Annotated in this window: 54 protein-coding genes and 1 tRNA gene (2 of these 55 cut by a window edge); 24 read left to right on the forward strand and 31 right to left on the reverse strand. The window is 69.3% G+C overall.

Going from position 1 to position 56,337, the window contains the following annotated elements:
* Window positions 1-439, forward strand: the 3' portion of a protein-coding gene (locus FRAAL_RS23560; RefSeq protein WP_041940928.1) for a histidine phosphatase family protein. The gene continues 251 nt to the left of window position 1, outside the view; 439 of the gene's 690 nt are visible here — the last part of the coding sequence; its start codon lies off the left edge, out of view; the stop codon is at window positions 437-439.
* Window positions 440-605: 166 nt separating this feature from the next.
* On the opposite strand, the gene FRAAL_RS35880 is transcribed toward FRAAL_RS23560, so the two are convergent.
* The 3 genes from FRAAL_RS35880 to FRAAL_RS23575 form a co-directional block, all read right to left on the reverse strand.
* Window positions 606-3,737 (reverse strand): beta-propeller fold lactonase family protein, encoded by a 3,132-nt coding sequence (locus tag FRAAL_RS35880; protein ID WP_308204164.1) that lies wholly within the window; start codon window positions 3,735-3,737, stop codon window positions 606-608.
* Between the two features lie 681 nt (window positions 3,738-4,418).
* Window positions 4,419-5,471, reverse strand: a complete 1,053-nt coding sequence (locus FRAAL_RS23570) for a hypothetical protein (protein WP_011606490.1) — start codon at window positions 5,469-5,471, stop codon at window positions 4,419-4,421.
* Between the two features lie 560 nt (window positions 5,472-6,031).
* Entirely contained in the window at window positions 6,032-7,300 is a 1,269-nt protein-coding gene (locus FRAAL_RS23575) for a cation:proton antiporter (protein ID WP_011606491.1), read from the reverse strand.
* Between the two features lie 269 nt (window positions 7,301-7,569).
* Here FRAAL_RS23575 and FRAAL_RS23580 point away from each other — a divergent pair, with 269 nt between their 5' ends.
* The 3 genes from FRAAL_RS23580 to FRAAL_RS23590 all read left to right on the forward strand — a co-directional run bounded on the left by FRAAL_RS23580 (window position 7,570) and on the right by FRAAL_RS23590 (window position 11,860).
* Complete coding sequence (locus FRAAL_RS23580) at window positions 7,570-8,355, forward strand: class II glutamine amidotransferase (RefSeq protein WP_231861270.1); 786 nt, start codon at window positions 7,570-7,572, stop codon at window positions 8,353-8,355.
* A gap of 166 nt (window positions 8,356-8,521) precedes the next feature.
* Window positions 8,522-10,375 carry a glycoside hydrolase family 15 protein gene (locus FRAAL_RS23585; protein WP_011606493.1) on the forward strand — a complete coding sequence of 618 codons (1,854 nt, stop codon included), beginning with the start codon at window positions 8,522-8,524 and terminating at the stop codon, window positions 10,373-10,375.
* Between the two features lie 39 nt (window positions 10,376-10,414).
* Window positions 10,415-11,860, forward strand: a complete 1,446-nt coding sequence (locus FRAAL_RS23590; protein WP_041939695.1) for an MFS transporter — start codon at window positions 10,415-10,417, stop codon at window positions 11,858-11,860.
* A gap of 23 nt (window positions 11,861-11,883) precedes the next feature.
* On the opposite strand, the gene FRAAL_RS23595 is transcribed toward FRAAL_RS23590, so the two are convergent.
* The 4 genes from FRAAL_RS23595 to FRAAL_RS23610 form a co-directional block, all read right to left on the reverse strand.
* Entirely contained in the window at window positions 11,884-12,267 is a 384-nt protein-coding gene (locus tag FRAAL_RS23595) for an SHOCT domain-containing protein (protein ID WP_011606495.1), read from the reverse strand.
* Window positions 12,268-12,448: 181 nt separating this feature from the next.
* Complete coding sequence (locus tag FRAAL_RS23600; RefSeq protein WP_011606496.1) at window positions 12,449-13,291, reverse strand: hypothetical protein; 843 nt, start codon at window positions 13,289-13,291, stop codon at window positions 12,449-12,451.
* 19 nt (window positions 13,292-13,310) lie between these two features.
* Entirely contained in the window at window positions 13,311-14,759 is a 1,449-nt protein-coding gene (locus FRAAL_RS23605) for a DUF2252 domain-containing protein (protein ID WP_041939696.1), read from the reverse strand.
* Window positions 14,760-14,847: 88 nt separating this feature from the next.
* Window positions 14,848-15,195, reverse strand: a complete 348-nt coding sequence (locus tag FRAAL_RS23610) for a carboxymuconolactone decarboxylase family protein (protein WP_011606498.1) — start codon at window positions 15,193-15,195, stop codon at window positions 14,848-14,850.
* 255 nt (window positions 15,196-15,450) lie between these two features.
* Between FRAAL_RS23610 and FRAAL_RS23615 the strand changes: the two genes are divergently transcribed.
* Window positions 15,451-16,827, forward strand: coding sequence for a membrane protein (locus FRAAL_RS23615; RefSeq protein ID WP_011606499.1), 1,377 nt, complete (start codon window positions 15,451-15,453; stop codon window positions 16,825-16,827).
* A 27-nt stretch (window positions 16,828-16,854) separates the two neighbouring features.
* On the opposite strand, the gene FRAAL_RS23620 is transcribed toward FRAAL_RS23615, so the two are convergent.
* The gene (locus FRAAL_RS23620) at window positions 16,855-18,207 is read right to left on the reverse strand and encodes a diacylglycerol/lipid kinase family protein (RefSeq protein WP_011606500.1); all 1,353 of its coding nucleotides are present in this window, start codon (window positions 18,205-18,207) and stop codon (window positions 16,855-16,857) included.
* A 90-nt stretch (window positions 18,208-18,297) separates the two neighbouring features.
* Here FRAAL_RS23620 and FRAAL_RS23625 point away from each other — a divergent pair, with 90 nt between their 5' ends.
* The gene (locus FRAAL_RS23625; RefSeq protein ID WP_157892202.1) at window positions 18,298-18,513 is read left to right on the forward strand and encodes a hypothetical protein; all 216 of its coding nucleotides are present in this window, start codon (window positions 18,298-18,300) and stop codon (window positions 18,511-18,513) included.
* Between the two features lie 214 nt (window positions 18,514-18,727).
* The gene (locus tag FRAAL_RS23630; protein ID WP_011606501.1) at window positions 18,728-19,618 is read left to right on the forward strand and encodes an alpha/beta fold hydrolase; all 891 of its coding nucleotides are present in this window, start codon (window positions 18,728-18,730) and stop codon (window positions 19,616-19,618) included.
* 183 nt (window positions 19,619-19,801) lie between these two features.
* Here the strand turns inward: FRAAL_RS23630 and FRAAL_RS23635 are convergent, their stop codons facing one another.
* Window positions 19,802-19,984, reverse strand: coding sequence for a hypothetical protein (locus FRAAL_RS23635; RefSeq protein WP_041939698.1), 183 nt, complete (start codon window positions 19,982-19,984; stop codon window positions 19,802-19,804).
* A gap of 197 nt (window positions 19,985-20,181) precedes the next feature.
* A complete protein-coding gene (locus FRAAL_RS23640; RefSeq protein ID WP_011606503.1) occupies window positions 20,182-20,388 on the reverse strand; it encodes a hypothetical protein in 207 nt (68 codons plus the stop codon).
* 606 nt (window positions 20,389-20,994) lie between these two features.
* On the opposite strand from FRAAL_RS23640, the gene FRAAL_RS33255 reads away from it, so the two are divergent.
* Entirely contained in the window at window positions 20,995-21,429 is a 435-nt protein-coding gene (locus FRAAL_RS33255) for a hypothetical protein (RefSeq protein WP_157892203.1), read from the forward strand.
* Window positions 21,430-21,522: 93 nt separating this feature from the next.
* On the opposite strand, the gene FRAAL_RS23650 is transcribed toward FRAAL_RS33255, so the two are convergent.
* The 7 genes from FRAAL_RS23650 to FRAAL_RS35635 form a co-directional block, all read right to left on the reverse strand.
* On the reverse strand, window positions 21,523-21,741 hold the full coding sequence (locus FRAAL_RS23650) for a hypothetical protein (protein WP_011606506.1): 219 nt from the start codon (window positions 21,739-21,741) through the stop codon (window positions 21,523-21,525).
* The gene (locus tag FRAAL_RS23655; protein ID WP_083866904.1) at window positions 21,738-24,137 is read right to left on the reverse strand and encodes a type I restriction-modification system subunit M/S; all 2,400 of its coding nucleotides are present in this window, start codon (window positions 24,135-24,137) and stop codon (window positions 21,738-21,740) included. Before FRAAL_RS23655 ends, FRAAL_RS23650 begins: the two co-directional genes overlap by 4 nt.
* 116 nt (window positions 24,138-24,253) lie before the next feature.
* Window positions 24,254-25,201 (reverse strand): hypothetical protein, encoded by a 948-nt coding sequence (locus tag FRAAL_RS23660; RefSeq protein WP_011606508.1) that lies wholly within the window; start codon window positions 25,199-25,201, stop codon window positions 24,254-24,256.
* Window positions 25,176-25,562: a hypothetical protein gene (locus tag FRAAL_RS34015; RefSeq protein WP_011606509.1), complete on the reverse strand. Its 387-nt coding sequence runs from the start codon at window positions 25,560-25,562 to the stop codon at window positions 25,176-25,178. Before FRAAL_RS34015 ends, FRAAL_RS23660 begins: the two co-directional genes overlap by 26 nt.
* Before the next feature lie 110 nt (window positions 25,563-25,672).
* A complete protein-coding gene (locus tag FRAAL_RS23665; protein ID WP_083866905.1) occupies window positions 25,673-26,101 on the reverse strand; it encodes a chromosome partitioning protein in 429 nt (142 codons plus the stop codon).
* A gap of 245 nt (window positions 26,102-26,346) precedes the next feature.
* Window positions 26,347-27,576: an IS630 family transposase gene (locus tag FRAAL_RS23670; protein WP_308205969.1), complete on the reverse strand. Its 1,230-nt coding sequence runs from the start codon at window positions 27,574-27,576 to the stop codon at window positions 26,347-26,349.
* 170 nt (window positions 27,577-27,746) lie between these two features.
* Window positions 27,747-27,878, reverse strand: a complete 132-nt coding sequence (locus FRAAL_RS35635) for a hypothetical protein (RefSeq protein ID WP_256804523.1) — start codon at window positions 27,876-27,878, stop codon at window positions 27,747-27,749.
* Between the two features lie 811 nt (window positions 27,879-28,689).
* Here FRAAL_RS35635 and FRAAL_RS31010 point away from each other — a divergent pair.
* Complete coding sequence (locus FRAAL_RS31010) at window positions 28,690-29,253, forward strand: hypothetical protein (RefSeq protein ID WP_231861272.1); 564 nt, start codon at window positions 28,690-28,692, stop codon at window positions 29,251-29,253.
* Window positions 29,254-29,339: 86 nt separating this feature from the next.
* Here the strand turns inward: FRAAL_RS31010 and FRAAL_RS23680 are convergent, their stop codons facing one another.
* A complete protein-coding gene (locus FRAAL_RS23680) occupies window positions 29,340-30,416 on the reverse strand; it encodes a hypothetical protein (protein WP_011606516.1) in 1,077 nt (358 codons plus the stop codon).
* On the reverse strand, window positions 30,413-30,985 hold the full coding sequence (locus FRAAL_RS23685; RefSeq protein ID WP_041939702.1) for an RNA polymerase sigma factor: 573 nt from the start codon (window positions 30,983-30,985) through the stop codon (window positions 30,413-30,415). The genes FRAAL_RS23680 and FRAAL_RS23685 overlap by 4 nt, the downstream gene beginning before the upstream one ends.
* A gap of 603 nt (window positions 30,986-31,588) precedes the next feature.
* Between FRAAL_RS23685 and FRAAL_RS23690 the strand changes: the two genes are divergently transcribed.
* Window positions 31,589-33,259, forward strand: a complete 1,671-nt coding sequence (locus FRAAL_RS23690; RefSeq protein WP_231861274.1) for a site-specific integrase — start codon at window positions 31,589-31,591, stop codon at window positions 33,257-33,259.
* Window positions 33,260-34,080: 821 nt separating this feature from the next.
* On the opposite strand, the gene FRAAL_RS33260 is transcribed toward FRAAL_RS23690, so the two are convergent.
* The 4 genes from FRAAL_RS33260 to FRAAL_RS23700 all read right to left on the reverse strand — a co-directional run bounded on the left by FRAAL_RS33260 (window position 34,081) and on the right by FRAAL_RS23700 (window position 38,115).
* Entirely contained in the window at window positions 34,081-34,680 is a 600-nt protein-coding gene (locus FRAAL_RS33260; protein WP_162137490.1) for a hypothetical protein, read from the reverse strand.
* On the reverse strand, window positions 34,681-35,742 hold the full coding sequence (locus FRAAL_RS32065; RefSeq protein WP_157892205.1) for a ParA family protein: 1,062 nt from the start codon (window positions 35,740-35,742) through the stop codon (window positions 34,681-34,683). It abuts the gene before it with no gap.
* Window positions 35,743-35,975: 233 nt separating this feature from the next.
* The gene (locus FRAAL_RS23695) at window positions 35,976-37,142 is read right to left on the reverse strand and encodes a hypothetical protein (RefSeq protein WP_011606523.1); all 1,167 of its coding nucleotides are present in this window, start codon (window positions 37,140-37,142) and stop codon (window positions 35,976-35,978) included.
* Window positions 37,129-38,115: a helix-turn-helix domain-containing protein gene (locus FRAAL_RS23700; protein ID WP_011606524.1), complete on the reverse strand. Its 987-nt coding sequence runs from the start codon at window positions 38,113-38,115 to the stop codon at window positions 37,129-37,131. The genes FRAAL_RS23695 and FRAAL_RS23700 overlap by 14 nt, the downstream gene beginning before the upstream one ends.
* Before the next feature lie 330 nt (window positions 38,116-38,445).
* Between FRAAL_RS23700 and FRAAL_RS23705 the strand changes: the two genes are divergently transcribed.
* Genes FRAAL_RS23705 through FRAAL_RS23715 form a run of 3 tightly spaced genes read left to right on the forward strand, consistent with a single transcriptional unit; the run spans window position 38,446 to window position 40,099 of the window.
* Window positions 38,446-38,757, forward strand: coding sequence for a hypothetical protein (locus FRAAL_RS23705; protein ID WP_157892206.1), 312 nt, complete (start codon window positions 38,446-38,448; stop codon window positions 38,755-38,757).
* A complete protein-coding gene (locus FRAAL_RS23710) occupies window positions 38,754-39,590 on the forward strand; it encodes an SAM-dependent methyltransferase (protein WP_011606526.1) in 837 nt (278 codons plus the stop codon). Before FRAAL_RS23705 ends, FRAAL_RS23710 begins: the two co-directional genes overlap by 4 nt.
* 56 nt (window positions 39,591-39,646) lie before the next feature.
* On the forward strand, window positions 39,647-40,099 hold the full coding sequence (locus FRAAL_RS23715) for a hypothetical protein (protein WP_011606527.1): 453 nt from the start codon (window positions 39,647-39,649) through the stop codon (window positions 40,097-40,099).
* 229 nt (window positions 40,100-40,328) lie between these two features.
* On the opposite strand, the gene FRAAL_RS23720 is transcribed toward FRAAL_RS23715, so the two are convergent.
* Window positions 40,329-40,748 (reverse strand): helix-turn-helix domain-containing protein, encoded by a 420-nt coding sequence (locus tag FRAAL_RS23720; RefSeq protein ID WP_011606528.1) that lies wholly within the window; start codon window positions 40,746-40,748, stop codon window positions 40,329-40,331.
* Between the two features lie 216 nt (window positions 40,749-40,964).
* Between FRAAL_RS23720 and FRAAL_RS23725 the strand changes: the two genes are divergently transcribed.
* The 5 genes from FRAAL_RS23725 (at window position 40,965) to FRAAL_RS23745 (ending at window position 45,307) form a co-directional block, all read left to right on the forward strand.
* Entirely contained in the window at window positions 40,965-41,369 is a 405-nt protein-coding gene (locus FRAAL_RS23725) for a hypothetical protein (RefSeq protein ID WP_011606529.1), read from the forward strand.
* Window positions 41,366-41,665, forward strand: a complete 300-nt coding sequence (locus FRAAL_RS23730) for a hypothetical protein (RefSeq protein WP_041939706.1) — start codon at window positions 41,366-41,368, stop codon at window positions 41,663-41,665. The genes FRAAL_RS23725 and FRAAL_RS23730 overlap by 4 nt, the downstream gene beginning before the upstream one ends.
* 122 nt (window positions 41,666-41,787) lie before the next feature.
* A complete protein-coding gene (locus tag FRAAL_RS23735) occupies window positions 41,788-43,356 on the forward strand; it encodes an FtsK/SpoIIIE domain-containing protein (protein WP_011606531.1) in 1,569 nt (522 codons plus the stop codon).
* 48 nt (window positions 43,357-43,404) lie between these two features.
* Complete coding sequence (locus FRAAL_RS23740; RefSeq protein ID WP_011606532.1) at window positions 43,405-45,081, forward strand: replication initiator; 1,677 nt, start codon at window positions 43,405-43,407, stop codon at window positions 45,079-45,081.
* A 34-nt stretch (window positions 45,082-45,115) separates the two neighbouring features.
* Window positions 45,116-45,307, forward strand: a complete 192-nt coding sequence (locus FRAAL_RS23745) for a helix-turn-helix domain-containing protein (protein ID WP_011606533.1) — start codon at window positions 45,116-45,118, stop codon at window positions 45,305-45,307.
* 6 nt (window positions 45,308-45,313) lie between these two features.
* Here the strand turns inward: FRAAL_RS23745 and FRAAL_RS23750 are convergent, their stop codons facing one another.
* On the reverse strand, window positions 45,314-45,517 hold the full coding sequence (locus tag FRAAL_RS23750; protein ID WP_011606534.1) for a helix-turn-helix transcriptional regulator: 204 nt from the start codon (window positions 45,515-45,517) through the stop codon (window positions 45,314-45,316).
* A gap of 150 nt (window positions 45,518-45,667) precedes the next feature.
* On the opposite strand from FRAAL_RS23750, the gene FRAAL_RS23755 reads away from it, so the two are divergent.
* The 3 genes from FRAAL_RS23755 to FRAAL_RS23765 all read left to right on the forward strand — a co-directional run bounded on the left by FRAAL_RS23755 (window position 45,668) and on the right by FRAAL_RS23765 (window position 47,684).
* The gene (locus FRAAL_RS23755) at window positions 45,668-45,967 is read left to right on the forward strand and encodes a hypothetical protein (protein ID WP_011606535.1); all 300 of its coding nucleotides are present in this window, start codon (window positions 45,668-45,670) and stop codon (window positions 45,965-45,967) included.
* Window positions 45,968-46,203: 236 nt separating this feature from the next.
* On the forward strand, window positions 46,204-46,407 hold the full coding sequence (locus FRAAL_RS23760) for a hypothetical protein (protein WP_011606536.1): 204 nt from the start codon (window positions 46,204-46,206) through the stop codon (window positions 46,405-46,407).
* Window positions 46,407-47,684, forward strand: coding sequence for a tyrosine-type recombinase/integrase (locus tag FRAAL_RS23765; RefSeq protein WP_050997233.1), 1,278 nt, complete (start codon window positions 46,407-46,409; stop codon window positions 47,682-47,684). Before FRAAL_RS23760 ends, FRAAL_RS23765 begins: the two co-directional genes overlap by 1 nt.
* A gap of 202 nt (window positions 47,685-47,886) precedes the next feature.
* Here the strand turns inward: FRAAL_RS23765 and FRAAL_RS23770 are convergent.
* Together FRAAL_RS23770 and FRAAL_RS23775 are read right to left on the reverse strand one after the other, a co-directional pair.
* A tRNA-Ile gene (locus tag FRAAL_RS23770) sits at window positions 47,887-47,960 on the reverse strand.
* A gap of 334 nt (window positions 47,961-48,294) precedes the next feature.
* On the reverse strand, window positions 48,295-49,107 hold the full coding sequence (locus FRAAL_RS23775; protein WP_041939708.1) for an SAM-dependent methyltransferase: 813 nt from the start codon (window positions 49,105-49,107) through the stop codon (window positions 48,295-48,297).
* Between the two features lie 583 nt (window positions 49,108-49,690).
* Here FRAAL_RS23775 and FRAAL_RS23780 point away from each other — a divergent pair.
* On the forward strand, window positions 49,691-50,269 hold the full coding sequence (locus FRAAL_RS23780; RefSeq protein ID WP_041939709.1) for a TetR/AcrR family transcriptional regulator: 579 nt from the start codon (window positions 49,691-49,693) through the stop codon (window positions 50,267-50,269).
* Window positions 50,270-50,353: 84 nt separating this feature from the next.
* Here the strand turns inward: FRAAL_RS23780 and FRAAL_RS23785 are convergent, their stop codons facing one another.
* Window positions 50,354-51,394, reverse strand: a complete 1,041-nt coding sequence (locus FRAAL_RS23785) for an epoxide hydrolase family protein (protein ID WP_011606542.1) — start codon at window positions 51,392-51,394, stop codon at window positions 50,354-50,356.
* A 37-nt stretch (window positions 51,395-51,431) separates the two neighbouring features.
* Between FRAAL_RS23785 and FRAAL_RS23790 the strand changes: the two genes are divergently transcribed.
* Window positions 51,432-51,992: a TetR/AcrR family transcriptional regulator gene (locus FRAAL_RS23790; protein WP_041939710.1), complete on the forward strand. Its 561-nt coding sequence runs from the start codon at window positions 51,432-51,434 to the stop codon at window positions 51,990-51,992.
* Window positions 51,993-52,016: 24 nt separating this feature from the next.
* On the opposite strand, the gene FRAAL_RS23795 is transcribed toward FRAAL_RS23790, so the two are convergent.
* From FRAAL_RS23795 to FRAAL_RS23805, 3 genes are read right to left on the reverse strand one after another with little or no spacing between them, the layout of a single operon-like run.
* Window positions 52,017-53,009 carry a pantoate--beta-alanine ligase gene (locus FRAAL_RS23795; RefSeq protein ID WP_011606544.1) on the reverse strand — a complete coding sequence of 331 codons (993 nt, stop codon included), beginning with the start codon at window positions 53,007-53,009 and terminating at the stop codon, window positions 52,017-52,019.
* The gene (locus FRAAL_RS23800; RefSeq protein ID WP_041939711.1) at window positions 53,006-54,061 is read right to left on the reverse strand and encodes a hypothetical protein; all 1,056 of its coding nucleotides are present in this window, start codon (window positions 54,059-54,061) and stop codon (window positions 53,006-53,008) included. Before FRAAL_RS23800 ends, FRAAL_RS23795 begins: the two co-directional genes overlap by 4 nt.
* Window positions 54,058-55,314 (reverse strand): ABC transporter substrate-binding protein, encoded by a 1,257-nt coding sequence (locus tag FRAAL_RS23805; RefSeq protein WP_050997234.1) that lies wholly within the window; start codon window positions 55,312-55,314, stop codon window positions 54,058-54,060. Before FRAAL_RS23805 ends, FRAAL_RS23800 begins: the two co-directional genes overlap by 4 nt.
* Before the next feature lie 276 nt (window positions 55,315-55,590).
* Between FRAAL_RS23805 and FRAAL_RS23810 the strand changes: the two genes are divergently transcribed.
* Window positions 55,591-56,337: the 5' portion of a Zn-dependent alcohol dehydrogenase gene (locus FRAAL_RS23810; RefSeq protein WP_011606548.1), read on the forward strand. Its footprint extends 330 nt past the window's final position; only the first 747 of its 1,077 coding nucleotides appear in the window; it begins with the start codon at window positions 55,591-55,593; its stop codon lies off the right edge, out of view.

A 56,337-nucleotide genomic window follows, 5' to 3' on the forward strand; every position in this document is an offset into this window, starting at 1 on the left:
CGCGGGCGAACTCGAGCTGCGCAGCGACAGGACGTCCATCGCGACCTACCTCGACGTCAACGCCGCCTGGATCCACGGCGATCTGGACCGGACGATGCCGGGTGGGCAGAACGGTCACCTGTTCGTCGCCCGCTACGACACCGCGATCGCGAACATCGCGGCCGCGCATGGCGAGCACGACGCCATCCTGCTCGTCAGTCACGGTTCCGCGATCCGAACCTGGGTCGGCATACGGGTCGGCGATGGTGGGTCCGTCGAGGATCGGTGGCTCGCGAACACCGGGATGGTCACGCTCGAAGGCGACTCCTCGACCGGCTGGAACCTCGTTCAGTGGCATGGCGAACCGCTGGGCGGGTCCGCCCCTCCTGACGTCGCCGCCCACGATGTCACCGGCGCTCCGCCGCGCGAGGCCGTCTCCGAGAACCGCGCGGCCGGGTAGCCCGCAGCCAACCCGCACCCGGCGGATGTCTCACCCGAGACTGACAGGGAGGGCATTGCGCAGAGCGCCGGCTCGGCCGGTGGCTGTGTCAGCCACCGGCCGAGTGCGGGGTCGTGCTCTTGCGTTGTTGGAATGCGTTACTGCTGAGGGTCTGTCTTGTCTCTGGTCAGGGCTTCGGCTCCAGGGCAGGCGTGGGGGACGGTACGGGAGTCGGCTCCGGCGCCGGAAGCGGAGTCGGAACCGAGGTCCCGGAAGTGGTCCACGTGATCGTGACCTCACCGTTGCCGCCGTTGACGGTGCCGGAGTTGGCTCCGGTCGCCAGGGCTGGGTTCACGATGCTCGATGCGGCGAACGAGCTCCCGCCGGCGCCCCCGGCGCCGGCGCCCCCGTAGCCGCCGAAGGTGCCGCCGCCCCCGGCGCCGCCACCACCACCGAAGTACCCGCCGCCCGCGCCGCCGCCCGCGCCACCACCGGATGTGGTGGCGGTCGGGTTCGAGCAGGCGGGGGTGTACGTGCCGTTGCAGGGTTTGTTTCCGGCTCCGCCGGTCCCGCCGGCTCCGGAGATGCCGTCAGTACCGTCGCCGCCGCAGCGCGGATCGGTCAGCGGGTCACTGGGCGCGGGATTTCCTGCGCCATGGCGGCACGCGTTCAGTCCCCCGCTGCCTCCCGCCGTCTGGGTGCCGGCCTTGCCCGGAACTCCGGCGTTACCACCATCCACGGTCGCCCCGGCGTCGGTGCCGGCGTCGCCCCCGGCCCCGCCGAGCGCGTTGCCCTGACCGCCGACGCCGCCGGCGCCGCCGCCGCCGGCGGCGACCAGCACGCGGGTGGAGAGGCCGCAGGCGAGCGTGGCACACCCACCGGCGGTGACGCGGACGTCGGAGGAGCCGCCGCCGCCGGAGCCGTTGCCACCGTTGGACGCGGTTCCGCCGTTCGCACCGGAGGCGTCACCGGGCCCACCTGACACGCCGGTGTTGGACCCACCGAACCCGCCGAGTGCTCCCGATCCGCCGGACGGGCCGTTGCTCATCCCGCCCGAGCGTGACGCCGCCGTTCCATCGGCGCCTCTACCCGCCACGTCCACCTGCAGGACCCGGCCGCCGGTCAGACCCGTCAGCGTCCCGGTCGCCTGGCCACCGCTGCCGCCGGGACGCCCGGTGATGTCCCCCGCGGGGGACGGGTGTGCCTCGTCACCAGCGATGAAGTAGTGCCCACCCTGGGCGCCGGTCGCCGTGATCTCGACCGAGCTCACACCCGCGGGCACGGTGAAGGTGTCCGATCCGACCGTGTCATAGGTGCAGGTCATGGTTGTCGTGCCGGACTGCGCACCGGTCTTCCCACACACCGGTCCGGCTGGTACGGCCGGCGCGGGGGCGATCGCAATTCCCACCGGTCGTTCACCGACGGAAATGGGGGCTCCGGCGGTGTTGGTTGCCACGTCGATCGGCGTCACCGAATTACTGTCGCGGTTGACGGCGTAGGCGGCTACGCCGTCCGGTGTGACCGCAATGGCGAACGGCTCGACACCCCCTGTCGAAATTGTAGCGCCAGGGGTGTTGGTGGCCACGTCGATCGGCGTCACCACGTTGTCCCGTTCGTTGGTGACGTACAGAGTCCTGCCGTCGGGCGTGATCGCGATTCCGACGGGGCGGTCGCTCACCGGAATTGCTTTTCCTGCGGTGTTGGTGGCCACGTCGATCGGCGTCACCGTGGCGCTGCCTGCGTTGGCGTTGTCGGTGACGTACACGGTCTTTCCGTCGGGTGTGATCGTAACCCACTGCGGGTTGTTCCCGGCGGGGATCGGCGTGCCGGCAGTGTTGGAGGCCACGTCGATCGGCGTCACCGTGTTGCTTGCGGCGTTGGCGACATAGGCGGTCCGACCGTCGGGCGTGATCACGATACCGTGCGCGTCGTTACCCACCGGGATGCGGGCGCGGGGAGTGCCCGTGGCCACGTCGATCGGCGTCACGTCATTGCTGGCGTTGTCCACGACGTAGGCGGTCCTGCCATTGGGAGTCACCGCGACTCCGAACGGGAACCGCCCAACCGGGATCGGCGTACCGGGAGTGTTGGTCGCGACGTCGATCGGCGTCACCGTGTTGTCGGCCCGGTTCGTCACATAAACCGTCTTGCCGTCAGGCGTGACGGTAAGCCCTCTGGGGCTCGCGCCGACCCTGATCGGGGTGCCAGCGGTGTTGGTGGTGACGTCGATCGGCGTCACCGTGTTACCGGTGTTGTTGATCACGTAAGCAGTGGCCGCGGCCGGCTTCGTGCCAGGGCCCTGCGTCGGCCCCGAGGTCGGAGTCGACGTCGGAGTCGACGTCGGGGACGTAGGCGACGCGGAGGGACTGGTCGACGGGGTGGGGCTGGGCGACGCAGAGGTACCCCAGCTGATGGTGACCTGGCCGTTCCCGGTGTTGACGGTCCCGGTGTTGACACCGGTGGTCAGAACGGCAGAGGTCACCGCGGCGGACGTGAAGGAGCTGCCGCCACCGCCACCGGCACCCGCGCCGCCGCCACCGATGCTGGTGCCACCGCCGCCCGAACCTCCACCGCCGCCGAAGTACCCGCCACCGCCGCCGCCACCAGCGCCACCGCCCGATTCCGTGTCATCAGGGTTCCGGCAGGGCGGGTTGTGCTCACCCAGGCAGGCCTGGTTTCCCACGCCTCCGACGCCGCCCGTGCCGGCGGCGCCATCAGCGCCGTCACCGCCGAAACGCGGATCGTTGGGATCGGGGGGAGGCGGCGCCGCGTGCCGTCCAGGGTTGAGCCCCCCGGCCCCGCCCGCGGTCTGGCCGCCACCGCCCCCAGGAGCCCCCGGATGGCCACCGTCGACGACGGCACCACCAGCAGCGCCGGCAGCACCGCCACCAGCGCCGCCCGCGCCGCCCAGCGCGTAGCCCTGGCCACCCGTGCCGCCACCGCCGCCGCCGCCCGCGCCGACCAGCACTCGATCCGCCAGACCACACGTCAGTGCCGCGCAGCCAGCAGCGGCGACCCGGACATCCGAGGAACCGCCGCCGCCGGCGCCGTTGCCGCCGTTGTTACTCGCGGTCCCGCCGTCGGAGCCGCCAGCGTCCCCCTTGACGCTGGCCACACCTCCGTTGGAGCCGCCGAAACCTCCCACGGCACCCTGCCCTCCGGACGGCCCGTTGTTCTTTCCGCCCGAGCGGCTGGCAGCGGTGCCGTCGGCGCCCTTGCCGGCGACGTCGACCTGCAGTACCCGGCCCGACGGCAGACCCGTGATCGTGCCGGACGCCTGGCCGCCGCCCCCACCGGCGCGGCCGGTGACATCTCCCACCGGCGAGCCACCGTGAGCAGCGTCACCGGCAACAAAATAGTGGCCGCCCTGGGCGCCGACCGCCGTGATCTGAACCCACCGTGCACCCGTGGGGATCGTGAAGGTGTCCGACCCGACCGTGTTGTAGGTGCACGTCGTCCCGCTGAGGACACCCGATTTCCCACACGGCGACGGCGAAGAAGGTTCGCAGCCGGTCAGCCCCAGACTCAGCACCATGCCCAGCACCGAAACGGACCACGCGACGACATGACGACGTGGTAGGACTATGCGTCTCCGTCGACAGCGTGTTCGCGATCCAAGAAAACCTGCCAAGTTCAAGCACCCTCTTAGCTATGCACCCCGAAACAGACTCCAGGGGCCAGAATTGTTTTTGTCAGACCGGATACGCACACGGTGCGGTCTGATCGGCGCGCCGCATTCCTCGCGGGAAGGTCGCCGGCCCGAAACGGCACCGGCTGTCCCGCGCGATGCCATTCCAGGTCGTCGGTCGCTCAGTCAGACGCAGACGAGGAGCTGACGGTGTCCTCGGTAACCGTCCAGGGTCGGGCGACGGTGGGACACCGGTCGGCGGACGATCCGTTCCACGGTTCTGAGACCGCGGGTGCCCTCATGCGACAGGGCATCGGGCGGCGGCGCTTCGGAGCCGGGGCCGCCGCCCGCGGACCACGAGGTTGGGTGTCCTCAGACGCCGTCGTTGGCGCACAGCGCCCAGACGTCGGAGTAGGTGCTCGGTGAGCTCATGCCTCCGGTGTGGGTGAAGGCCGTCCAGTACGCCGCCGTGGTGGTCCCGTTACTCACCGGATTACCGCTCGAGTCGCTGGGGAAGCTTCCGTTGAGGTGGTCGCCGCCTGAGCCTGGTCCGGTGAAGTCGGTCGTGGTGACGCTACCCCCGCTGATGGCAGCGCCCCCGCTGATCAACTTGCCGTCCCCGCTGGGGCAGTTGACCGTCACCTTCTGGCCCGTGCTCCCCGCCGTCGGACCGCTCGCCTCGCTGTAGTGCACCTTCACGGTGACACCACTGATGTTGATGTTACTTCCGCTGCAGATCGCGTAGACATAGGTCTCATTGGTGCTGTTGGTGCCGTTGGCCCACCCGACGGCGGTCCAGGAGTCGGGATTGGTCTCGCCATTGGCCGCGGCCTTCAGCCCGAAGTCATGCGCGGAGTTGTTGAAGGTCGGGAAGCTGGCGATCGGCTTGAAGTCGCCGACACTGGCCGGAGTGGCACGCGCACCGCCGCCCAGCAGGATCGTGTTCGCCGGGCAGGTGGCGGTAACCCGACCCACCGTCGTCGCCGCGGTGGGTGCGTTGACCTTGTTCATGACCACCTGGGTGTGATTGATCAGACTGCTGGTGAAGCACACCGCGAAGGGGGTCGTGGAGAAGGAACTGTCGGCCTGGCCGCCGCTTCCACCGATCCCGAGCCAGTGGGTCACGTCGGTGCCGACGACCCCGGTGGAACCGGTGTACTCGGAGGTACCGTCCGAGCTGGGCGAAGTACCCATCACATGGTTGCCGTTGCCGGTGCCGGTGGCCTGGTTGATCCCACCTCCGGAGATCAGGCCGCTGCTGCAGTCCGCGTGGGTCGAGATCTCTGAGTTCGCGGTCGAGGGACCACTGGTAGCTCCAGGTGATTTCACCGTGACAGCCACGGTGTTGGCGTACGCCGCGGTCGGGATGGCCACGGCCAACGCGGCACCCAGGACGAGGACGGTTCCCGCTGTGCGCGTACGCACGGACAGATGTGCTCTCACGTCAACCTTCGCGTCAGGGGTGTGGTGCGGGCAGATGCGCCCATGCACACCGGAAGGACAAAGTCCGAGGGGGGCACGGGTTGTGCGACGCTGCACCAGGTCCGCAGATGCGGCCACATCGACGGTAATCGAGCCGCATCCACGTCGAACTTCTAGTCCGTGTGTCGCTCCGTGTCAAGAGGAGTCACGAATCGGAACTGCCCTCGATCTTGCAGTCGGACCGCCTCGGGCGCCAGCACGACTGGTCGAGCAGCCGCCCAGGGGGGATCGCTACGGGTGCGGCGCGACCAGAGTGTGGATCTGGTTGTGATTACCGTGGTCGTTACGTCGTGATCAGTTTGGCTATTCACTGGAATGTTGCGGATGAAATTGGGCGTGAGTTGATCTCGTCGTATCTGCCGGGGATCGGTTCGGTCCGTATCCCCTCCGGTCATGGATGTAGTTCCGACTGATCCTGGTTGTAGGCCCCGAAATTGCCGTCGCCGGGTCTCCACGCGGCTCCCGACCAGGGACGATGCAGAGTAAGGACCGAACCAGAAAGATCATCCATTGGCTTCGCGCATCTCAGGATGGCGAGCTGTCGCGGCCGCGTACCAGCGTCCGTAGCGCCGAGCGCCCCACGGCGCGGTGAGGCCGTGCAGAACCACACTCATACCAACAGTCAGCATCACCACCGGGACGATCTGGTGCTGTTCGGGCAGACCACTGGTGGCGACCAGGTCCGCGAAGACGATCGACGCCAGCCCGCGTGGCCCGAACCAGCCGACATACGCCACGGTCTGGGGTGCGACCTTTGATCCACACAACGAGACGGCGACCGGAATCATCCGAATGACAGTCAGACTGAGCAGCCCGTAGATGACCACCGTCCAGGTCGTGTGTTCGAGGGCGGGTGCCAGGAACAGGGCGCCGAACAGCACAAAGCTCACGGAGACACCGAGCTGGGCGACATCCTGCGGCATCTGTTGCGCCGCGGCCAGGCTCTCGCGCGCGATCAGGCCGGCCACGAGGCCGGCGGCCCATGCTGCGATGAAGCCGCTGCCGTCGATCAGGTCAGCCAGCACGTAGGCCAGCGTCGCCGTGGCCAGCAGCGCGACCGACTGCCACGGCCGGCTGGACCAGCCTTTGTTCATCGACCACCGTAGGGCCAGGGCGCCACCGGCGCCCAGTGCCACCCCGATGGCGCCGGAGGCCACCAGGGCGCGCAGAAACACCGACGCGGCGTGTCCGCGGCCGGCGGTCTGTTCTTCCTCCTGCGCCAGGGCCAGAAAGATGGTCACGAACGGAAGGGCCAGGCCATCGTTGAGGCCGCCTTCGACATTCAGTGCATGTCGGATCAGCGGAGGAACCCGCTGGTTGTTGATGACCGGCAGCCCAAGTGCCGAGTCAGTGGGCGCCAGTATGGCCGCCAGCAGCCCCGCCTCCCATATGCCGAGGCCGGGGAACAGCACCGACGCCAGCACCCAGCCGACGGCGATGGTCAGTGGGAACCCGATTCCCAGCAGCCGGCCGGGTAGCGGCGCCTCCGTCACCCAGGAACCCAGGCCGGCCCCCATGGCGTCAGTGAACAGCACGAGGACGAGGGTCAGTTCCAGGACGGCGCCGACGCCGTGCTCACCGACGGACGAGGTGATCAGTCCCGCGACCTGTTCGCTGGCCAGCAGGCCGGCCGCGGTGAACACCAACGCGCCGCTGATCGGCGTCTGCCCCAGGCGCTGATCCACCAGCGCGTAGGCCATCAGCGTCACCGCCACGACCGCGACTGCGGAGTCCAATGCTGTGCTCCCGTCCGGCGGCAACTGCGCGACCATAGTGTGGGCGATCGAGTAGGTCCGCAAGACGATCAGGACCCTGCTCGAACGTCTTTCAGCACCAACCCGAGAGCACCATCCGCCTCCTCGGTCAAACCGGCCCGGCCCTCGATCCCGAATGCCTGTAGCCAGAACCCGACCATTCAAGATCTGTACTGGCTGTAAAAGCGGCGGTTGCCTCGACGCCGCGTGGGCACCTCTGCCGTAGCAGACGGGAGGGCTACATGTGCAGGTGGATGGGGTACCGGGGCGAGCCGATCGTCCCACGGGTGTTGTTGTACGAGCCTGAAAGATCGCTGATTGCCCAGAGTGTCAGACATGGTCCGGACCTGCTCGAACCGAACGGCGACGGGACCGGTCTGGGCTGGTACAGCCGGCGCAGGACCCCGGCCATCTTCCACAGCGACTCACCCGCGTGGGGTGATGAGAACTTTCGGGAACTGGCCGACGAGATCTGTTCCCCGATGTTCCTCGCGCACGTGCGGGCGGGTACCGGAACGCCGGTACAGAAGACGAACTGCCATCCGTTCCGCTACCAGAAGTGGCTTTTCGTGCACAACGGATACATCGACGGCTTCGACCTGCTTCGCCGCGACCTGCTGATGGCCGTCCGCCCTGACCTGTTCGCCAACATAAAGGGCTCCACGGATTCCGAGGTGATGTTCCACCTTGCTCTGACGTTCGGGCTGGAGGAAGACCCCGTCGGGGGGTTGGAACGAATGGCCGGTTTCGTCGAGAGCGCCGGAGCCGCCGCGGGGGTTGCCGAGCCCCTGCAGATGACGGTCGGACTGGCCGACGGCGAGACACTGTTCGCCGCCAGATACGCCAGCGGGCCGGTGGTCAACACTTTGTACATGTCTGAGAGCGTCGACGCGATCCGGATGCTCTACCCCGAGCACGAACGTCTGCGGCGCATACCCGCCCACGCTCGCGCAGTCCTTTCGGAGCCGCTGAGCGAGCTACCGGGGGTGTGGCGGGAGATACCCCCGTCCACGGCACTCGTCATCACCGACACGCCACACCAGCGCCCCTTCCGACCACAGCAGCCCGGGTAAGCAGAGTGCAGCTGCCCCGGTTTCTCGGTGGCGCCGTCCGGCGGTTGTCATGGCGGCCGTCCCTGCCACCTGCGGTGAAGGTGCGGTGGTGGTCCACGGGACGGAGGATGGACGTTGGGGCCGTCGGGCCTGCTCATGGTCTGTGACGACCGCGGGAGGAACCACCATGGACGACTACCCACCGATCGCGGATCACGGGCTTGTGGGCGACCTGCAGACCGCGGCGCTGGTCGCCGCCGACGGCACCCTGGACTGGTGGTGCACCCCGCGGTTCGACTCGCCGAGTGTCTTCGCCTCGTTGCTCGACAGCGATCGGGGCGGTTACTGCCGCCTGGCCGCTGATCTCGGCCAGGCCCACGAGGCCGGCGTCCGGCAGCTCTACCTGACCGATACCGCCGTGCTCGTCACCCGGTTCATGGCCCCGGGCGGGGTGGGCGAGGTGCTCGACTTCATGGAGCCCGACCCCTCGACCACCCCGTCGGCGCGGCATCGGCTGATCCGGGTCGCCCGGGTGGTTCGCGGCAGTCTGCCTTTCGAGTTGGTCTGCCGGCCGCGGTTCGACTACGGTCGCGCGTCCCACACGTTGCGCCAGCTCGACGACGGATCGGTGGTGTTCCACGGTCCTGACATGGATCTGCACGTGCAGGCGACCGCCCCGATCGCGTTCCATCCGGACGGCCACGACGTCTCCGCGCGCTTCACCCTCGACGCCGGCGAGCTGGCCGCGGTCGTCCTCACCAGCGACAGCGGTGACGCCGCCGCCCGCGACGGACGCCCCGGCGGTCCGCCGCCCACCATGCAGGCGATCACCGCCTCCTTCGACGCCTGCCGCGCCTTCTGGCTGACCTGGCTGCGCGCCTCCCGTTACCGAGGCCGGTGGCAGGAGATGGTCACCCGTTCGGCGATCACCCTGAAACTGCTCACCTACGCTCCCACCGGCGCTCCCATCGCCGCCGCCACGATGGGTCTGCCCGAGCAGATCGGCGGCGAACGCAACTGGGACTACCGGTACACCTGGATCCGCGACGCCTCCCTGTCGGTCCACGCCCTGACCACTCTCGGCTTCACCGACGACGCGAACGCCTACCGCCGCTGGCTACGCGAGCGCCTCGACGCCGGCTGGACCGCGTCCGGTGAACCGCTTCAGATCATGTACCGCGTCGACGGGGAACCCCACCTGACCGAGGAGATCCTCGACCATCTGGAGGGCTACCGCCGCTCCGCGCCGGTCAGAGCCGGCAACGCCGCCGCCGACCAGATTCAGCTCGACATCTACGGCGAGGCCGCCTACGCCCTCGCCGAGGCGAGGGACATCGGCGGAATCCGCGGCTGGAACGCCTTCACCGCCGTCATCGACTGGCTCACCGACCACTGGGACCGCCCGGACGAAGGTATCTGGGAAACTCGCGGCGGCCGGCAGAACTTCACCTACAGCCGACTCATGACCTGGGTCGCCTTCGACCGGGCCATCGGCTTCGCGACCGCCTACTCCCGTCCCGCCGACCTCACCCGCTGGCAGACGGCCCGCGACACGGTCTTCCGGCAGATCATCGACCGTGGCTGGAACGACAAGCGCCGTGCGTTCGTCCAGCACTACGACACCGACGTCGTCGACGCCTCCCTGCTGCTCATGCCCCGCGTCGGCTTTATCGACCCGAAAGACCCCGACTGGCTGAGCACGCTCGACGCCATGAGCGACGAACTCGTCAGTGACAGCCTCGTCTACCGCTACAACCCCGCCGCGTCCCCCGACGGCCTGCGGGGCTCCGAGGGCACCTTCAACCTCTGCAGCTTCCTCTATGTGCAGGCCCTCGCCCGCGCCGGGCGCCTCGACCAGGCCCGCTACGCCTTCGACAAGATGCTCACCTACGCCAACCATGTCGGCCTGTTCGCCGAGGAGATCGGACCGTCCGGTGAACAGCTCGGCAATTTTCCCCAGGCCTTCACGCACCTCGCGCTCATCGACGCCGCCATCGCCCTCGACGAGGAGCTCGACCGCGCCGAGCACCCGGCTCGCTGACCGCCGGCAGCGCGACGGGAAGCGAGGTACGCGGCGACCATGACCGAGCAGACGCCCGACGCAGGTCCCCGCACCCCGCCACGGTCGGCCGGCACCGACCGACGAGTCCTGGCACCGCTCGCGCTCGCGCAGTTCATCTGCAGCTTCGCCGGGTCGAACATGAATGTGATGATCAACGACATCAGTCGCGACCTCGACACGACCGTCCAGGCCGTTCAGGTCGTCATCACGGTCTTCCTCCTGGTCATGGCCGCGCTGATGATCCCCGGCGGCAAGCTGACCGACCTGCTGGGCCGCAAACGCTGCTTCCTCATCGGGCTCGCGGTGTACGGGACAGGGGCCGTGCTCAGCGCCGCTGCGCCAGGTGTGGGCGTGCTGCTCGTCGGCAACTCGATCCTGGAAGGCGTCGGTACCGCCCTGCTGATCCCCCCGGTCTACATCCTCACCACGTTGCTGTTCACCGACCTCACCGCCCGCGCCCACGCCTTCGGAATGATCATGGCTGCTGGCGGCCTCGGGGCGGCGGCGGGGCCACTCATCGGCGGCCTGATCACCTCCGCGATCAGCTGGCGCGCGGCCTTCGCCTTCCAGGCCCTGGTCATTGCGCTCATCATCGCGCTGAGCCGGTCCGTCCCCGACCCGCTTCCGCCGGACCCGCACCGTCACTTCGACATCCCCGGCGCGGTCCTGTCCGCGGGCGGCCTCACCCTCGTTGTCATGGGCATCCTCGCCGCCGACGACAGCCTGGCCCGCACGGCCGCCCTCCTGGCCGCCGGCATGCTCGTGCTGGCCGGATTCCTGCACTGGGTGCGCGTCGAGGAGCGAGCCGGCCGGGAACCGCTGCTGTCCACCAGTCTGTTCCGCAACCGAAACGCGAACCTCGGCCTCGTCACCCAGAACATCCAGTGGCTGCTGCTCATGGGCTCGTCCTTCACCGTAGCCACGTACCTCCAGGTGGTGCGTGGCTACGACGCCATCAGGACCGGCCTCATCTTCACGGCGGCCACTGTCGGTCTGCTCGCCTCGTCGCTTGCCGCCGAACGGTTCGCGAAACGTCGCTCCCAGGGCACTCTGATCACGGCCGGGTTCGCCCTGGCCGTCGCCGGAATCGTCCTCCTGATCGGCCTGGTCGCCGGATCACGCAGCCCGTGGGCGTTCGTTCCCGGGCTGTTGCTGCTCGGTCTCGGCCTCGGCGTGATGCTCACCCCCTCGGTCAACGTCGTCCAGTCCGCCTTCTCCGAACAACGCCAGGGCGAGATCTCCGGCCTCTCCCGCAGCATCTCGAACCTCGGCTCCTCCTTCGGCACCGCCATCGCCGGCACCATCCTCGTCGCCGGCCTGACCACGAACGCCTACGCCACCGCCATGGCCACCCTCGCCGTCCTCGGCGTCGTCGGCCTGGTCGTCGCCGCGCTGATGTCCCGGACCACCTCCGGGGCCGACTCGCCGGCGGGCGGCCGGCCGGAGGTCAACCCGCACGACTGACTGATCTCGCTCGGGGTCGGGGCTCAGGTCAGAACGCGGGACTTCGCTCGCTGGAAATCCTCCTCGCTGATCTCACCATTCCTCCGGAGGTCGACCAGCTTCGCCATGTCGTCGGCAACCCCCTGGGACTGCACAGCGGACGGCTGGAACCCTTGGTACAAGGCCTGCTGCCGCTGCCGGTTCGCCATTGCCCGCTCACCCATCGAATCGCCACGGGATATGGTGTAGGCCAGAACGCCCAGAAGCGGGAGGATGATGACGGCGGTCAGCCATCCGGCCTTCCCCCAGCCGGAGAGGTCACTGCTGCGAAAGATGTCTGATATGACGACGAAGAGCAGGTACAACCACAGTGTGAGCCCGAAGAACAGCAACATGGTCCAGAAGGCCGACAGGAGCGGATAATCCATGATGAAGCCCCCTTGCGCAGGTCGAAATCGGATACCAGCGATGTCTCCTTGAAAGACTTACCCGAACTGCGCGTCACCACACGTTTCGCGGTCCTGGCGGGGAGATGAGGGAGAAGCTGTCCCCGGTGTCGGGGTGGATCGGCGAACAGGTCAGGTGCGTCGACCGTGGCGGACACGGCAATCACTCGGATGAGGATCTCGCGCGTCGCCTGAAGACGCGGAGGACGGACAGGCCCTGCTCGTTGTACCAACCGCCGACGATCGCCCCTCCGGTAAGAACGACTCCGAACCCGATCAGCCACGAAAGAAACGTGAAAATGACTCCGATCTCGCCGTAGTTCCGCTCGTTCTCGACGATCGATTCCGAGAACAGCAGCCGGCTCACCACCCCCAGGCCGGTCAGGCCGATCGTGGTGAACACGGCCGTGGGCAGGATTTCCCGCCAGCCCAGCCGCCCGCGGACGAGAATCCAGGTACCGCTCCAGAGCAGCAGTCCCATCGCGGCGACGACAATCAGACCCTGGCATACCTGGCCGACTGCCGTGCCGGTGAGCACCGCCCCGGTGGCGGTGGTACCAGCAAGAAAGACGATCAGTCCGGCGAGCCAGACCACCTGAGCCGGCACCCCGCGCAGGCCGAACGCCGGAATCCGGAAGACCCGCAGGTACACCGACTGCACCGCCCCGGCCAGGCTCAGTCCGCCCAGGGTCAGCCAGAGCGCGCCGAGGACGGTCCACTCGGACTGGGCGGATCCGCCGCCGCCGCCGTGGGGGGTGAAGAGACGCTCGACAGCCATCGCGGCATCGTGGTTCAGCCCCATCCGCCTGATGATGATCTCGGCAGCGCCGCCGGGGCGCAGCGGCGACACCGCCGCCAGCGTGATGAGGAACGGGAAGAACAGCATCAGGATGAGCGCGGCGAGGGTCATCGCACCGTTGATCAGATCGCTCTCCCGCAACTGGCGGGCCAGGTTCTCCGCCGAGGACCCGCGCCATCTGTCCCGAAACCCGCCACGTGGCTTCACGGGTCCCCACCCCCGCCCGTCAGCTTGCGGTGCTGATCCGTCCGGACCGCGCGGCCTCGGCGAGCGCCGCGTGATCGCGTTCGTTCTGGTCGGCGTAGGCCTCGGCGAACCGGGTGATCGCCTGATCGAAGGCGTCTGTGGCGCCGAGGTAGGCCGCGATCGCGACGCGGTCACCCGAGCGGGCGTGGGCCCGGGCGAGTGTCGCTCCGCACAGCCGCGCGAACAGGGCGAGGCCGTCGGGGTCCAGGCGTTCGGGGACCACGACGCCCTTCCAGTCCTGCAGCTGGCGGACGTAGAAGTCGCGCCGCCGCCCGTCGATGCCGTCCACCCGCTGCCAGCCGAGGAAGATGTCCCCGACGGCCTGCATCAGACGTTGTCCGGCGACGACCCGCTCCCCCTGGTTGCCGTACCGGCTCGCGGGCAGGTGATCCGCCAGGACCGACGCCTGCGCCTCCTTGACCTGCAGCAGCAACGGGTCGTCGCGGTCGCGGCCGAGCAGCAGCGCCACCCAGCAGCGGGTACCCACGCTGCCGACGCCGACGACCTTGCGTGCGACGTCGACGAGCCGGTACTGGGCGAGCAGGAAACGCCGGTCGTCCACCAGGGTGGCGCCGTACTCGTCGATGATGGTGGTGAGCTGATCCGTCAGCAGGTCGCGCTGCGCTCCGCGGAGCAGTTCGCGGACCGGGACGAGTAGCGGCGGGTCGGAGACGAAACGCGGCTGACCGTCTGTCACTTCGGTCAACCGGGCGAGGGCCCGCAGCCGGTCGCGGGACCGGGCAGTGGCGGCCGCGCGAGACAGGCGCCTGGTGTAGCGCCGTCCCAGCACGTCCCCGAGCTGGGCCCGCAGCTGATCCACTTCGATGTGGGCGTACCAGACGTCGAGGTTGGTCAGGGCCGCGAACCGGCACATCCAGGCGCGGTACGCACCGATCGCCGCGGTGACGGCCGCCCGCCGCCGCACCGGCGCGAACCCGTTACCCCGGCCTGCGATGACCAGGCTCGCGGCCAGCCGCTTCACGTCCCATTCCCACGGGCCGGGAAGGGTCTCGTCGAAGTCGTTGATGTCGAACACCAGGTGGCGCTCGGGGGAGGCGAGCAGACGGAAGTTGAGCATGTGCGCGTCGCCGCAGAGCTGAACGTCGATCCCGGAGACCGGGGTGCCGGCAAGATCCGCCGCCATGACTGCGGCAGCACCGCGAAAGAACCGGAACGGTGACTCCAGCATGCGCTGGTAGCGCAGGGGGACGAGCTCGGGCAGCCGAGTCTGCGACTGCCGCTCGATCACGTCGACCGGATCGGCCCGGCCCGACGTCGGCGCGTACTCGCCGTGGATCCGGCGCGGGGCGAGGCCCCTCGCGCGCTTTCCCCGGGCCGCGCGTTCGGTCGGCGTGAGCTGTTCGGACCCCGCGGACAGCCGTGGCCGCGAACCGGCCGCGACCGGCGGCGGGCTGAGGACCGCTACCATGCTCTGCCTCACACTGTTCCCGTTATTCTGGATTTCGGCCACTCCGGCCATTCTGGATTCTCGTCACTCCGGCCGTTCCGGGTTCTCGTCACTCCGGATTCTCGTTCAGGATCTCGTCCAGTCCGAGTGCGCGCAGGACGTTTCCCGCGGCCGACACGACCCGGGCACTTCCGACGATCGGCGCGATGGCGGTGGTCACGCCCTGCGCATCGGCGGCGGTGAGGCCTGCCTCCTGGGCGGCGGCGAGGTTCATCAGATAGGAAGCGGGCGCCGAGTCCACGGCGACGAGCGCCGCCAGGCGCACGAGATGGTAGGTGCGCTCGTCCAGGCCCGAGCGCTCAAGCGTGTCCAGGTGCATCTGCACGATCTCTTCGAATACTGGTGCGTCGCCGTGCGCGATCGCGCCGAGCGTCCGCTCAGGAGCCTGTGTCGTCATTATTCTCCCCTTGCTTCGACCAGATGCGTTTCGAGGAAATTTTCCTCCTGGTTGGCTGCCCGAGGCCGGTGGCTCGCAAACATGCGACGTCAACGGATCGACGCGAAGGAAGTGGATTTCATTATTTTTCCGGAGTTTCTCGGCGCCGCATTCCCGTCTCGCCGGCCGGCAGCTTATGGTTACTCCTCGCAGGGAAAGACGCGGCCGCGGGACCGTGGGGGCGGCCGCCCCAGGCACAAAGCAGGAGGGCTCGCCATGGTTGCCAGTGCTGGCGGCGGCTCCGGCAGCCCGGCGTATTCGGACGACAGGCGCCCCCTGTCCGTCGGCGAGCGGGCGGAGTACGAGCGGCTGCGCAGCGCGCAGGCGGTGCGGCACGACCGGCTACGCACGGTCGGGGCGTCCCTGCTGGTCCTGCTGGCCGTCGTGCTGGCGCCGTTCGGCGTGGTCGCCGCCTGGGCGGCCACGACGATCTCCGACACGGACCGGTACGTCGCTACCGTCGCCCCGCTCGCCACCGACCCCGCGGTGCAGAACCTGGTGATCGATCGTCTGACCGACCGAGTCGTCAGTAACGTCGACGTCAGTCAGGTCACCGCGTCGCTCGACGGCGTCCTCGCGCGAAACGGGGTTCCCCCCGTTGTCGTGGACCACGCCGACACACTGGCCGGCGCGCTGAAGACCGCCCTGACCAGCGCGGTACATCAGGTGGTGCAGGGAGTGGTCACCAGTGACCAGTTCTCCGCGGTATGGGAGAACGCCAACCGCCGGGCACATGCCGCCGTGGTGAAGGTTCTCACCGGTAAGGGCGGGCGCGCCGTGCAGGCCAAGGACGACACGATCGTGTTGGACATCGGCCCGGTCGTCGACAGTGTGCAGAAGCGGTTGGCCGACGCCGGCTTCGAGAAGGCGAGCAGGATTCCCGACGTCGACCGAGAGATCGTGCTCCTGCGGACGGACAAACTGACCGGGGCTCAGGACGCCCTGCGTCTACTCGCCGTCCTCGGCCGCTGGCTGCCGGTCGCGGTCGTGGTACTCGCCGCGCTGGGCGTGTGGCTGGCGCCCTCGCACCGCGCCGGTCTCATGGCCACGGGCATCGGAATCGGCGTGGCGATGATCGTGCTGCTCGTGGGACTGGCCATCATGCGCCAGGTCTATCTGGACTCCGTCCCGCCCGACACCCAGCCGCGGGACGCGGCAGCGGCCATCTACGACACGCTCGTCCGTTTCCTGCGAGACAGCGCGCTCACCTGGCTGACCATAGCCATCATCATCGTGGTCGCTGGCTATCTCTTCGGGCCGGGACGCGGCGCCCGGGCCGTCCGCTCCGGCGCCGCCCACGCCACCGGCGCCCTCGGTCGGGCCGCGACCCGGGTGGGTGTGCGCACCGGCGCGGCGGGCCGATGGTTGGCCAGGCATCGCCGCCTCATCAGCGGGATCGTCGTCGGGGCCGGGGCGCTGGCCCTGGCGCTGTGGAACTCTCCGACCCCGTCAGCGGTCGCCCTCGTCTTGGTGATAGTTCTGTTCACCCTGGTTGCGCTGGGTGTCCTTGCCGCCGCCGGCACGACCCGACCCGGTCCCGAGAGCCCCGAGGGCAGGCGTTCCGACGGCGTCGTGGGGCCGCCGACCACCTGACACCCACGCCGATACGCACGGCCCGGTTCAGGCCGGCGACCGGCCGAAGGCGATGCGGACCAGCGCGGGGAACATCCCCCAGACACCCGGCCGCGCGGCCGGGACCCCGGGCGCGTGCAGGGGAATCCGAATGCGTAGAGCCGCCGGAAGCAGGCGGAGATCCAACGGTGGCGGCAGGCGCAGCGCCTCCCCGTCCACACCGACGCTGACCGGTCGCGCGGAGTCGATGCGCAGGGTGGGGCTGGTCCACTGGTGGAAACCGCGGAACCGGCTGATGGCACCCATGGACTCGAGCGCGACGAGGGCGGGCAGGTCGCGAGCGCGATCGACGCGCAACGCCGCCACGCCAAGCCGGCCGCTGTCGAGCCGGGGGCGGGTACCGAAACCACCAAGGCTGTGCAGCTGGTAGGCGTTGTTCGACACGAGTAGGACGTCCGCGGTCGATCCGGCCTGACCGTCCGGGCCGGTGAAGCGAAGATCCGGCGGTGCGCGGTCCACGCCCAGCAGGTCGGGCAGCATCGCGGCCGCCGTTCCCATCTTCGCGTCACGGTAGCTGTCGGACTGCACGATTTCGGCGTAGACGCCCAACGAGACGTTGTTGACGAACACGCGGTCACCGAGCTGACCGAGGTCCACGCGCTGCTCGACGGCGTGGTCGAACGCGTCGAGCGCCCCCACCACATCCTTCCGGTCGAGGCCAAGGTCAAGGGCGAAGTGGTTACGAGTACCGGCTGGGACGCAGACGAACGCCATCCCGCGCCGCCGCGCCACGTCCGCGACCAGTGCCTGCGAACCATCGCCGCCCGCCATGCCCACCACGTCGGCTCCGTGGTCGGCGGCGTCCTCGGCGAGGGAACGGAGATCAGCGTGTTCCGTGAGGGTAACGACCGTGATCCCGCGCCGGGCGGCCTCCTGAGCGAGATGGTGGCGGTCGGCGGCGCCACCCCCGGATCGCGGGTTCACCAGCAGCACGCCGCGCCGCGCGGCTCCGACCATGAGCCCCTTGGGTCGGTGTCGTCCGAAGGCGCCGCGCGCCGCGGTTCCCGACGTGACGAGCAGGCCCGCGGTGACCAGCGCGGTGGTCAGGCCGACCACCCCCGCGAAGGCGATCAGGCCGCCGAGTGTCACGGCAGCCACGACAGCCGCGATCAGGCGGCGCAGCCCCCGTCCGACCAGCGCCGTCCAGCCCGCCACCAACGCGATCGTCACGGCGGCGACCGAAACCGGCAGGGCAATCGGCCGGTCGATCAGCCGGGCAAGTACAACAGTGACCACCGCGGCGAAGCTCACCAACGCGGCCGAAGCCGCCACCCGCCGGGAGCGGGACACCGACGCTCCCGCCCGCCGCCGCCCCGCCCGGCGAATGATCCCGAAATGCACGATTACCCATCCTTCCTGGCTTCACAGCCGCCCCGCCGGGATCAGGTTCTCCTCGCGAGGCGTACCCCGTTCAGCCCTCGGTGTGCCTCCATGACCAGGGGTCCCCCGACCATGCACACGGCGGCGGTTGTGCTGCACCGTGACAGCATCGCTGAGGTGGTGATGCGGGCGTTGACGAAGAAACCCGCCGACCGCCAGCCCGACGCCCATGCCTTCGCCCTCGACCTGGCCGCCGCCGCTGCCCTCGCCGCTGGGCCGGACAGTACGGCTGTGGAACATTCCCTGAACACCGGTTCGGCCGGGTAGGAGACATCGCTGAGGCGGCCGAGCCGGCAGGCTCGATACAGGTAAACGCCCTCGTCGAGCAGGGCCGCCCGGACCTGGGGGCGGGGCTGGCGTCAGCGGACAAGACCGTCTCGCCGGCGTCCGCGACGAGCCAAGTCCCGCAGGCGGTCGGATTAGTTTCGCCTTTACCAGCTCCGGTCGATGCTGGCCGGCACCAGTCTGATGACATGGACGGGTGCCGGCGACGCGATGGGGACCTCGGATCGACGAGCGGTTCGCTCGGCCGCTGCGGCGCGGGCTGCCCGCGTCGGCCCGGACACCTGGGGTGCGCGTCGTCGAGGCCGCCGGTGCGCTGCTGCGCGTCCGCGACGTCGGACAGGGGCGGACGGTGGTGTTCGTCGCGGATCCGCCGGTCACCGTGGAGGCGTACAGCGAGGTGATCAGCCGGCTCGCCGGGCGTCACCGGGTGGTCGTCCTCGAACCGCCGGGATTCGGCTTCTCAACCCCGCCGGCCGGCTTCGACGGCTCCTTCGCCGCGACCGCCCGGGTCGTCGAGGCCTTGCTGACCGACCTCGGCGGCGCGCCGATGGGGCTGGTGTTTCCCTGCGCGTTCGGCTACCTCGGCCTGGACATCGCCACCCGCCGCCCCGACCTGGTCGACCGTCTCGTGCTCACGCAGGCCCCGAGCTGGGCACAGGAGATCGCCTGGCGGGACTCCGTCGCCCGCAGATCGCCGCTGCGCTGGCCGGGGGTCGGCCAGCTCCTCCTGCGGCCGTGCGCGCCGCTGGTCGCCCGCTCCTGGCTGCGCGCCGCCACAGCCGACGCCACGCTGACCGCCACGCTCGTCCGCCACAGCGACGCCGCGTTCGCCGCGGGGGCGACGTTCGCCCTCGCCACCGCGTTCCAGACCTACCTCAACGGCCCCGCCCCGACCCTGGCGCCGACCGTCCCGGTCACCCTGCTGTGGGGCGACGCCGACCGGTCCCACCGCGGCAGCGATCCGCAGACGCTCCGCGACCACGTCCCCTCTGTCCGTATCCACCGGTTGCCCGGGACGGGGCACTTCCCCGAGCTGCAACGCCCAGACGCCCTCGCCGCCGCCCTGGCCGTTGACGCAACGACGTGACACCTCCGCTCATGGCATCCCACTGTCCGCGACAGCCGGAGGGGGCCGTGCCGGAGCCCGCGGTCCACGTCCAGCTCGCCCAGGCCGCCGCCACCGCGCTGGACGTGCTGGCGACGCTGCGGGCCTCCCGCACCCCTGCGGGGGTCTGCGGCGGACACCGGGTCGGGGAAGTTACAGGGCTAGTCAGGCCCCCGCGACACCGGCGACGGCCACTAGGACGGCGAATCCAGCCCGGCCGCCGGCGCGCACCGCGGCCGGCAGGTTGGCCCCGTCGGCGCGATGCAGGATGCCGTTCATCAAGCCGGCAACGACGGAGATGGCGACGATCGCCGTCGCTGCGAGGACGACCGTGAGGCCGATGTGCACGGAGCACTCCCGAGGGGCACGAGGTTGCCCGACGCCTTGATCGCGCCAAGCGCCGCGCTTCCCCCACGGCGCTGCAGATTCTATGAGGTCTCGGCGGGGGCATCTTCCCCGGCCACCTAATGGATCTTGCCGGAGACCGGTTGATTTTTGACAGGCCTGAATGCTCTCGCCGGCATCGTCCAATCCCCTCCGCGTGATCATGATGGTGGTTCGGGGGATTCGTCGTCTCGGGCGCGCAGGAGACGTAGGACGGCCATCGCGCGGCGGACGCGTACGGGGTTGCGACTCAACAGGGCGGTGATTCCTGCGAGCAGGGTCAGGACCGCGTCGGGTAGGTAGCGCAGGACCAGGACGACGGCGATCAGGGCCGGGGGCGCGGCCATGCCGGCGGCGACGGTGCTCATGGCTGTCCTGCGCGCACTGTCATCGGCCGGCCAAGCGAGGGCCGGGCAGCCGCGGCCAGTGCGGGCACCCGCCGGGGGAAGGCGGGGTACCTGGGGCTCGCCTCCCGCCGGGTATGCCACGGCATGCCCATGGCACCCGGGCCGGTTGGGGGCGGTGGGGTGCACGGGAGCGGGAAACGGGGACGGCAACCCTCACCGGGCGGCAACTTCGATTGCCGACTGTTCGGCAATCGAAGTTGCCACCAGCCCAGTGGGTCGTGGCGCTCGCCGCTGCGAGACCGGAGGCGGGCACCAGAAATCGGACACTCCCATTAGTGGCGGTGTCCGATTTCTGGTGCCCCCTCGCCGGCCCGCACGGCGCACTCGCTGCCAGCGACAACGGACGTTGTCAATAGCAGTGAGTGCGTGTCACCACGAGTAGTGGTGACGGTGCGAAAACAGTGGTCGTTTCGCGTTGTCCCCGCGGAGCGTGGAAAATGCGACAACCGTGATTGCCTGCCTTACGCGGCCGGTCGCCGGACAGGTTTTCTCTCGGCACGACAACATTTGTCCCCCGCCGGGGCAACTGTCATTGCCGCCTCCGCGAGGCCGGTTATCGTCCCCGCCGTGGGTGATCTCGACGCCGTCTGGCAACTACTCGCCGCGCACCCGGCCACCGAGGACCCCCATGCCGGCGCCCTGGACTACCTGACCGCGCTCACCCGAGCCCAGCAGGCCCTCGCTGGCGAACTCGACCGTGCCGTCCTCGCCGCCGTCACCGCCGGCGCCGACTGGGCACAGATCGGCCGGGCCACCGGTCGCACCCGCCAAGGTGCCCGCCAACGCTGGAACCGCTTCCTCCCCCCACCAGCCCCACCCCCGACACCAGCCAGCGACGCATGGCTGCCCGTACTCTCCGACGATCCCTGGGACCGCCGCCCTCCGCCCCGTTACAGCCCACCCGAACTCCTTCACCCTCGCCTGCACACCCGTCTCGCCGACCACCAGGTCCGCCATGACCAGCCCCCCGACGACCCCTGGCCCGCTCATCACACCCACTGACGACCAGAACATGCGATCTTGCGCGAGAAATCTTCGTCTCCCCGAAAAGATCAAAAACGGGAGCGTTGTCGTCGGTCATGCGTGGCCCGGGGGTCAGATGCCGTTGTCGGTCAGGAAGTGGAGCACTGTGAGGGCCAGCATGACCGTGCCGGCGAAGGCGCATGCGCCGCACTGGATCGCGGCCGGGACGGATGCGTGATCGGCTATTTGTAGGAGGGTCCCGGTCAGCGCGGCGATGACGCCGAGCAGGACCGCGATCAGGGTCAGGAGGATGCGGGTGGTTCTTGGCTGGTGTGGTGGGGCGCTGCTCATCGCAGTTCCGTTGTGGTGAGCAGGCCGGTGGTGAGGTGGTCGGCGAGGTCGGTGCGTAGTCGGTCGGCGGCGTCGGCCAGGGCGCGGTGGGCGATGATCTGGTTGTCGAGGTCGGTGAGGACCGCACCGATGCGTTGCTGTTCGCTCAGTGGTGGGCGGGGCAGTCGCAACGATCCGAGGGTGCTGGTGCTGATCGAGGGGATCGCGGTCGCTGACTGTGCACGTCGGGCGATCCAGCTCTGGGCGGCTCGGGCGGACAGGACCGCGAGCAGGTAGGCGGGGTCCACACCGTCGTGGGCGCGTAGGCGCATGAGGTTGGTGCCCAGGAGCCATCCCTGCTGGGCGGCGTCCACGCGCGCGAGCGGTCCGACCGTGCCGGTCCGCACGAACAGGATGTCGTTCTCGCGCAGGGTGAAGCGGCTCATTCCGTCGGTCTGCTCCGGGTGGATCCGCCGGGTGGTGTCCGTGCGCACCCGGCGGTCCACCAGGTCGCGGGGCGCGACCAGCCCGAGGCCCCGCTCGGTGTCACGCAGCCGGCGTGCCGTCTGGTGGGAGGGGCCGGACTGCAGGTCGCACAGCTCTTTCAGCGGGACGGTGGACCAGCCAGGGGGATGATCCCCGACGGTGGTGACGCCGGGATCGACGCTGATGTCCTGGACTTTCGCGTCGGCGCGTTCGGCCAGCCACAGCTGTTCTTCCAGCATTCTGATCGGCCGGTGCGGTGTCGAGGCCGGCCGGTCTGGGGCGGTGCGGGCCGCGAGGTGGTCGGCGGGGTCTAGGGAGTATCCGTGCTGGGCGAGTTCGGTTCGCGGCACGGCGCGGGCCGACACACCCTCGTACGTGACGCAGGTGGGGCCGGTCAGGTCCGCGGGGCACGCGCGCCACTGCTCCAGGCAGGCGACGACCGTACTGATCTCCGCGGTGGTGAGGATCCGCTGCTGCCCCGACACCTGGCCGCGGCCGTGCACCTCGAGGAACAGCACGTCGTCACCAGGCCGTGTGCCGGGGGCACGCAGTCCCCACAGCATCGCCGCGACCCGTGTCGGTGCGAATAGCTGCCGCGGCAGCGCGACGATGAACTCGACCGTGCCGGTGTCGAGCATGTGCTGGCGCAGGCGCTGTTCCCGGTCGTCGTCGGAGGCGGCCGCGCGGTTGGGCATGACGACGCCGGCCTTCCCGCCGGGAGCCAGTGATGCCAGCACATGCTGGAGCCAGGCGTAGTTGTCGTTGTGCGCGGGTGGCGGATCGAACAGCCAGGTGTCGTACGGGGCGCGGGTGGAGGTCGCGTTGAACGGCGGGTTCGTCACGATCAGATCCGCGAGCGCCGCGGGTGCCTCCCGCCAGGGCGTCGGCGAACCCGGTGTCAGCCGGGCCTGGCCGCCACTGAGGCGGATACCCATCTCGGCCAGCCGGCACAGGTCCGGGTCCGCGCCGCTGCCGGACAGCGTCACCGACCCGGCCGCCTTCCACGCGCCGAGGAGCATTTCCCCTGCCCGCGCGTACGGGTCGTGCAGGTGAACCTGGTCGCCCGCACGGACGAACAGAGCCATGATCAGCTCCACCAGGGAGCGTGGAGTGGTGGCGGGCGGGCCGCTGTGCGTGTCCCACAGTTCGTAGTGGCGGAGCAGGTCACCGAAGACGGTGCGGGGCAGGTCCTCGCACCGTCGCATGATCTGCCCGAGGTCCTCCGCGGCCGGCCCGCCGAGCGCAGCGAAGCTCGTGCGGGCTTTCCCGGGGCTTGAGGGCAGACCCTGGGCTGCGCGGGCCGCCTCGATGCGCCCCCCGATCCTGCGTATCAGCCGTTGCGGGTCGCTTTGCCTGTCGCTGGCGGCGTGGACGTCGTCGCGCAGCCCGGCCCAGGACGCAGGATCGCTGTGGCGCAGGAACAGCAGGCCGGTCACGAGATGCAGGTAGACCGCGGCGGAAGCGCTCCCACGGACACGGCGTCCCAGCGGGCCGAACAACTCCGTGAGGATCTCCTCCGTGGTGCTGCCCCGCGAAGTGCCCGGCTCTACCGCGCGGCGTACCCGGCCGGCGTCGGTGGTGCCCTCGGATTCGCCGCCGTGGCGTGGGGTGGTGCTGTCCTGCGAGGTGCCCGGCCTTACCGCGCGGCGTACCCGGTCGGCGTAGGTGATGCCCTCGGGTTCACCACCGCGGCGCTGGGCGGCGGGCACACGGCGAGCGGACAGCCAGGCCAGTACCTCGCTGAGGGAGAATCGCTCCATCCCACCGTCGTCTTTCGGCTGGGGGAAGTCCGGATGGCGACGCTGCCAGTTCGTCACCGCGACTCGGCTGACCCCCGCCCACTGGGAGATCTGTCTGCGGGTGGCCAGAAGCTCCGGGGCGACCGACCACGCATGCGCACGGCCCGGCGGCGGTGTGCTGTCGTAAGGCATGACGACATAGTCACGGAACAGGACACACCTTGGCAAACGCGCATCGCACTGCGCAACTCGACCGCCGCGCGGTGAGGCAGCCACCAATATCTCATCTAGCTGCGTAACAGGGACTTCTAGCGTCGTGGCCGCCCGCACCAGGGGTTAACAGCAGGACGAGTATCGCCGCAAGTCCGCGCACCGCCTCGGCGGTCGGCGCCCTGGTGGGGAGACGGCCACCGGAAGGCGGTGAACGACAAGCACCGTTGCCTGTCCGGCAACATCCATTGCCGCCATTCGACAATCTTGCTTGTCGGCAACGGGTATTGCCGTCCCGGCAGGCCGTAACGGTGCAGCAGCCGCAGGGGCTTGCGTGCCTGATCGGCGGTGACGGGCTGGCCGTCGCCGCCGGTACGGTGCGCGGACAGGTAGCCGGTGACCGCGGGCGTGGCCCACCATGCCTCGGGATGACCGGCCGGGTCGCAGACCGCGGCCAACGCCAGCGCGGGGCGGGCCAGCCTGACGGGCTCGACCAGGTCGGCGGCGTCCAGGGCGAGCAGGAGCGTGACGGCCACGGGCCGGTCGTAGCCATCCGGGCCGGCACCCCGGCCGGCCGGCATCAACGCGTCCAGCCGCTGCCCGCCAGCGGCATAGCGGACCAGGTAGGCCGTACACCCCTCCTCTTGGTTGATCATGTAGGCGGCGGCGTGGGACAACGCCAACGGCAGGTGCCCCACCGCCGCGGCCAGGTCGGCGGCGCGCGCGTCGAGCAGATGGGGCCGGCCGGCGTCGGTGAGCCGGTCGGTCAGATAGGCCACCGACTCGCCCGGGGCGTACACGTCGACGTCGACCTGCCGCCGCCCGGAACTGGCCAGCGCGGCGTCGCGCAGACGGGTGGTGACCAAGGTCCATCCGCCAGGCCGGTGCGGCGGCCACCAGCCGCCATGGCGGGTCGGGTCGGCGAGGTCGGCCGGGTCGGTGAGGTCATCGAGGACGACCAGCCAGCTGCGGTCGGTGGTGCGCAGCCACTCCAGCAACGCCCCGGCGTCCGCAACCAGGTCAGCGCCGGTCGGCGCCGGGCGCACCGACCCGCACCGCCGCCCGGGCGTACATGTCGATGACCTGACCGGCGGCCACCCACACCACCAGGTCCGCGCCCTGCCCCAAGGCGTCGTGGGCGAACCACGCCGCCAGCTGCGACTTCCCGACCCCACCCCCACCCGCCAGCACCCGGGTGCCCGGACCCGCGCCGGCGCGTCCGGTATCACCCTGGGCCAGGACCACGTCCTCACCACGGCGACGGGCAGCCACAACCTGATCCCGCAGCTCCTTCCGGGGCTGAAATGCCGACGCCAACGCCGGAGGCCGCCCCACCAGGACCGGCCACACCGGCGCCGGCCGGCCCGGAAAGTAGTTGTGCTGGGTGTTGCCGTCGCCCTGCTGCATCGCGGCAGGGCCGACGAAAACGTTGCCCGGCCCGGGCCGAACAGACTGCCCTGGCCAGTCAGGCTGACCGGGCCGGTCAGGCTGGTCGGGGCCGGGGAATGGCGTGCCCGTCACGCGGGCCAGGCACCGAAGGTGTTGGTCTGCTGGTTGTGATCACCCTGCTGGATCGCGGCAGGCCCGGTGAACAGATTCCCGGCGAGGGTGTGCCCGCCGCTGGTGCTGGCGGCGGCCCGGACCTGCTCCACCGCCTCGGCGAGCGCGGCGGCGAAAGCGGGGTCGTGGTCGGTGGCGTCTTCCAACGCCAACTGCAGACGCTGCCGGGTCCGCGCCGACAACTCCCCTGTGTTCTGGGCTTCTTCGGCGACGCGGGCCAGGACCGGGTCGCCCTCGCCCAACGCCTGGCTCACCAGATCGTGGACCCGGTCAAGACCGGCATCGACGACCCGATCGGTTTCGGCGTCGACCCGGCCGCCGACCCGGCGGGCCTTACGTAGCGCCCACGCGGCCAGCACCCCGACCGCCACCTCAATCCCCGTCATCCATCTCCCCCGATCCGACCGCCGTACGCACCAGGACAGCCACGGTGCGCGCACCATCCTCCACCCTTCGAGGAACAGCGGAACGAACAGGCAAGATTCCGGCCGCGTCCCGGGACTTGCCCGCGCCACCGAGGCTCACCGTGCACGCAAGTCCAGACATCAGTGCAGACGTCTTCAGACATCGACACGCGCCCCACCGAGCGCCGTGTCCACTATTGCGCTGACCACGATCTTTTTCGGGTTGGTCAGGCGGCTTGGGTTCGGGGTCGTCCCCAGTGTTGTTGGCGTTCGCTGCGGGCGCGTTCGCGTCGTTGGGCTTGTAGGACGGTGGGGTGGCGGGCGTAGGTGTTGCGCCAGCGCAGGTAGTCCTGCAGTCGGTGGGCGAGCGTCGGGTGGTTCGGGTGGTTCGGGTGGTTCGAGTTGCTCATGGTGAAGGTGCGTAGGGGTCCGAACTGGGCCTCGATCGGGTTCGCCCACGACGCGTAGGTCGGGGTCAGGCACAGCTCGACGTTGTTCCGTGCCGCCCAGCGGCGGATCTTCGGGGTGGTGTTCGCGGACAGGTTGTCGCAGATGACGTAGACCGGGGCGCCGTCGGGGCGGGCGGCTCTGATCGATTTCAGGGCGGCCAGCGTGTTCTGGCCGCCCTTGCGTTCGCGGGTGACGCCCCACAGCTGGTCGTCGCCGAGGGAGTAGCAGCCGTGGAAGTAGCGGATCCCATGGGTGCGCCGGTAGGTCGCGGGCAGCCGGTCCGGATGCCCCTGATCTGCCCAGCCGACTCCGTGGGCCGGGCGGATCGACAGCGGTCCGAACTGGTCGAACGCGAAACAGCGGTAGGGGCAGACCGCGGTGAGGTACTCGATCCGGTCGAGTTTCGCGTCCTTGTCCGGGTCGGTGGACTCCTTCCACGTCCGGGTCCGCTGGAAGGAGATCCGATGGGCGTGCAGGATCTGCCGCAGCCGTTCCCGGCCCACGGTGACCGTCCGCTCGGGGTTGTCCGCCAGGTAGGCGGCGAGCTTGCGCAGGCTCCAGTGGGTGAACGGCTGACCATGTTTCGCTGGGCGGGCGCGGGCCGTCGCGACGATGAACGCCTCGTCGGCAGAGCTGATCAGGCGGGGACGGCCTCCCGCCCACCGAGGGTCCAGCGCTCCCAGACCGATCTCGTTGAACCGGTGGATCACCCCCCGGACCGTGTCCTCGTCGGCCTGGACCAGGTTCGCGATCGCGGGGACCGGGGTCCCACTCGCCGACGCCATTATGATCATGGCTCGGCGGACCCGGATCGAACCATGCTGCCCACGGCGCACGATCGCCTGCAGTCGCTGACCTTCCTCGTCACTGAGCCGCCGCGCACGAACCGACTGTCCTCCCACCGGGCTCACCTCCCAGATCGGCATCAACCACCGATCCCGACGCTGCACCCGACACCACCCGAACCCCAGCACCCCGCCCGGCGTGTCCTCACAACCCGAAAACATTCATGGTCAGCGCACTAGGTCCGGAGTCACGTCCTACGGACACCGGCCTGGGAATCTTCGGTGGTCCTCCACCGACTGATCGCTATCAGCGAGCTGAGCGACAACTGTGAGCCAGACCTGGTCCGAGCAGGAGTCTGCCAGGGTCGACCTTGCTCCTCGCTGCGCTCCAGTCACAGGTCATGACGCCTGCCACGCGATTGCGGCACGGCGCCCGCCAGCAGTGTCCCCGAGATGAGCAGCAGCGTGCCGTAGCAGTGATGTTGGTCGTGGTAGGCCTCCAGCGGCCGCCGTCGAACGCGCACGTACGACAGTCTCAACGTTCAGCGAGCCGCATGCTGGACACATGATCGTCAACTCGACGCGAAAGAATCTTGAAGTCCGCTGTAACCGACCCAGAGCAGCCGGACCTGAGACAGGGGATCGCTAAATGATCACCACGTCGGCCAAATTCGATTTCCATAGCTATTGGGGCGTCACTTGGTGGAGAGCGTTCAGGCAACAGATCCTCAGAGGCAGTCCGAGATCTGGGACGAAGCGATCCGAGCCGTGCTGGAGGGTGCAGCCAAGGCGGTCCCGCCCCTCGGGCGCGCCGAGTGGCGCGTGTTCGCAGCAGTGCTGCACGAGACGGCGGCAAGATCGCAACAAACCTGCGTGCTGTCCGTCGCGATGATCCAAGAATACTCCGGCATCGCCAGTGACCGACTGGTACGCGCCGCGCTCACGAGTCTACGCGACCGCAAGCTGATCACCTACGAAGCCCGACGGGGTCGGCCACGGGCAGGAGAACCGGGGCGCTGTCACGTCGGCGTGCCGTACGCGCACAGCGAACAGCAAGCAAAAGCGGCTCCCTTGAGTACCGGATAATCTGCAACAATGCGGCATGCCATCATGCCGCAAAAGAAGTGAGGCCATTTTTAGCACACGCAGGCAAGGGTCGTTCAACCTTCCCGCAACTCGACAGATAATTCACAGAGACGACCACCACGCCTGGCGCACCCCTAGCCTTACCCCGGACCGTCATTCAATCTCTAGGACACTGGGGTACACTTGATTGGTATTCGAAATTTTGGACGCCTCGGCGCATTTCTTCTTTCGCTGCTAGCGATAGTTGGCTTGGGGGTCGTCACTTTTGTTGCGCCAGCCTCCGCCGCGCCCGTCATCTCCGAAGCGGCCGCCACACCCGCAAAGGCAGCGTCGGTCGCCCCCTCAGACGGAAAGATCGTTCAGTATTACAACGGTCAGGTCCTCTCGTGGAACAAGGACACCTGGAACGGCGCCAAGGTATGCGTCGTGACCACGCCGACCGAGGTCCACTGCTTCGACTCCCGAAAGGAGGCGGACGCCTACACCAGCACTGCCGACGGGGGGGCGACTACCCAGGGCTACGACTGCTCCCCGGGCAAGTACAGCTACATCGTCGACGCCCCCAACTATAGTGGGTACGCACTAGCATTCCGAGACTGGGGCTACTGGCAAAACCTTTCTCAGTGGGTCAGTGTGCCCTGGACAGTCAGGTCCTGGGACAACATCAGCATGAGCTGCAAGGGTTACCTGCGGTGGGGCAGCGGAGGCTCCTGCCACTACATCGCGCCGTACACCGGCCAGCCGAACATCAATATCCCATCGTCGCAGATCTTCCTGCAGAACCCGTCGAACCCGCCCGCGCCGGGCTGCTAAGGAGATTTCACTGAGCCTGACGGTGTGCGGGCGTGATTGATCCCGGGCCGGTCGCAGCGAACGGGCTGCGACCGGCCCCCAGGGCATCAATGGGTTTCCCCTACCGCCGGGACCTGCCGCTGCACAGTGAACTGGGTGTAGTCGGCCACGGTGGGGCGTTCCGGCAGCTTCAGACCGGGCGGCGCAGACGGAAGGTAGACGGTCTCGACGGTCAGTTCCTCCCCGTCGTCAGAAAGCAGCAGATAACCGAACGCCGTGGCGAGGCTTTCCGGTCCCGAAACCTGCACACCGACAGCCCGCCCGTCGCGCCCCGCCCGGTCGGTGACCCTCCCCGCGTCGAAGACACCGGGCGTCTCGGCGAGGACCTCGAACAGCGCCGCGTTCTGCGCGGCGTTCGTGTCACCCTCACGCAGCCGCCCCAGCACGGCACGGGCGACGTCGGTACCGCTCGGGATGCGGCCCTGGGCCCGCACCGGCGCCTCGAGGGCGGCGCGCAGCCGGCCGGGATCGGTGGGCAACGGAACCTCGCCTGCCGCAGCCGCTATCTCGGTCGGCCCGTGCCCGGCCGGAGCGGGTTGCGGGCCACCGACATCGTGCCCGGCCCGGTCGACCTGCTGCAGAAGCCGGTCGACGTGCCGCGATCCGTCCGGTCGTCTCCATTCGGCCACAAGGTAGGTGGTGGCGGTCGTGGTGGCCTTCCGCCGGGCAACGGTCACGTCCAAGCCATAGGTCTGACGCACCGTGTAGCGCACAGGTCCGACACCCACGACCGGGGCGGTCCGCTGATCGCGCGCGGCAGCCAGCAGCGCCCCGACCGCCGCCTGCCGATCCCCAGCGGTCGCGGTCAACAGCGGCGTCGGCAGCAGCGGCGCCGCCGTGGCCGTGTCACGCCCACCGATCACGTTCACCGCGGTCAGCAGCAAAGCCAGCACCACCACAGCGGCCGCGGAGGCGACCACCGCCCCTGGCCGCATCCGGCCCCGCCACCCAGGCGAGTACGGCGCTGAGACCCGCATCGTCCGCAACACCTCTGCCGCCCGCCGCCGCTGCGCACGAGTCGGCGGCCGCCGCGGAAACGGATCCGTGCCGGCCAGCATCAACCGGACGGCCTGCAGGTCGTCCTCGGCGGCGACGCCGTCGGTGTTGTGGTCGGTCGATGTCATCGAGACCTTCCCAGGGCAGAAGAAGACGGCGAAACGTCTGCGGGGACAGGCCCCTCGATGAGGGCCTCCAACCGACGGCGGGCGCGGTGCAGTCGAACCTTCGCGGCGGCCGGGGAGACCGACAGCGCGGTCGCGAGCCCGGCCACGTCCAGGCCCTCCCACACCGCGAGGGTCAGGATCTCCCTGTCGTCCTCCGACAGACGTTCCAGGACGCGCACAGCCTGATCACGGCGAATGGCCTCGTCGGCGACAACATCCACCCCGACGGTCGGATCAGCCGTGGCCGCCGAACCCGTCATAGACAGCCTGGCGGTCAGCCGAACGGCCCGCGCCTGCGACCGGCGGCGGTTGCGTACTGCGTTACCCGCGATGGCATACAGCCATGGCAGTACCTCCGCGGCGTCGGGCGGCCGTTTCTCCCACGACCGCCACACCACCAGGAAGGTCTCCGACACCACGTCCCACGCGGCAGCGTCCTCACCCAGCCGACGCCGCGCGAAACGCAGAACAGCCAGGTGATGGTCCTGGAACAACGCCTCGAACAGCGTCACGGCGGAACGCGGGGGCACGGAAGATCCTTCCTCAGGCATCTCCCCTACAGGTCCGACCGGCAGCCGAAGTTACAACCCCACCCACCCGACCACCACCGTGGAGCCAGCATTCCGCCCGGTCGGGCCGCTGGCCCCGACCGGGCTGAGATCGTCGCATGCACCCCACGGGCGTGGGGAGGACCCACCGGTCGACCCGCCGCCAGGTCGCCAGTCCGGATCACCCTCACGGACGTGGGGAGGACCCCTCCAGGCGGAACCCCGCGCGAGACGTCGACTTTCGTGGCCCTACAGGGGGTCAGTTTTCAGGAAGCTGCGACAGCTTGGGGGTGCCGTCGTCGGCGTGCTCCCCACGCCCGTGGAGGTGATCCGTCGAAGCGGTCAGAGCGCCGCACGCGCGAGCAGTGCTCTCCACGCCCGCGGGGGTGATCCGCCAGTACGCAGCGCCTCGTCGAACGGGTCGATGTGCTCCCCACGCTCGTGGGGGGTGATCCGTGGTTAGCCGCGGGCGTCCGAACGCAGCACGGGTGCTCCAGAAGTCGCATGAAATTACCGCAAGGGACACGCTCGATGTGATTGTGCATGTCTGCACTTGCGGCCAGGTGCCTGCCGAGGATCGCGACGATGCCGTCGGCGATGGCACCAGCGATGATCATTTCAGCGGCGCGTTCGGTGTTGGCTGTGGCGGCCCAGCGGACGACGCGGGTGGGGGCGGGTGTCGGCTTCCATAACGAGCCGCCAGTGCTCCAAATATTCAAACGGTGTGGTTGCCGCGATCCGGAAACGGGAAGCAAGCTCAACGGCAGCTGCCCCAAGCTTCCTCGCTCGGACCACGGCGGCTGGTGGTTCGTCCACGATGTACCACCGGGGCCCGACAGTCGACGCCGACGCACCACCGGTGGACCGTTCGGCACCGAATCTGATGTCAATAAGGCTCTGACAACTTCGCTGGCCGAGATGCGTGACGGCAGGAGACCTGAGGGTGCCGATCTCACGGTCGGACGCTACCTGGATGACTGGCTCGACGGGAAGGCAAGTCTCGCTCGCTCCACCCGGCATTCGTACGAAGAACACATCCGTCTCTACCTGAGGCCCGGCCTCGGGCACCTGCGCCTGGTCGATCTACGCGACTTCCATATCGAGAAGCTCTATGCCGCCGCCATGATGATCGGCCGGGAACCGAAAGGGAGGCCCTCGCCGCTTTTGACGCGGCTTCTGGAAGTTCGCCGGGACAATCCAGAACATCGCCGACCGCTGAGCGCCACCCGACTGCGCCGTGTGCATGCAACCCTGGTGAGCGCACTCAACAGCGCGGTAAAACGAAGGAAGCTCCGATACAACCCTGCCGAGCACGTCGAACTACCCAAAGCGCGAAGAGTCCGCCCGCTCGTCTGGACCGCGCCACGGGTCGCCGCCTGGCAGCGCAACGGCACCCGACCCTCTCCGGTCATGGTCTGGACCCCGCAACAAGCGGGTGCCTTCCTGGACTTCGCCGAAGCGGACCGCCTCTATCCGCTGTGGCACCTCATCGCCCACCGCGGAATGCGTTGCGGGGAAGCCGCCGCACTCGGCTGGACCGAGATCGACTTTGAGGACGACAGCATCTACATCCTCGACAACCTTCCTGGACCCAGCTCCAGCGCCGACGATGCCGACATCGACATCTACGAGGATCCGAAAAGCGAGGGAGGTCACCGGACCATCAGCCTGGACGAGACCACCCGGGACGTCCTGGCCGCCTGGCAGAACCTCCAGAACGAAGAACGCGCTGTCTACGGCACCGCCTGGACCGACACAGGCCGGGTCTTCACACATCCCGGCGGCAGCGAGCTCACCCCCGACGGCATCTCCCAGCGCTTCGAACGCCTCGTCGCCCGCTTCGCCACAGTCCGCCGCGAGCACGCCGAACACGGGTGGAGTGTCGAACAGCTCGCCACTCGGCACCGGATGCCCGCAGAGGCCATCGAGACCGCGCTGGACTTCGGCCCGCTGCCCCCGATCCGGCTGCACGATCTCCGTCACACCGCCGCAAGTCTCACCTACCGCGCCACCCGCGACCTCAAGATCGTCTCAGAGCTCCTCGGACACGCTTCCGTCCACTTCACGGGAGACGTCTACACATCGGTCTTCTCCGACGCCGACCGAGCCGCCGCAAAAGCCGCCGCCGAGATCGTCCCTCGTCGTCGCCCCCCAGGCGCGCGCCCTCACGCCGCCTCCCCGTCCCAGGAGGATCCTTCAGCAACCCAATCGGAAATTGACAGGCCACTGCCTGACGGTCCCGAGCTTGATCTATGACCAGCCAAGGGCAAACCCCGGTCCTTCACGATCTCACTCAGCCCGGAGACCGGCGTCCATCTCCACTGCGGCTGCCCCTTGATTTCGCGCAGGCCGCACTCTCCCGGCTGAAAGCGATCGCGTTGCCATCCGCCGCGTCCTCGAACCGCCGCATGCTCTCCCTCGTACCGCGCGACGCGGCCCGCGGCCCGGCATCCCGCTGCCGAGCACTCTCAGTCATCGACGAAACAAGATCGACACCTGATCATCCGCAGTTCGGCACCACCACGGCACCACCAGAGCGAGTCATCGATCTTCAGAGCAGCCGAAGAGCAGCAAACGTGCAGGTCAGAGTGGGTGGGGCGGGTGGGGCTCGAACCCACGACCGACGGATTATGAGATTCCCGGATACTCGTCTGTATCCGTCCACCGACGTCCAGCGGTCCCAGGTCAGGCGGTCGCAGGATTCCATGGACGTCCACGCTCGTCCATGGATGTCGGCCGGCTTGGCTGCCAACGTGGCTGCAACGGGTTGGAGGCGTGGTCACCGCGCGGCCTGATCACGACCAGCCTTCGGCTCGGTACCGTCCCGTGATCAGTGAGTGAAGATCTTCTTTGGCAAGTCGACCCATACCGCGGGTGCGCCAGCACCGAGGAGCGGAAGCGTCGCGGCAGCTCGCCCGTGATCCGCAGCTGGCGAGGAGAGGGCACGTAGTCCACCGACGTCCGTGGAGTGCTGCCGGCCAGCGCACCGAGTCCACAGACGTCAGTGTCGCGCGGACCGCCGAACAGAGGCCCGCCGGCTCGGCGGCGCTATAGCGCCGCCCACTCATGCGCCAGCGTCAAGAAATTAGTTTATCAATTTCGGTAACGATGCGTTGAATTTGTTCGACGGCTTCTAGTGCGTCACTCGCAGAGATCTGAGTTAATTGACCTGGGTTGAGTGTATCGGTATCACAACTATGAACAATCCGGTTTCGTCGCTCGACGATCAAGTTCAGCTCGGTCCGAGTTGTCTCCGCATCGGGACCGAAAGCAGTTGTCCATAGTTTTGCTGTGCCGATCGAGGAAAGAGCGGCGGAAATGCTATCGGCCTTCTGGTAAGTCTCGACCGAGAACCGTTGAGCGAGATGAGTTCTAACTCTTAGCTCTCGGTCAGCAGGTACGGCTGTCGCTAGCAGATCCGATATTGCATGTAAGGGCAGGCCTATGCCTCTTCCAGATCCTACATGTGCCCGACCCATCAGAATGTCAACGCTGCGATCAAGCATTACTCCATGCATATACGAGTCAAGAGACGCCACCGCTTGAACGAGAGCGGCGCGATATAGATCCGAGCCATTCACGACACCCTGTGTCATATTTCCCAGTGCCTGGCCAAGTCCGACCATGTCGCGGGCACGTTGTATATTGCTCTCAAATTGGATGTGACGCTGCGACATCTAGGGGCCAGTGAGTTTCTCTACACGCTCGGCCATATGGGCGAAAGTCTCGCGGAAAGCTTGAATACTGGGTAGCGTGTTTTCCCAGAGACGTCCACCGCGCTTCACGTCCTCGCGGGTCAATGAATAAACTGGTTTACGCTTCTGTTGCGAAACGGCGATCAAGCTGTGAAAGTCGGAAATGGAGGCTATGCGGTAGCCTCCTTCCATTTGTGCTGCCACATACTTCTCGTCCGGCAGCATAATGTCGGACTTTCGTAGCGCTGGAACAAGAGTATCGACGATTGCCGCGTCTAGTTCATTGAAATAAGTTTCAAATGCCTTGGCGGGCTTTCCGTTCTTTAGGCGGTACCGTTGAATCACTACGCCAAGGAAAGTAAGGTTCGGGTCCGGGAATGGGTAATCTGCGGAAGAAAGAGCCTCCAGTTCGGCGGCTCGACGTGCCCAATTGACCCACTGAGGGATAACGCGCGCGAGTGAGTCGATTGCCATAACCGAGAAGACGTCAGGACTAGCGGGGATGATCACATGGTTCGCGGTCGTGACGAGATTTTGATTTATCGAGCCTAGGCCAGGACTGAGATCGAGGAGCACATAGTCTGCCTTGTATCTATTTGCGGTCAGAGAAATAAGATGACCGAAGCTTCCGGGAATGTTTTTCAGAGCCTGAACCGATTCCGAAAGCTGTTGTGCTATACCTAGCGATACCTCGTCCTCCGCTAGCCCGACGTGACCTGGCATGAGGAAGAGTCTCTCGCGCCCTTCGACCTCGACGCAATCCATCGCCTTTAAGGGGCGCGGACGAGACTTGAAAGCGGGCTCGAGCGCGTCTTTTATATTTCGCCCAGGATTTTTTCTATAGAAGTCTGCTAGGTCGTCGCCCTGCGTCAGATCCATTACCATACCGGTCAGATTGCACTGCGGATCGGCGTCCATCATAACTACAGTGTGACCGCGCTCCGCTAGCATCCAACCAAGGTTAAAGCAGGTAGTAGTTTTACTTACCCCACCTTTGTTGTTGAACAATGCTACTGTCTTATGTGTCGGCGGGCTCTTCGTCAATTTTTCCGGCTCCTGGACAGGTTCTAGACGGAGGTTCTCGGTTGCGACATGATCTTACCGCTCGACGCTGACCGTTGACCCTAGGGGCTCGGCTGCGACTCGCCGGCGAGCACGGCGCGCCAGCGCCGCGCGCAGCCGTCGCGCGGCGCGCTCCTAGCTCCGGCACAGGCTTGATCCTAAAATGAGGGATTCGGCAACGCACGGCCTTCGGCTTCGTCGCCCGGTCATTCGGTTCATGGGCCTGAGCCGCCCGGGACCGGGCCACCCGGCCAAAGTTCGGCGAGGTCTGCGGGGGTGAGGGGCTGGTGGTAGGCGGTGCGCAGGACGGTGGTGATGGTGTCGGGGGTGGCGGTGTCGGCGAGGGCGACGAACCAGTCGATGCCGGCGGCGTAGGACCACAGGTAGGAGCGCAACAGAGAGTCGGCTCCGCGATCGGTGAGGGCGTCGGCGATCGTGTCGTCGGTCCAGAACGGGACGCGAGCGTGGGCGTGGGCCACGCAATCGGCGATCGACCTACCGACGTTGATGGCCTGGTGGAGTTCCGCACGGACGAGCTGAAGGTAGTGGTCCAGACGGACGCGGGCGGCCACGGCCTCGTCGTCAGGCGTGGCGAACAGAGGTAGGGCCTGGGCCAGACCTTCCAACAGGACCTGTTGTTGAGCGTGTACCGCCGTCACCCGGATCCAGTCGACGTCGTGAGTCGCCGCGACGGTGGCCCAGTTCGCGGTCTGCAGGGCGTGGCCGAGGATTTCGTGCAGGGCGAACTGGCGTAGGCGGACCTCGGTGAACTGGGCGTGACGGCGGTTGAGACGAAGACGGACCTTGGTGCCGGCGCCGTCGAGCCAGTAGGACCAGTAGGCGTCGATGTCGACGCTCTCGATGGTCAGGTCGTAATCGGTGGTGGCGCCGGTGATGCGGCGTACAGCGGGTTCCAGGTCGACGGCGGCGGCACGCATCAGGTCGGCGACCTTGTCCTCGGACACCCGCCCTTCGAGCCGGTCGAGGTCGCGGGCGGTGTCCGGTCCCCAAGACACGCCCAGGCTTTCGAGGGCGGCGATGGCACGGTTTCGGCAGGCGGTGACGTGGCTGTCGGGCCATCCGGCCACGCCGCAACCCTGCGTCGCGCGGACGTAGGCGTCGAGGGGCTGGCGTTCACCGAGGAGGGCTTGCAGGTAGGCGAGGTGGGCGCCGATCCGGTCGGCGAACCGCTGCTCTCCTTCGGCGACGGCGCGGTGGTGCAGGTCGGTCAGCCTCTCGTGGGCGTCGAGACGGTGCGCGACCGGAGCCGGAGCAGTGTCCGGTGGCGCGCAGTCGAAGTCCACGACCGGCGGGCAGCCGCGGGCGCGCTCGTAGGCGTCCCAGGCCCGCAGCGTGGTCTCAATATCGTCACGCAAGATCATGGTCGGCGTCCCATCGCAATGTCACGGCCTGGCCGGCGGTCAGATGCTTGCGGGTCAGGTCGATCACGACGCGATCGGCGTCATTGCGCCAGGACAGTCCGTCGAGCGCGGAGAGTTCCAGGCCGTCCGCGCGTTCCTCGATCGCGTTACAGCCAAGCAGGCGGCGCACGCCGGCCTGGCGGACGGTCAGGACAAAGGCATCAGTAGGGCGGGCGATGGACTGCCGCCAGTACAGCTCGTCGACGAACCGACCTTTCTCGCAGGTGTAGCCGATGGTGGCCGACTCGCCGGGCTGAAGTGCAGGGAAGATCTGACAAGCGAACTTCGACAGGCCCGGGATGTCATGCACCCGCTGAATGATCACATTGTGGTTCGGTGACGGCTGGGCCTGGATGTCGAGGATGTCGTCGGTGTGCTTGAACCACAGCTCACGGGCAAGCCGGGTGATCGGAAGCGAGCCGACGTTCACCAGTTCGTGTTCGTAGGTCAGATGGGCCGCGCCATCCGCGGCGATGTCGATGGTGACGGCCAACCGCGTCTCCCGCGCGCCGTAGGCACCCGAGGTGGCGGCAGCGCCTCCCTCTCCTGGTGCCGCCTGGGTGGGCAGGCTTCCCACCCGTGTGATGGGCGATGCGCTGGTCGATGATCCCGACCCGGCGGGAACGGGCGGCGGGCTGCTGGTCTCCCAGGGGCGGGGCGCGAGCAGGAAGTAGGCGCCCGGGATGCGCAGCGCGTCGGCGATGCGCTCCACCAGGGTCAGCGACGCGATGCGACTTTCCCCGCTCATCACCCGGCTGACCCGGCTCTGCGTCAGCCCCGGGACCGGCGAGGACACCCGGTCCTGGCTCGCGCCGTCGTACTTCCGCATCAACCGGAAGATCACCTGGAAGTCGCGGGCCTCGCAGGCGGCACGGAACTCGCCGCGGGCAAGCAGCTCGGGAGAGACGGTGTAGGGAGGAGCGGGCTGGGCCATCGCCAGTCTCCTCGTCTCCGGGCCGACCTGTCCCGGTCGGCGGTGGTGTGGTCAGGCTGCTACTCAGAGACTAGCGCCGTCATACCACGGTGGTATGGCCAGTTCGCCGCTCTTCTGCCGCTCACGCGCCCGGATAACGCCGGCCAAGCGCTCGCCGGGTGGTTCGCCCGCTCGCCGCCCATGCGTCCTGTGCCTTGCCATCGTGACCTTCCGCGCCTGCCAGGCGGTTCGTGAGGCTTGTTCATGTGCCCCCCCGCCCCGCGTCGAGTCCCGACCTCCGCGGGGCGGCGCGGCGAACAACGAACCCGGTGTGGCCCAGGTGGGAGGAACATGGTGGGACGGACAGACGCGGGCGCGGGACGCGGGTCGATTGTGCGGGGGCCGTCGCGGCGGGAGCTGCTGTGCGCCCGCGTGGCCGGCGACGGCGGCTCGGGGTCCAGTGGGCCGCCGCTGGCTCCTGGCGGGGGCGGTGTGCGTCGGGTGCTGTGGGCGGTTGTCGTGCGGGGGCCGCGCGGCGCCCTGCTGGGCGTGATCGGGTTCTTCGCGACGCGGGCGGCGGCCTGGACGTACATACGGGATCGACACTTCCCGGGCGCTCTGGTACTTCCGGCCATGCCTGCCGGGGTGGAGCTGACCGGATGACCGCCGATCAGCAGGCCGTCGAGCAGGACACGACGAACCCGATACCGGGCGCGTCGTTTGACCTGTCGGTGGCGCACCCGGCGCGGATGTATAACTACTACCTCGGCGGCAAGGATCATCTGCCGGCCGACCGGGCGGCGGCGGAGCAGGTGGTGGCGGCGTCGCCGGACGTTCCGCTCGTCGCGCGGGCGAACCGTGACTTCATGACCCGGGCGGCGCGGTTACTCGCGGCCGAGTGCGGGATCCGCCAATACCTCGACGTCGGAACTGGCATTCCCACGAGTCCGAACCTGCACGAGGTGGTGCAGGCCGTCGACCCGACGTCCCGGGTCGTCTACACCGACAACGATCCGGTGGTCCTGACGCACGCCCGCGCGCTGCTGACCAGCACGCCGGAAGGGCGCACGGCCTACCTGGATGCCGACCTGCGCGACCCGGCGCTCATCCTCCGCGCCGCGGAACTGCGCGACGCACTCGACTTCCACCGGCCCATCGCGCTGTTCCTCGTCGCGGTGCTGCACTTCCTGACCGACGACGACGGGGCGCACGCCCTGGTGCGCTCGCTGGTCGACGCCCTGCCCTCCGGCAGCTACCTCGTCGTCTCTCACGCCACCGGCGACCTCGCGCCCCGCAACGTCGGCCAGATCGTCGACACCTACACCGCGACGGCCGCGCCGCTGGTGCTGCGGGGCCTGGGGGACGTGTGCCGGTTCTTCGCGGGCACGGAGGTCCTCGGCCCGGGCGTGGTGCGGCTGCCGCTGTGGAAGCCGGACGAACCGCCAACAGGCATTGACAAGGTCTGGGTCTACGGCGGCGTCGGACGGAAGCCCTGATCCACCCGTTCGCACGCAACGGGTTCTCCCATACCGAACGAATCAATTGGAGGTAGTTGGTGCTGTCCGATCTACGCGCGGCGGGAGCGGCGAGTCTCGCGCCGGCGGCAGGGCTGTTCCTGCCGGAGCTTCATCACCGGCGGGACATCGGCCTGGACCTCGTCCAGGTCAACGGGATCGCCGACCTGTGCCACGGCTACACGCAGAAGCGAGCGAAGATCAACGAGCAGATGACCCGGCTCGCCGGTGAACTGCTCGCCGGGATCCTGGGCGGCAAGGTCTGTGACGACCAGACACGCGAGGTATTGACCTCGCACGGCGAGACACGCGGCATGCTGTTCGCCGACGCTGAAAGCCTCATGCTCGCGACGCTCGCCGAAGGCTACCGGCTGCTGAGCGCGGACCAGGTCGAGCGGGCATTGGCCGTCCGGCGGGGGCAGACCTCGGCCGGCTTCGACGCGATCGCCGACGCGATGTACATCGACCAGGTGGCGCCCGCGCGCCTGTGAGCCGATGACGGGCCAACCCCGACATCACGCCCGTCACCATCCGGGAGGACCCGCGCCCGGCCGACCCCCTCGGCGGCAAGGGGCGCGGGTCCTCTCACCCGAGACAACACCCCATGAACGTGGCCGGTCTCCGTGATCGCTCCACCCCGGCCGCTGCGGTCCTGGGCTGACCGCACGCATCGGCCACGATGGGCCGAACCCTGATGACGGGTTCGGCCCATCGGCGTGTTCAGGTCCGATCCGGCTCGCCGGACCTGCTGATCGTTTCCTCGACCACGGCAAGCCGGCGGGCGATCTCGCCAAGACGGTCCTCGACACGGGCGAGTGCGGCGAGGATCTCCCGGCCAGGGTCACCGGTCGGCTCGCTGCCGGTGGGCGTGCCGGCCAGCAGGACGTCGATGAGGTGGTTGTCCGGCCAGTCCAGGGCGCGGGCGATCGCGGTAAGGGTCTTGTTCTGCACCCGCCGGCCGGCGCCATGCTGAAGCTCGCGCAGCGTCGAGACCGACACCCCGGACTCCCGCGCGAGGTCCTGCTGACCGATGCGGCGCCGGGCCATCCGCTCGTTGAGCGCCACGGCGACCGCGGCCCAGTCCTCACCGTCCACCGGACCACGAGTGCGATACACCCGCAGGGTTTTCCGGTCAGCCATGCGCGCATATTAGCGGCCGGTCGAAACGGGAAGCGGCACCGCCTGCGCGTCATATCACCATGACATGACCCTATGCGTACCGCATGGGCAGCATCTCAAAGCTGCATCCAACGCTAAGTTGGCGGTTGATGCGCGCTTGCCGAGCGGAGCACTGTGTATCCGGCGGCCGGAACCACCGGCCGGCTCGACGGAACACGGCGAGTGGAGGAAAACACGGTGGCGGTTCCGCAACGTATTCCGGTGCGATTCGAGGACGTCTTTCCGCAGGGGGCGTACGTGCTCGCGGTGGAGGCGGCGAACGACTTCGAGAAGGTGAAGGCGGGCCTGGCGGACGTGCAGGCCCGTGACAAGGGCAACGGCGAGCGGGTCTGGTCGGTGCGCGTCCTGGACGCGGACCCGGCGGCCCGCAAGTCCGAGGTGAAGGTGAAGATGACCGGCGAGACTCCCCCCGATCTGCCGGACATGCTGCCGGGGACACCGTTCCGGCCGGTGGTCTTCGATGGTCTGCTGGTCGTCCCCTACGTCGACTCCAACGGCGCTCGTCCCCGCCAGGAGTACTCGCTGCGGGCCTCGGCCATGCGGCCGGCCAGCACGGGCCGGCGCCCGGCGGTGGCGGCATGACCGGCCGGCGAGGTCCGGCGATCGATGGGGTTCGATCGGCAACCCACCTTGGCCTGCACGTGGGTGCGGACTGGTCGGTGACCTGCCACACCTACGCCGACCGGTCGCCGATTCTGACGGTCCGGCTCGGGTTGGCATCGGTGACGGTGTCGGCGCTGTCGAATGCGGTCACCTCGGACCATGTTGATTTCGCCTATGCGCTGATCGCGGCGGTGAACGACTACCTGGTGGAGTGCGAACGCATTCGATTCACCTCCGAGGATGCCGCCGATCCTACGGACCTCCGGGCGGCGTAGCTCGCCCAGACCCTTCACTCGGGCGGCCCGGACACCTGTCAGCAGATTCCGGGCCGCCCGAAACTCCTCTCCTCCTTCCCCTGCCCTTGGCTTCGTGCGCTCGAAAAGTGGGTGGTATTGCCATGTCGAGAATCAACGGTGACCAGCGTTTCCCGCGGGTCCCGACTCGGGCCGAGAAGGTGCGGGTACCGCTGTGGATGCTGCTACTCGCGGTGGCCGGCAAGGGGCTGGCGCTGGCGGTGCGGGGCTGCTGGCGGCATCGGGTCGCGGTCGCCACTGCGATCGGGGGGCTGCTGTTCGTGCACCGGTTCGGCCTGCTCGGGCTGGGCGTGCTGCTCGGCGGCCTGGTGGCGGTCGGGGTGGTGTGGTGGCGGGTGCATGGCCGGTCGTTCTGGCCGGTGGCCTGGTGGCTGTGGGGCCGCGCCCGGCTGACGTTCGTCTACCAGCGGCGGTGGAAGCCGGCGATGGTCCACACCGACCTTGCGATCCGCATGCCCGCGTCGACCGGCGACCAGGTGACCTTCGACGAGTACTTCCCCCGGATCCGCTCCATCCGCTCGTCGCGGTCGGTGGACGTGCTGCGGGTGGAACTGCTGCCCGGCCAGACCCCGGCGGCGTGGGCGGAGCAGGCCGAAGCACTGCGGCACGTCTTCCGGGCACGCCGCTGCCAGGTGCATGCGGAGACGTTCCGGTTCGTGCGGGTCGTGTTCCACCGGCATGACTCGCTGACCCGCCCGGTTCCCCCGGCCGCGCTCGACGACTCCGACGGTGCCGGCCCTGACCCGGCCGGCGCTGCCGGTGACCATCCCCGTTCCATCCGGTCGTCATCGGGGCGGGGTGTGCTGGTGGCGGGTCTGTCGGCGGTGCCGGTGGGCCGCTGCGAGGACGGATCCGCCTGGACCCTGCCCGTGCGCGGTTCGCATGTGCTGATCGCGGGGGCGACGGGGGCGGGCAAGGGCTCGGTGCTGTGGGGGCTGCTGCGCGGACTGGCCCCGGCGGTGGCCGCGGGGCTGGTGGAGCTGTGGGTGTGTGATCCGAAGGGCGGGATGGAACTGGCCTTCGGCCGTCCGCTGTTCACCCGCTTCGCCACCACCACGGACACCATCGCCGATCTCCTCGACGACGCGGTGAGCCGGATGCAGACCCGCACGGCCACGCTGGCGGGCAATACCCGCCTGCACACCCCGACCCGGGAAGAGCCGCTGATCGTCGTCGTGGTCGACGAGATCGCCTCACTGACCGCCTATGTGACCGATCGGGAGCTGAAGAAGCGGATCGGGGCGGCGCTGCCGCTGCTGCTGTCCCAGGGCCGCGCGCCCGGGGTGGTGGTCGTGGCCGCGGTGCAGGACCCGCGCAAGGAGGTGCTGCCGTTCCGGGACCTGTTCCCGGTCCGCGTCGCGCTGCGGATGACCGAAACCGACCAGGCCGACCTCGTCCTTGGCAACGGCGCCCGGGAACGCGGTGCCCGCGCCGAGGAGATCCCCCGCGCGCTGCCCGGGGTCGGCTACGTGCTGCACGACGGCAACCCCGACCCGATCCGCGTCCGCGCGGCCTACGTGGATGACGTCGAGATCGGCCGGGTCGTCGCCCACTACCGACCCGCATCCGCGGCCGGCGGCTGGACTCCGGACGTGAGCAACTACCTCGACGACGACTCCGACCCGCTCGACGGCCTCGACCAGGCCGCGTGACCCGACCGGACCCATCGCCCCCGACGCACCGGAGGAATCCCCCTGTCGATGACCCCTCCCACCTCCACCCCCACCCCGACCGAGCGGCCTGGTTCCCGGGCGGCACGGATGCGCTCGCCGCTGGCCCGCCACGTCGTCGAGGCGGTCGCGTTGGACAACGGGGTGTGCGTCCGGCCGCTGGCGATGCGACGGACCAGCCTGGACACCGGCGAAACGCAGATCATCCCCGTTCCCTGCGGCGCCACCCTGGCGAGCAAGTGCCCGCCGTGCGCGGACCGGGCCCGGCGGCTGCGGATGGCGCAGTGCAAGACGGGATGGCATCTCGACGACGAACCCGTTCCCGACCCCGACCCGCCCACGGATGACGCCAAGGCGCTTGCCGTCCTGCGGGCGGACCTGGAAGAAGCGCGCGGTGAGGTCCTAGCGGCCGGCGACCTCGGCCAGGTCGGGGAGATCGACGAACTGATCGGCCAGGTCGACCAGGAACTGTCCGACCTCGGCGTCCGCGGGCGGATCGCACCAGAAGACCGGGACCGGCCGCGCCGGGTCCGCTCGACGAAGCGTCGCCAGGATGCCCCCGACCTGCCCCGGCTTCCCGTCGAGCGGCGCACGGTCGGGCGGACGTTCACCGCGCCGGACGGGACGGTGTGGCGGCCGTCGATGTTCCTGACCCTGACCTGCGACACCTACGGGCGGGTGCACTCCGACGGCACCCCCGTGGACCCGGCCTCGTACGACTACCGGCGGGCGGCCCGCGACGCGATCCACTTCCCGAAGCTGCTGGACCGGTTCTGGCAGAACCTGCGCCGCGCGGTCGGCTGGGACGTCCAGTACTTCGCCGCACTCGAACCCCAACGCCGCCTCGCCCCGCACCTGCACGCCGCGATCCGCGGCACCGTTCCCCGGGTGATGCTGCGCCTGGTCGCGGCGGCCACCTACCACCAGGTCTGGTGGCCCTCCGCGGACCGGCCGGTCTACGACGATCATCATCTGCCGGTCTGGGACGACACCACCGGCGGCTACCTCGACCCGACCACCGGCGTCCCGCTGCCGTCCTGGGATGCGGCGCTCGACGCGATCGGCGAGGACGACGAACCCGCCCATGTCGTGCGGTTCGGCGCACAGCTCCGCGCCGACGGGGTGACCGCGAACTCGACGAACACCGGCCGGATGATCGGCTATCTGACCAAGTACCTGACGAAGAGCCTCGACGCCTGCCACGCCATCGACAGCGACCGGCAGCGGGCGCACGTCGACCGGCTCGCCGACGCCCTGCGCTACGAACCGTGCTCACCGACGTGCGCGAACTGGCTGCGCTACGGCATCCAACCCCGCAACCCCCGCCGGAACCTCACCCCCGGCCGGTGCACCGGCAAAGCACACCGGCGCGAAACCCTCGGCTTCGGCGGCCGGCGCGTACTGGTCTCCCGCCGCTGGTCCGGCAAGACCCTCACCGACCACCGCCACGACCGGGTCGACTTCATCCGCCAGCAACTCGCGGCACTTGGCGCCACCGGCACCGGCCCGGCTGCACCCGAGGACGATCCGGCCCGTCTCGCCTGGACCTTGCTACGGCCCGGGGATCCGGCCGCGCCCCGACGCGAACATCTGATCCTGCACGCCATCGCGCAACGCCACGCCTGGCGCGTACAGCTCGGACAGGACACCGGAGCAGGGGCCGGCGGGGGTTCGGCCACCGGGCCGCCGCTGGCGGACGCGGCCTGACCATCCCCCGTCCCGGCAAGCCTGGAGAGCCCGCGTGACCAAGCTCCTGCTCACCCCGACCGACGCCGCTGACCTGCTCGGCGTCAGCCGCAGCACCATCTACGACCTGCTGAACAGCGGGGACCTCGAATCCGTCCACATCGGCCGCGCCCGACGCATCCCGTCGGCCTCGCTGCACGCCTTCGTCAACCGGCTCCGCGGCCTCGACGACGGACAGGCAGCATGACCACGCTCACCGCCTGCCGGACGGCGGGGGGTCGGGCCGGTGTTCGGCAATCCACGCCTCGACGTCGTCGGTCCGCCAGATGTGACCGGCGGCCAGGGAGGCATACGGCGCGGGGAACGTCGGGTCTTCCTTCAGAAGCTGGTTCACCCGCGTTCGCCCGACCCCAAGCCGGCGGGCGATCTCCGCCGCTCCCATGAGCGGTTGCGTCATACCCGCAATCTACTGGACGACCGTCCAGCGCCACGTGATACCGTGGGCGCCACTGGACGGTCGTCCAGTCCCGTTGAGGCGGTTCCGGCCGTGTGCGGCAACACCCGACCGGAACCTTGATCCCTTCCTGCGCTAACAGGAGAGAGACCCATGCCCATCTTCCCGTCCGACACCCCGGACCCCCGCCCGACCCCCGGCGCAGACCTGCCGCTGATCGTGGCCAGCATCGTCCGACCCGGCGTGTACGCGCTGACGGTTCGCCCCGGCGCCGACGCCCGCGACCTCGGTGAGGCGATGTCCCGCCTGCCGGTCGACGCCTTCCTGACCGAGCACTTCGGCGACATCGACCTGACCATGGTCTTTCGCGCGGTGCCCGGCGGTCCGAACTCCGAGCCCACCGGGGGCACCACCCCGACGGCACCGGCGGCGGCGAGCGGAACCCGCCCGTAGCGGACTCCCTGCCCCACCCATTTTTCTTCCGTTCTCTGGTGGCGCCTGAAGCTGTCGGGGCGGTGGACGGGTCCAGGGTCGGCCGCAGGCCGATCGCGTAGCGACGCGCAGCGCCCTGGACGCGGCCGGCGACCCGACAGACCATCCCAGCGCCAGAGAACGGAAACCCCACCCGCGCCGGACCACGCCTCCCGCGACCCGCGCGCCCGTTCTTTCGGCAAGGAGCCAAACCCGCCATGCCCACCAACACCCCGCGACGGGTGAGCCTCACGCAGGCGCTGCATGACCACCTCGACCGCGCCAACCGCGGCCAGGGACACGCCTACCCGCAGACCGACGGAGAGACCAAGTTCGCCTGCGACATGGAAGACAGCCCCTACGGCTGCCCGTGGTGCGACGCGGTCGAATGGCCCGACGGCAACCCGCTGGACGTGGCCTGATGGCCGCGCGCAAGGGCCGGCGCGGAGCCGGTGAGGGAGCCATCTACAAGGACGCCTCCGGCCGCTGGCGGGCCACCGTAGATCTCGGCTGGAAAGACGGAAAGCGGCAACGCAAGTACCTGTCCGGCAAGACCCGGACGGAGGTCGCCGAGAAGCTGCGCACGCTCCACCGGCAGCAGGAAGACGGCGTCAAGGTCGTCACCGGCAACAAGCCGCTGACGGTCGACCAGTGGCTGACGTTCTGGCTCGACACGATCGCCAGTCGGAAGGTTCGCCCGTCCACGCTCGCCACCTACCGCGGATATGTCCGCAACCGCATCGTTCCGGAGCTCGGCGGCTACCGGCTCGACCGGCTCGAACCCGAGCACCTGGAATCGTTCTACGCCGCGTGCGAGTCGGACGGGCTGGCACCGGCCACGGTGCTCCAGATGCACCGGATCATCTCCCGTGCGTTGAAGATCGCGCACCGACGCGGGAAGGTCGCGCGTAACGTGGCCACACTCGTGGACGCTCCCACCGTCCAACGGGACGAAGTGAGCCCCTTGTCGGCGAAGGAAGCTCGCGCCGTGCTCGACACCGCCAAGGGCGGACGCAACCCGGCCCGCTGGTCGGTTGCGCTCGCGCTCGGCCTTCGTCAAGGCGAGGCTCTCGGCCTGCCCTGGAACGCCGTGGACCTGGACAGCACCCCCGCGACGCTCACCGTCCGGCAGGCACTCCAACGCCGCGCCTGGGCGCACGGCTGCACCGATCCGAAGTCCTGCGGCCTGGCACGCCGATGCCCACAGCGCACCGGCGGCGGGCTGGTCATCGTGCATCCGAAGTCCCGGGCAGGACGGCGAACCATCGTCCTCCCGGCCGGTCTGGCGGCCGATCTGCGTGCGCACCGCTCGGCCCAGCAGCAGGAAGCGGAAGAGGCTGGCACCGGTTGGCGCAACGAGCATGGTTTGGTGTTCACGCAGCCGACCGGCCATCCGATCGACCCCAGCGCCGATCACCGGGCGTGGAAGAACCTCCTGAAGGCCGCGGGAGTCCGAGCGGCCCGCCTGCACGACGCGCGCCACACCATGGCAAGCCTTCTCCTCGCGCAGAAGGTCCACCCGCGCGTCGTCATGGAAATCATGGGACATTCGCAGATCAGCCTGACCCTCGGCACCTACAGCCACGTCGCACCCGAGCTGTCTACCGACGCCGCGAATCAGATGGGCGCGACTCTCTGGGACCCGGAGAACGACGGCGGCCCGCGGACAGACTCGCCCCAGGAACCCGACTCCGCGTAGATCAAGTGTGGGGGGCTCCGGCAACGGGTGTGGGGCTTGCGCGGCGGGTGTGGGGGGCTCTGGCTGCCACCCTGGCTGCCACCAAAGATCGCCGATCTAGAAAGACGCCGGCCGCCCGGGGGTCCGGGGGTTGTCCCCCGGGCAGGCATAACGGCAGGTGGCGAAGCTGATCGAAGATCAGCGAGCAGGGGAAGGGAGCGCGTGGGGCGGGTGGGGCTCGAACCCACGACCGACGGATTATGAGTCCGCTGCTCTAACCGGCTGAGCTACCGCCCCCTGAGCCTGGTCCCCGGGCGTCCGGCAGTGCTGGAGCGTCGAGTGCCTACAGCGTAGCGGGTGGGTTCGGGCGCGGCGCGGGTGCTCGGGCAGGGCCACTTGGGCCCGAGGCCCGTGCCTGGGGCGGCCTCGGGCCCAGGCGCCTGCAGCTCGAGGGGGACGCCGTCGGCGTGGGCGGCCTCTGTCCGCGGCAGGACGTTCGCGGTCGTCCAGATGCGATGCTGATCGAGTGGACGACCGCGGCACGCGCCCGACCGTCACCCCTGGGCCGTAGCCGACGTTTGATCCCTGACAGGGCATCACCTGAGACCCGTAAGCATTGGGATGATTCGACCTATGGTTTGCGGGCCACCGCGCCGTAGCCGTCGACTGCCGCGGCGCCCTCGGCGTCCGGTCGCCACTGCGAGATCGACACCAGGCCCGGCTCGAGGAGTTCCAGGCCTTCGAAGAAACGGGCGACCTGATCCGGGCTGCGCAGGATGTAGGGGACGGCGCCGGTGTCGTCGTAGCCCTGCTGCGCCTCGTCGAATCCCTCGCTGGTGTTGGTGCTGTCCCACAGCAGCAGATAGCTGCCGGCAGGGACGGCCTCCACCACCCGCGCCACGACCGCGCGCGCCTCGTCGAAGTCGGCGAGGTGGCCGAGGATTCCCATGAACATGACGACGATCGGCTTGGAGAAGTTCAGCACGTTCCTGGCGTCGGCGATGATCTGGTCGGGTTCGTGGAGGTCACCGTCGACGTAGGTGGTCACGCCCTCCGGCGTGGTGTTGACCAGCAGGGCGCGGGCGTGCGCCAGCACGAGCGGGTCGTTATCGACATACACGATGCGGGACTCGGGGGCGAGGCGCTGGGCGACCTCGTGGGTGTTCTGCATGGTCGGCAGGCCGGTACCGATGTCGAGGAACTGGTGGACGCCCACCTCACCGGCGAGGTGGCCGACGGCCCGGATGAGGAAACGTCGGGATTCCTTGGCCAGGGTGACGATTCCCGGGAACGCCTTGATGTAGGCGTCGCCCGCCTCGCGGTCCACCGGGTAATTGTCCTTGCCGCCCATCCAGTAGTTCCAGATCCGGGCCGAATGCGGCGTCGTCACGTCGATCTTCGGATGGTCCACCGGGTCCGGGGTGCCATCGCGCTGCTCAGCCACGTCTCTCCTCATGCTGGCTCGGCCCGGTAAAGGCCGCGAAGTCGAATGATTCAGCCGGAACACGGCCCGGCGGCCACACGGCACTGATGGCAGCCTCGGCCACCAATGTGAGGCTAAATCACTGCGAACAGCAGCGGATCAACTACAGGGACATGGGAACCCAACAGCGCTGTTGCTCCTTCCTGGCAGCTTGACGAACAACAAGCGCATCAGCCGCTGTGGTTGAGGTAGGTGATGACGGCCCGGACGCGGCGATGTTCGTGCGTGCGCCGACCTGGTGGCGGCCGACGAGTTCCCGCCGCGCCGGGCCGAGTCCCTCGGTGGCGCGGGCGGCAGGCAGCAGCCCCCGGGCGAGTGCTCACAGCTCGGCGAGGGCGTGTCGAATTCGAGCGGCAGGGCCGTGGCGGCCAGCACCGCGTCGAGCAGACACGTCTCCTGGTCCATCCGGATCCGCTGGTCCGGACGCTCCGCGCCGGTTAGGGGGCGTTAGCCTGGCACGAGGCCACGCCATCAGGCGTCGCAGTCGGTCGGGTGCCCTGGTCGGTCGGGTGCCGCGGTGGGCGGGGAACGAGGGAGGACGCGGGTGAGTAGAGGCGGCGCGGTGCGACCGAGCGCCCAGCGGACGCGCGAGCGGCTGCTGCTCGAGGCCGCCCGGATGTTCGCCACCCGCGGGTTCCACGGGACGTCCATCGACGATCTCGGCGCCGCGTCCGGCATCAGCGGGCCGTCCGTGTACAAGCATTTCGGCAGCAAGGACGAGGTGCTCGCCGAGCTGCTGATCGACATCGGCCAGCGGATGCTCGACAGCGGGCAGGCCGCCGTCGCGGCCGCGGGCGACGACGCGGACGCGCTGCGCCAGCTCATCGCCTGTCACGCCGGCTTCGCCACCAGCGAGCCCGACCTGATCAGGGTGCACGACCGGGACATGGCGAACCTGTCGGCCGAGGCCGCCCACCAGGTCAGGTCCCGGCAGCTCGCCTACACCCGGCTGTGGGTGACGCCCCTGCGCGCCCTGCGGCCCGGTCTCACCGAGCGGCAGGCCCAGATCGAGGTACACGCGATCTTCGGGCTGCTGAACTCGACGAAGTACAGCGACATCGGCATCGCGGCGCGCACCCGGCTGATCGGGATGGCCGAGCGCGCGCTCTCGCTCGCAGCCTGACGGGTCCGCGGCCAGCGGTGTCGCGGTGGACGAGGTGTCGCGGTGGACGAGGCGAAGCGGTGCCACGGTGTCGCGGGCTCCGTTTCAGCCGCCCAGTTTGACTGCGCGGTGGACGTCGTCGGCGTAGGCCTCGGGCTGTTCCCAGGCGGCGAAGTGGCCTCCGGCGTGGTGTTCCACGTAGTCGCAGGCGGTCAGGAACGCCTGCGCGTAGCTTCGCGGCTCCGGTTTGAGGTCGCGTGGGAACACGGAGAGCACGGTCGGCGTGTCGATCCGGTCGGGGAGGGCGGCCGGTTCGACGTAGGTGGTGAAGGAGGTGCCGATCGTGCCGGTGACCCAGTAGGCGGTGACCCAGGTGAGAAGCTCGTCCGGAGTGAAGGCCGAGTCGTCGGACCAGGATTCCAGTTTCTCGATGATCCACGCCGCGAGGCCGGCCGGTGAGTCGCCGAGGGCGACGGCGAGGGTGTTCGGCCGCGTCGACTGCGCCGCGATGTACCCGCCCTCGGTCCGGAACCACTGCGCCGACCGGCGCAGGTAGGCCGCCGCGTCAGGCGGGAGCGTCGCCGGGTCCGCCGTGAGCGCACGCTGCGGGGCGATGTTCGTGAGGTGCAGGGCGGCCACCCGGTCCGGGCGGTCGGCCGCGAGGATCTCCGCGACGGTGCCACCCACGTCGCCACCGGACACCGTGTACCGCGGGTAACCGAGCTCGTCCAGGGCGTCCGCGACGATCCCGGCGATCCGGTTGACCGACATACCGGGACTGGTGAGCGGGGGCGCGAACGGGAAGCCCGGCAGCGCGGGCACCACCACGTGCAGGTCCGCGAGCAGGGGCAGGACGCGCTCGAACCGCAACACCGAGTCCGGCCAGCCATGCAGCAGCACGACAACCGGGGCGCCGGGATCCGCGGACCGCTGGTGGATCACACGCAGCTCGGTGCCGCCCGCCTGCACCGTGGCCCAGGGGAACTCTCTGATGCGGCGCTCGTGCGCGCGCCAGTCGTACCCGTTCGCCCAGCGTTCGAGCAGTTCGTCGAGGTGGGTACCGCTGATGCCGCGCGTCGGGTCGTCACTCCACGGGGTCGTGACACGCCGCGTCCGCCGGAGTCGTTCCCGGAGCTCGTCGTTCATGTGTATCAGCATACACATGATGTGTACTCTCATATACATGACTATGCGCAATGCGGCTGCCACGAAGCAGCGGATCCTGGAGCACGCGCAACGCCAGTTCGCCCAGTACGGGTACGCGGCGATCACGGTCAGAGGCGTGGCCGACGCGGCCGGGGTGTCGCCCAACCTCATCACGCGCTATTTCGGCGGCAAGGACGGCCTTTTCCTGGCGGCAACCCGGGTGGAGATTCCCGTCTCCACCTCCTTCGACGGCGGCCGTTCCGCGCTGGGTGCGCGACTCGCGGCGAGCATCGTCCAGCGCTGGTTCGGTGTGTCCGGAGAGGATCCGCTGCTCGTGCTGCAACGCGCGTCCGGCGAACGCCCGGAGGCGGCGGAGGCGCTGGCCGCCTTCCTCGACACGAACTCGCTGGAGCCGCTGCACCGCTACCTGCGCGACACCGGCCTGGACGACGCGGACGCCCACAGCCGAGCCGCGGCGATCGACGCCTTCGTACTCGGCGTCTCGACCCGCCGCCGGGTCCTGCGTTCCGAACTCGGCGACCCCGCCGATCTCCAGGCCTGGCTGGGCGCCATCATCCAACGCCTCGCCGACGGGTGACGCACGACAGCACTGATCAGGGCGCTACCCCGAGGTTCGGCGGTCGGTGGCCGGGGCGGCGGCGGTGGTCCCGACGGCAGGGACGGTGACCCTGGCGTCGGCGTCGGCGTCGGCATCGCGGACGGTGAGCCCGACGTTGTCGAACAGGTGCGTGCCGGTGAAGTCGGCGGACACCAGCAGCCGTAGCTCGCCGGCCAGCGGATCGACCCGGGCGAGCGTGGTGGCGTCGACGACCTCGGCGTAGTCGACGGGCGCCACCGCCGAGATCCGCCGCCGCAGCAGGGACCGGATCGCCTCCGCGTCCCGTTCACCCGCCTCGACGGCGGCGACGGCCGCGGTGAGCGCCGCGTAGAGCGTGGGGGCGGCGGCCCGGTCCGCGGCGGACAGCCGGCTGTTGCGGCTGGAGGCGCACAGCCCGTCGGCGAGCCGGACGACGGGACACGCGACGATCTCGGCCCGGATCGACAGGTCCACGACCATCCGGCGCAGCACCGTCAGGGGCACCCAGTCCTTCTCGCCGGTGTACGCCCGACACGGGCCGACGATGTTGTAGTACTTCGCCAGCGCCGTGGCCGCCATCCGCAGGAACGACGGGTCCTCGGCGCCCTCCCACGGCGCGGCGAGCTCGTCGGCCGGCACGACGGCCGTGCGCACCGGCAGAGCGGGGTACATCTCCGCCACGGCCGGGCGGAACACCAGGTTCACCCCGGCGTCGAACGCGAGGGCGGCGTCGGCGTCGAAGTCCCGGTCGTAGGCGGGGACCGCGTCGGAGGTCACGCCGGGGACCGGGGCCAGGAACAGCGGCATGATCGACAGGTCGCACTCGGCGGCCATGCGCCGGATCACCGTCAGGTGACCCTCGTGCAGGGCGCCGCTCGTCCCGAAGAAGCCCACCCGTCCACCGGCGGCGCGCACCGCGTCCGCCGCCGCCCGCACCTCGGCGATCGTGGTGACCGTGCGGCCGGAACCCGCGAGGCTCCCGAGCCCTGTACCGATCCCGCCCCCGTTCCCGCTCACGGCGTGGCCTCGCCCAGGACGGTGTCACTCGACGTGATCATGGGCAGGTCCAGCACGGAGACGCAGCCGGGCGGCGCGGCGACCAGGGCGGCGAGCACGTTGATCGCCCGGGCCGCGTTGAGCTGGGCGTTGGCCGCCGCCGCCGCGGTCCCCTCCGGCCAGCTCAGGGTGGCGACCAGCGGCGGGGAGGCGTCGAGTTCCACCGTCCACGCCGGCTCCCGCTCCGTCTCGCGCCAGCCGGCGCCGAGCTTGAGCACGGCGGTCTGCTCGTTGGTGATCGTCAGGTAGGCGCTCGGCCCGCTGTAGGCGGTCCAGGTCCAGCGGACCCCGGCGACCGTGCCCGCCTCGACGGTCAGGCCGCTGCCGGGAAGCGTGACGGTCTCGGTCGCCAGCGCGGTCCGTTTGTCCGTCTGCTCGATCCGGGTGAACGGGACGTGCAGCGCCGCGGCCACCATCCTCGCCGAGGATGTCATCAGCCACAGCCAGCCGGCGTCCAGCGCCGTGGCGCTCTCGGTCTCGCCGGGTGGCAGCCCGAGGCCCAGACCGTCACGCAGCTGCGCGGCGGACGGGTAGTGCGCCACGTGATTGCGCTGGACGGCGTCGATGTGCCGGACCGAGCCGGTGTAGCCGGTCAGGAAGATCGGCAGGACGTCGCTGATCAGGCCCGGGATGTTGCCGCCGGCGGCGAACGTGGCGCCGCCCGCGCGGCAGGCGTCGGCCAGCAGGGCCTGCTCCGGCTCGCCGTCGAGGAAGTAGCCGCCGAGCCCGGTGTAGACGTTGATGCCGGCGGCGAGCAGCCGGGCGATCGACGCGGGGTCGTAGCCCTGCGCGCTCCAGATCGCCGCGTCGGGAGCCAGCGCGATGATCTCGTCGAGGCTGCGGGTGGTGGTGATGCCGAGCGGGGGGATGCCCACCACGTCACCGGCGTCGCGACCGGCCTTCTCCGCGCTGTGGACCAGGACCCCGACGAGCTCCATCCGGGGGTGGCGGGCCAGCCGGCGGACGTTCTCGGCGCCGACCCCGCCGGTGAAGCACTGCACAACCTTGATCATCGCAGCGCCACCACCTGGGCGTCGGTGGCCTTGCCGGCGTCGAACCGTTCGAAGATGTTGCTGCTCGAGCACACCGAGATCAGCGGCGGGAGGGCCGTGCCGTCACAGGTGAAGGTGATCCCGTGCCCGATCGGCAGCGGCACGTTCTTCGCGCTCTTCACCGCCGCGATGACGGCGGCGGGGCTGACGTCACCGCGGATGCCCTGGGCCGCCCGGATGAACGACATCATGCCCTGGTAGCCGATGCCGGCGTAGCCGCCCGTCGGGGTGTCCGGCGCGTACCTGGCCATGACCGCGTCGTAGCGCCGCACCTCGGGGTCATCCTTGCTGATCACGTCGTACGGGGTGGCGACCTGGGTGCCGTCGATGGCGGAGCCGACCGCGTCCAGGACGCTGCGCTCCACGCAGGGTTGGGTGATCAGTTTGTCGGCGCTGGTGCCGACGGTCTCCAGGGCCTTGATGACGCTGATGCACACCGTCGACTCGCCGATGACGGCGACCGCGTCGGGCTTGCGCCGCAGCGCCGCACTGACGATCGGGGTGGCGTCCGGGGTCCCGGCCGGGACCGTGGCGACCGTGAAGTCCACCCCGGCGGCCTTGAACGCCGGCGCCCCCAGCTGCTGGGCGGCACCGATGGCGGACGGGGAGTCGATGACGAACGCGGTGAACGACCGGTAGCCCTTGTCCTTGGCGTACTTCGCCCAGGCCCGCAGGATCGACGGGAAGCCGCCCGTCCAGACGAACGAGGCGGGCGAGGTCAGCTCGGGAGCCGTCGCGCCGTTGGCGGTGATGTACGGGATGCCGGCCCCGGTCACGATCGGCGCGATCGTCGCGCCCAGGCCCGTCGAGGTCACGACCAGCGCGTCCGCCTTCGCCTCGACCACCTTGTTGGCGCAGGTCCGGGCGGTCGCGACGTCCTCCCGCGTCGGGCAGGTCAGCACGATCTCGATCCGGTGGCCGCCGATGCCGCCGAGATTGTCGTTCGCGTAGCTGACCGCCGCCCTGGCCGCCGCGGTCGTCTCGGGCTGGCTGATCGCCGCCCCACCCTCGTTCGTGATGATCGCGACGCGCACCGGCGCCGACGCCGACGGCTTCGTGCCGGGAAAGAGGCTCGGGTCCGCCGACGCGGCCGCTCCCCCCGCGGCGGAACCGCTCGATCCACAGGCGGCCGTCGTCAGGACGAGCGCAGAGAGCACCGTGCCGGCCAGCGCGCGCGGGACGAGGCCCGCGCGCCGTAACGGGATGATCGACATCGTCGGTCCTTTGCCTGGGAGTCGGGTTCTCCGCCGGGCGGTCGGCCTGTGCCGGACGTCACAGCGTTGATCCAGGAAGGTAGAACTCCCACGCCACCCAAGTCAACGTTCGTTAGCCAGCAACCTTGCAAATCATCACGCTAGCCCTGTCTGATCAGGCTTGGAACTTGACAGTTGACCACTGGAGCAAACGAACGTTAGCCTCCTCTTCGCACCCATCCCGTTCCGCCTCGCCTCGCATCGCCTCGCATCGCATCGCATCGGAGCAGGCCAACCATGAGCGTCGGCATCGCCACTGCCGTGGGCACCTTCACGACCGCGGAGTTGGAGACCATCCCCCCGGGACCGCACGACGTCGTCGTCGCGGTCGGCGCCAGCGGGATCTGCGCCAGCGACCACAGCGTGCTCGCCGGCCACCTGCCCTTCGGGCTGCCGTTGGTGCTCGGGCACGAGTTGGCCGGACGGGTGGTCGAGGTCGGTACGGACGTCAGCCGCGTCCGCGTCGGCGACCGCGTCGTCGGGGCATCGATCCCCGCCTGCGGGCGGTGCTGGTGGTGCCGCCGGCACCTGAAGTACCTGTGCGCGCAGACGCCGGCCATCTGGGCGGCGCCGCGCTACCGGACCGACGGCGGGCATGCCGTCAGCGCGTTCTGCGGGCTCGGCTCCTTCGCCGAGACGACCACCGTGCACGAGCTGTCCGTGGTCCCGGTCGGCACCGACCTTCCCGACGAGCAGCTCGCGCTGATCGGCTGCGGCGTCGTCACCGGTGCGGGAGCGGTCTTCAACACCGCACGGGTCTCCCCCGGCGACGAGATCGCCGTCGTGGGCGCCGGCGCCGTCGGACTCGCCGTGATCCAGGCCGCCGCCATCGCCGGGGCGAGCCGCATCGTTGCGATCGAACCCGTCCCGGCCAAGCGTCGGCTGGCGGCGGACCTCGGCGCGACGGACGTGCTGGACCCGACGACCACCGACGACGTCGTCGGAACCGTCCGGGACCTCACCGCCGGCCGCGGGGTCGACGCG

The organism is Frankia alni ACN14a (assembly GCF_000058485.1).
GTDB lineage: Bacteria > Actinomycetota > Actinomycetes > Frankiales > Frankiaceae > Frankia > Frankia alni.

Coding starts and splice junctions, on each gene's coding strand:
- FRAAL_RS23665 (WP_083866905.1), bottom strand. CDS start 26,101: ATGACGGGGATTGAGGTGGCGGTCGGGGTGCTGGCCGCGTGGGCGCTA.
- FRAAL_RS23590 (WP_041939695.1), top strand. CDS start 10,415: ATGACCGAGCAGACGCCCGACGCAGGTCCCCGCACCCCGCCACGGTCG.
- FRAAL_RS23765 (WP_050997233.1), top strand. CDS start 46,407: ATGGCCGCGCGCAAGGGCCGGCGCGGAGCCGGTGAGGGAGCCATCTAC.
- FRAAL_RS23760 (WP_011606536.1), top strand. CDS start 46,204: ATGCCCACCAACACCCCGCGACGGGTGAGCCTCACGCAGGCGCTGCAT.
- FRAAL_RS23670 (WP_308205969.1), bottom strand. CDS start 27,576: ATGTTTTCGGGTTGTGAGGACACGCCGGGCGGGGTGCTGGGGTTCGGG.
- FRAAL_RS23720 (WP_011606528.1), bottom strand. CDS start 40,748: ATGGCTGACCGGAAAACCCTGCGGGTGTATCGCACTCGTGGTCCGGTG.
- FRAAL_RS23800 (WP_041939711.1), bottom strand. CDS start 54,061: ATGATCAAGGTTGTGCAGTGCTTCACCGGCGGGGTCGGCGCCGAGAAC.
- FRAAL_RS23700 (WP_011606524.1), bottom strand. CDS start 38,115: ATGGCCCAGCCCGCTCCTCCCTACACCGTCTCTCCCGAGCTGCTTGCC.
- FRAAL_RS23615 (WP_011606499.1), top strand. CDS start 15,451: ATGGTTGCCAGTGCTGGCGGCGGCTCCGGCAGCCCGGCGTATTCGGAC.
- FRAAL_RS23695 (WP_011606523.1), bottom strand. CDS start 37,142: ATGATCTTGCGTGACGATATTGAGACCACGCTGCGGGCCTGGGACGCC.
- FRAAL_RS23575 (WP_011606491.1), bottom strand. CDS start 7,300: ATGGTCGCGCAGTTGCCGCCGGACGGGAGCACAGCATTGGACTCCGCA.
- FRAAL_RS23730 (WP_041939706.1), top strand. CDS start 41,366: ATGACCGGCCGGCGAGGTCCGGCGATCGATGGGGTTCGATCGGCAACC.
- FRAAL_RS23705 (WP_157892206.1), top strand. CDS start 38,446: ATGGTGGGACGGACAGACGCGGGCGCGGGACGCGGGTCGATTGTGCGG.
- FRAAL_RS23680 (WP_011606516.1), bottom strand. CDS start 30,416: ATGACATCGACCGACCACAACACCGACGGCGTCGCCGCCGAGGACGAC.
- FRAAL_RS23790 (WP_041939710.1), top strand. CDS start 51,432: ATGACTATGCGCAATGCGGCTGCCACGAAGCAGCGGATCCTGGAGCAC.
- FRAAL_RS23585 (WP_011606493.1), top strand. CDS start 8,522: ATGGACGACTACCCACCGATCGCGGATCACGGGCTTGTGGGCGACCTG.
- FRAAL_RS34015 (WP_011606509.1), bottom strand. CDS start 25,562: ATGCAGCAGGGCGACGGCAACACCCAGCACAACTACTTTCCGGGCCGG.
- FRAAL_RS23655 (WP_083866904.1), bottom strand. CDS start 24,137: ATGCCTTACGACAGCACACCGCCGCCGGGCCGTGCGCATGCGTGGTCG.
- FRAAL_RS23740 (WP_011606532.1), top strand. CDS start 43,405: ATGACCCCTCCCACCTCCACCCCCACCCCGACCGAGCGGCCTGGTTCC.
- FRAAL_RS23805 (WP_050997234.1), bottom strand. CDS start 55,314: ATGTCGATCATCCCGTTACGGCGCGCGGGCCTCGTCCCGCGCGCGCTG.
- FRAAL_RS23690 (WP_231861274.1), top strand. CDS start 31,589: ATGCCGTCGGCGATGGCACCAGCGATGATCATTTCAGCGGCGCGTTCG.
- FRAAL_RS23640 (WP_011606503.1), bottom strand. CDS start 20,388: ATGAGCACCGTCGCCGCCGGCATGGCCGCGCCCCCGGCCCTGATCGCC.
- FRAAL_RS23605 (WP_041939696.1), bottom strand. CDS start 14,759: ATGGTAGCGGTCCTCAGCCCGCCGCCGGTCGCGGCCGGTTCGCGGCCA.
- FRAAL_RS23785 (WP_011606542.1), bottom strand. CDS start 51,394: ATGAACGACGAGCTCCGGGAACGACTCCGGCGGACGCGGCGTGTCACG.
- FRAAL_RS23625 (WP_157892202.1), top strand. CDS start 18,298: ATGACCAGGGGTCCCCCGACCATGCACACGGCGGCGGTTGTGCTGCAC.
- FRAAL_RS23650 (WP_011606506.1), bottom strand. CDS start 21,741: ATGAGCAGCGCCCCACCACACCAGCCAAGAACCACCCGCATCCTCCTG.
- FRAAL_RS23755 (WP_011606535.1), top strand. CDS start 45,668: ATGCCCATCTTCCCGTCCGACACCCCGGACCCCCGCCCGACCCCCGGC.
- FRAAL_RS33260 (WP_162137490.1), bottom strand. CDS start 34,680: ATGTCGCAGCGTCACATCCAATTTGAGAGCAATATACAACGTGCCCGC.
- FRAAL_RS23595 (WP_011606495.1), bottom strand. CDS start 12,267: ATGGATTATCCGCTCCTGTCGGCCTTCTGGACCATGTTGCTGTTCTTC.
- FRAAL_RS23710 (WP_011606526.1), top strand. CDS start 38,754: ATGACCGCCGATCAGCAGGCCGTCGAGCAGGACACGACGAACCCGATA.
- FRAAL_RS23750 (WP_011606534.1), bottom strand. CDS start 45,517: ATGACGCAACCGCTCATGGGAGCGGCGGAGATCGCCCGCCGGCTTGGG.
- FRAAL_RS23610 (WP_011606498.1), bottom strand. CDS start 15,195: ATGACGACACAGGCTCCTGAGCGGACGCTCGGCGCGATCGCGCACGGC.
- FRAAL_RS23735 (WP_011606531.1), top strand. CDS start 41,788: ATGTCGAGAATCAACGGTGACCAGCGTTTCCCGCGGGTCCCGACTCGG.